Annotated in this window: 56 protein-coding genes and 1 other annotated feature; of the genes, 25 read left to right on the top strand and 31 right to left on the bottom strand. The window is 56.1% G+C overall.

All coding sequences use genetic code 11. From position 1 onward, the window contains the following. The first annotated feature begins 231 nt into the window (after positions 1-231). Positions 232-1,827 carry an S-layer homology domain-containing protein gene (locus FKP33_RS13160; protein ID WP_141335415.1) on the top strand — a complete coding sequence of 532 codons (1,596 nt, stop codon included), beginning with the start codon at positions 232-234 and terminating at the stop codon, positions 1,825-1,827. A 279-nt stretch (positions 1,828-2,106) separates the two neighbouring features. Further along, positions 2,107-2,466, top strand: coding sequence for a ribonuclease M5 (locus FKP33_RS13155; RefSeq protein WP_127604937.1), 360 nt, complete (start codon positions 2,107-2,109; stop codon positions 2,464-2,466). A 6-nt stretch (positions 2,467-2,472) separates the two neighbouring features. On the opposite strand, the gene FKP33_RS13150 is transcribed toward FKP33_RS13155, so the two are convergent. From FKP33_RS13150 to FKP33_RS13110, 9 genes are all read right to left on the bottom strand, one after another. Then, complete coding sequence (locus FKP33_RS13150; RefSeq protein WP_127604939.1) at positions 2,473-3,402, bottom strand: AEC family transporter; 930 nt, start codon at positions 3,400-3,402, stop codon at positions 2,473-2,475. A 24-nt stretch (positions 3,403-3,426) separates the two neighbouring features. Continuing rightward, entirely contained in the window at positions 3,427-4,038 is a 612-nt protein-coding gene (locus FKP33_RS13145; protein WP_054796355.1) for an SCO family protein, read from the bottom strand. 71 nt (positions 4,039-4,109) lie between these two features. Continuing rightward, a complete protein-coding gene (cyoE, locus tag FKP33_RS13140; protein ID WP_054799845.1) occupies positions 4,110-5,057 on the bottom strand; it encodes a heme o synthase in 948 nt (315 codons plus the stop codon). A 238-nt stretch (positions 5,058-5,295) separates the two neighbouring features. Beyond that, positions 5,296-6,132: an urease accessory protein UreD gene (locus FKP33_RS13135; RefSeq protein WP_054796354.1), complete on the bottom strand. Its 837-nt coding sequence runs from the start codon at positions 6,130-6,132 to the stop codon at positions 5,296-5,298. After that, positions 6,125-6,784, bottom strand: a complete 660-nt coding sequence (gene ureG / locus FKP33_RS13130) for an urease accessory protein UreG (RefSeq protein ID WP_054796353.1) — start codon at positions 6,782-6,784, stop codon at positions 6,125-6,127. Before ureG ends, FKP33_RS13135 begins: the two co-directional genes overlap by 8 nt. Before the next feature lie 56 nt (positions 6,785-6,840). Next, positions 6,841-7,542, bottom strand: coding sequence for an urease accessory protein UreF (locus FKP33_RS13125; protein WP_127604945.1), 702 nt, complete (start codon positions 7,540-7,542; stop codon positions 6,841-6,843). A gap of 15 nt (positions 7,543-7,557) precedes the next feature. Next, positions 7,558-9,288 carry an urease subunit alpha gene (ureC, locus tag FKP33_RS13120; RefSeq protein WP_141335413.1) on the bottom strand — a complete coding sequence of 577 codons (1,731 nt, stop codon included), beginning with the start codon at positions 9,286-9,288 and terminating at the stop codon, positions 7,558-7,560. Further along, positions 9,289-9,654 carry an urease subunit beta gene (locus tag FKP33_RS13115; protein ID WP_141335411.1) on the bottom strand — a complete coding sequence of 122 codons (366 nt, stop codon included), beginning with the start codon at positions 9,652-9,654 and terminating at the stop codon, positions 9,289-9,291. Between the two features lie 39 nt (positions 9,655-9,693). Further along, complete coding sequence (locus FKP33_RS13110) at positions 9,694-9,999, bottom strand: urease subunit gamma (protein ID WP_127604950.1); 306 nt, start codon at positions 9,997-9,999, stop codon at positions 9,694-9,696. A gap of 341 nt (positions 10,000-10,340) precedes the next feature. Here FKP33_RS13110 and urtA point away from each other — a divergent pair, with 341 nt between their 5' ends. The 7 genes from urtA (at position 10,341) to gerQ (ending at position 17,004) form a co-directional block, all read left to right on the top strand. Beyond that, the gene (gene urtA / locus FKP33_RS13105) at positions 10,341-11,585 is read left to right on the top strand and encodes an urea ABC transporter substrate-binding protein (RefSeq protein WP_141335448.1); all 1,245 of its coding nucleotides are present in this window, start codon (positions 10,341-10,343) and stop codon (positions 11,583-11,585) included. A gap of 117 nt (positions 11,586-11,702) precedes the next feature. Then, positions 11,703-12,608 carry an urea ABC transporter permease subunit UrtB gene (urtB, locus tag FKP33_RS13100; RefSeq protein WP_141335409.1) on the top strand — a complete coding sequence of 302 codons (906 nt, stop codon included), beginning with the start codon at positions 11,703-11,705 and terminating at the stop codon, positions 12,606-12,608. Positions 12,609-12,631: 23 nt separating this feature from the next. Beyond that, positions 12,632-13,744: an urea ABC transporter permease subunit UrtC gene (gene urtC / locus FKP33_RS13095; protein ID WP_141335407.1), complete on the top strand. Its 1,113-nt coding sequence runs from the start codon at positions 12,632-12,634 to the stop codon at positions 13,742-13,744. A gap of 19 nt (positions 13,745-13,763) precedes the next feature. After that, entirely contained in the window at positions 13,764-14,561 is a 798-nt protein-coding gene (urtD, locus tag FKP33_RS13090) for an urea ABC transporter ATP-binding protein UrtD (protein ID WP_054796352.1), read from the top strand. After that, positions 14,548-15,276 (top strand): urea ABC transporter ATP-binding subunit UrtE, encoded by a 729-nt coding sequence (gene urtE / locus FKP33_RS13085; protein ID WP_141335405.1) that lies wholly within the window; start codon positions 14,548-14,550, stop codon positions 15,274-15,276. The genes urtD and urtE overlap by 14 nt, the downstream gene beginning before the upstream one ends. Positions 15,277-15,403: 127 nt before the next feature. Further along, positions 15,404-16,237 (top strand): aldo/keto reductase, encoded by an 834-nt coding sequence (locus FKP33_RS13080; protein ID WP_127604960.1) that lies wholly within the window; start codon positions 15,404-15,406, stop codon positions 16,235-16,237. Between the two features lie 335 nt (positions 16,238-16,572). Next, positions 16,573-17,004: a spore coat protein GerQ gene (gene gerQ, locus FKP33_RS13075; RefSeq protein ID WP_230876081.1), complete on the top strand. Its 432-nt coding sequence runs from the start codon at positions 16,573-16,575 to the stop codon at positions 17,002-17,004. Positions 17,005-17,111: 107 nt separating this feature from the next. On the opposite strand, the gene FKP33_RS13070 is transcribed toward gerQ, so the two are convergent. Then, complete coding sequence (locus FKP33_RS13070; protein ID WP_141335403.1) at positions 17,112-17,513, bottom strand: hypothetical protein; 402 nt, start codon at positions 17,511-17,513, stop codon at positions 17,112-17,114. 97 nt (positions 17,514-17,610) lie between these two features. Here FKP33_RS13070 and FKP33_RS13065 point away from each other — a divergent pair, with 97 nt between their 5' ends. Beyond that, positions 17,611-18,594 (top strand): metal-dependent hydrolase, encoded by a 984-nt coding sequence (locus tag FKP33_RS13065; RefSeq protein WP_141335401.1) that lies wholly within the window; start codon positions 17,611-17,613, stop codon positions 18,592-18,594. Positions 18,595-18,751: 157 nt separating this feature from the next. Here the strand turns inward: FKP33_RS13065 and FKP33_RS13060 are convergent, their stop codons facing one another. Next, the gene (locus FKP33_RS13060) at positions 18,752-18,976 is read right to left on the bottom strand and encodes an alpha/beta-type small acid-soluble spore protein (protein ID WP_054796368.1); all 225 of its coding nucleotides are present in this window, start codon (positions 18,974-18,976) and stop codon (positions 18,752-18,754) included. Between the two features lie 150 nt (positions 18,977-19,126). Between FKP33_RS13060 and FKP33_RS13055 the strand changes: the two genes are divergently transcribed. After that, positions 19,127-19,324 carry a DUF5325 family protein gene (locus tag FKP33_RS13055; protein ID WP_141335399.1) on the top strand — a complete coding sequence of 66 codons (198 nt, stop codon included), beginning with the start codon at positions 19,127-19,129 and terminating at the stop codon, positions 19,322-19,324. Between the two features lie 72 nt (positions 19,325-19,396). On the opposite strand, the gene trpS is transcribed toward FKP33_RS13055, so the two are convergent. After that, positions 19,397-20,386 carry a tryptophan--tRNA ligase gene (trpS, locus tag FKP33_RS13050; RefSeq protein WP_141335397.1) on the bottom strand — a complete coding sequence of 330 codons (990 nt, stop codon included), beginning with the start codon at positions 20,384-20,386 and terminating at the stop codon, positions 19,397-19,399. 72 nt (positions 20,387-20,458) lie between these two features. Further along, positions 20,459-20,732 (bottom strand) — a binding site (T-box leader). 125 nt (positions 20,733-20,857) lie between these two features. Between trpS and FKP33_RS13045 the strand changes: the two genes are divergently transcribed. Both FKP33_RS13045 and FKP33_RS13040 read left to right on the top strand, forming a co-directional pair. After that, positions 20,858-21,970: a permease gene (locus FKP33_RS13045; RefSeq protein WP_141335395.1), complete on the top strand. Its 1,113-nt coding sequence runs from the start codon at positions 20,858-20,860 to the stop codon at positions 21,968-21,970. An 11-nt stretch (positions 21,971-21,981) separates the two neighbouring features. Beyond that, complete coding sequence (locus tag FKP33_RS13040; RefSeq protein ID WP_141335393.1) at positions 21,982-22,929, top strand: TIGR03943 family putative permease subunit; 948 nt, start codon at positions 21,982-21,984, stop codon at positions 22,927-22,929. 107 nt (positions 22,930-23,036) lie between these two features. Here the strand turns inward: FKP33_RS13040 and ltrA are convergent, their stop codons facing one another. Beyond that, the gene (gene ltrA / locus FKP33_RS13035; protein WP_054798696.1) at positions 23,037-24,437 is read right to left on the bottom strand and encodes a group II intron reverse transcriptase/maturase; all 1,401 of its coding nucleotides are present in this window, start codon (positions 24,435-24,437) and stop codon (positions 23,037-23,039) included. Between the two features lie 471 nt (positions 24,438-24,908). Continuing rightward, positions 24,909-25,409: an LURP-one-related/scramblase family protein gene (locus FKP33_RS13025; protein WP_127604971.1), complete on the bottom strand. Its 501-nt coding sequence runs from the start codon at positions 25,407-25,409 to the stop codon at positions 24,909-24,911. 166 nt (positions 25,410-25,575) lie between these two features. Here FKP33_RS13025 and FKP33_RS13020 point away from each other — a divergent pair, with 166 nt between their 5' ends. Then, positions 25,576-26,778 carry a CapA family protein gene (locus FKP33_RS13020; RefSeq protein WP_141335391.1) on the top strand — a complete coding sequence of 401 codons (1,203 nt, stop codon included), beginning with the start codon at positions 25,576-25,578 and terminating at the stop codon, positions 26,776-26,778. 4 nt (positions 26,779-26,782) lie between these two features. Here FKP33_RS13020 and FKP33_RS13015 read toward each other — a convergent pair whose 3' ends face one another. Further along, a complete protein-coding gene (locus FKP33_RS13015) occupies positions 26,783-27,280 on the bottom strand; it encodes a hypothetical protein (RefSeq protein WP_054796344.1) in 498 nt (165 codons plus the stop codon). A gap of 102 nt (positions 27,281-27,382) precedes the next feature. On the opposite strand from FKP33_RS13015, the gene FKP33_RS13010 reads away from it, so the two are divergent. Next, entirely contained in the window at positions 27,383-27,610 is a 228-nt protein-coding gene (locus tag FKP33_RS13010; protein WP_054796343.1) for an alpha/beta-type small acid-soluble spore protein, read from the top strand. A 209-nt stretch (positions 27,611-27,819) separates the two neighbouring features. On the opposite strand, the gene FKP33_RS13005 is transcribed toward FKP33_RS13010, so the two are convergent. After that, positions 27,820-28,209, bottom strand: coding sequence for an O-methyltransferase (locus FKP33_RS13005; protein ID WP_372813985.1), 390 nt, complete (start codon positions 28,207-28,209; stop codon positions 27,820-27,822). Positions 28,210-28,445: 236 nt separating this feature from the next. On the opposite strand from FKP33_RS13005, the gene FKP33_RS13000 reads away from it, so the two are divergent. Further along, complete coding sequence (locus FKP33_RS13000; RefSeq protein ID WP_141335389.1) at positions 28,446-29,705, top strand: methyl-accepting chemotaxis protein; 1,260 nt, start codon at positions 28,446-28,448, stop codon at positions 29,703-29,705. 98 nt (positions 29,706-29,803) lie between these two features. On the opposite strand, the gene FKP33_RS12995 is transcribed toward FKP33_RS13000, so the two are convergent. Beyond that, entirely contained in the window at positions 29,804-31,594 is a 1,791-nt protein-coding gene (locus FKP33_RS12995) for a M3 family oligoendopeptidase (RefSeq protein WP_141335387.1), read from the bottom strand. A gap of 210 nt (positions 31,595-31,804) precedes the next feature. Here FKP33_RS12995 and FKP33_RS12990 point away from each other — a divergent pair, with 210 nt between their 5' ends. After that, positions 31,805-31,996, top strand: a complete 192-nt coding sequence (locus FKP33_RS12990; RefSeq protein ID WP_054796342.1) for a YycC family protein — start codon at positions 31,805-31,807, stop codon at positions 31,994-31,996. A gap of 9 nt (positions 31,997-32,005) precedes the next feature. Continuing rightward, positions 32,006-32,260 carry a hypothetical protein gene (locus tag FKP33_RS12985; protein WP_127604977.1) on the top strand — a complete coding sequence of 85 codons (255 nt, stop codon included), beginning with the start codon at positions 32,006-32,008 and terminating at the stop codon, positions 32,258-32,260. Between the two features lie 133 nt (positions 32,261-32,393). On the opposite strand, the gene FKP33_RS12980 is transcribed toward FKP33_RS12985, so the two are convergent. Both FKP33_RS12980 and FKP33_RS12975 read right to left on the bottom strand, forming a co-directional pair. Continuing rightward, on the bottom strand, positions 32,394-33,092 hold the full coding sequence (locus tag FKP33_RS12980; protein ID WP_141335386.1) for a DUF2225 domain-containing protein: 699 nt from the start codon (positions 33,090-33,092) through the stop codon (positions 32,394-32,396). Positions 33,093-33,124: 32 nt separating this feature from the next. Continuing rightward, on the bottom strand, positions 33,125-33,487 hold the full coding sequence (locus tag FKP33_RS12975) for a globin domain-containing protein (protein WP_054796367.1): 363 nt from the start codon (positions 33,485-33,487) through the stop codon (positions 33,125-33,127). Between the two features lie 459 nt (positions 33,488-33,946). Here FKP33_RS12975 and ylbJ point away from each other — a divergent pair, with 459 nt between their 5' ends. The 4 genes from ylbJ (at position 33,947) to FKP33_RS12955 (ending at position 39,468) form a co-directional block, all read left to right on the top strand. Next, the gene (gene ylbJ, locus FKP33_RS12970; protein WP_258313445.1) at positions 33,947-35,197 is read left to right on the top strand and encodes a sporulation integral membrane protein YlbJ; all 1,251 of its coding nucleotides are present in this window, start codon (positions 33,947-33,949) and stop codon (positions 35,195-35,197) included. Between the two features lie 40 nt (positions 35,198-35,237). Beyond that, positions 35,238-37,838, top strand: coding sequence for an alpha-glucan family phosphorylase (glgP, locus tag FKP33_RS12965; protein ID WP_141335382.1), 2,601 nt, complete (start codon positions 35,238-35,240; stop codon positions 37,836-37,838). A 40-nt stretch (positions 37,839-37,878) separates the two neighbouring features. Continuing rightward, positions 37,879-38,397 (top strand): zinc ribbon domain-containing protein, encoded by a 519-nt coding sequence (locus FKP33_RS12960; RefSeq protein WP_306439353.1) that lies wholly within the window; start codon positions 37,879-37,881, stop codon positions 38,395-38,397. A 258-nt stretch (positions 38,398-38,655) separates the two neighbouring features. Next, positions 38,656-39,468, top strand: a complete 813-nt coding sequence (locus tag FKP33_RS12955; RefSeq protein WP_127604985.1) for an NAD kinase — start codon at positions 38,656-38,658, stop codon at positions 39,466-39,468. Between the two features lie 51 nt (positions 39,469-39,519). On the opposite strand, the gene FKP33_RS12950 is transcribed toward FKP33_RS12955, so the two are convergent. Next, on the bottom strand, positions 39,520-40,314 hold the full coding sequence (locus FKP33_RS12950; RefSeq protein WP_141335380.1) for a YutD family protein: 795 nt from the start codon (positions 40,312-40,314) through the stop codon (positions 39,520-39,522). A 19-nt stretch (positions 40,315-40,333) separates the two neighbouring features. After that, entirely contained in the window at positions 40,334-41,209 is an 876-nt protein-coding gene (gene lipA, locus FKP33_RS12945) for a lipoyl synthase (protein ID WP_127604989.1), read from the bottom strand. Between the two features lie 158 nt (positions 41,210-41,367). Between lipA and larB the strand changes: the two genes are divergently transcribed. Beyond that, positions 41,368-42,246 (top strand): nickel pincer cofactor biosynthesis protein LarB, encoded by an 879-nt coding sequence (gene larB / locus FKP33_RS12940; RefSeq protein WP_141335378.1) that lies wholly within the window; start codon positions 41,368-41,370, stop codon positions 42,244-42,246. Continuing rightward, positions 42,243-43,346 (top strand): nickel pincer cofactor biosynthesis protein LarC, encoded by a 1,104-nt coding sequence (gene larC, locus FKP33_RS12935; protein WP_141335376.1) that lies wholly within the window; start codon positions 42,243-42,245, stop codon positions 43,344-43,346. Before larB ends, larC begins: the two co-directional genes overlap by 4 nt. Before the next feature lie 186 nt (positions 43,347-43,532). Here the strand turns inward: larC and larC2 are convergent, their stop codons facing one another. Beyond that, positions 43,533-44,009, bottom strand: coding sequence for a nickel pincer cofactor biosynthesis protein LarC2 (gene larC2, locus FKP33_RS12930; RefSeq protein ID WP_054796339.1), 477 nt, complete (start codon positions 44,007-44,009; stop codon positions 43,533-43,535). Between the two features lie 127 nt (positions 44,010-44,136). On the opposite strand from larC2, the gene FKP33_RS12925 reads away from it, so the two are divergent. Then, positions 44,137-45,195 (top strand): M23 family metallopeptidase, encoded by a 1,059-nt coding sequence (locus tag FKP33_RS12925; RefSeq protein ID WP_373423879.1) that lies wholly within the window; start codon positions 44,137-44,139, stop codon positions 45,193-45,195. Positions 45,196-45,371: 176 nt separating this feature from the next. Here FKP33_RS12925 and yunB read toward each other — a convergent pair whose 3' ends face one another. The 9 genes from yunB to FKP33_RS12880 form a co-directional block, all read right to left on the bottom strand. Then, on the bottom strand, positions 45,372-46,139 hold the full coding sequence (yunB, locus tag FKP33_RS12920; protein WP_258313444.1) for a sporulation protein YunB: 768 nt from the start codon (positions 46,137-46,139) through the stop codon (positions 45,372-45,374). Positions 46,140-46,231: 92 nt separating this feature from the next. After that, positions 46,232-46,591: an ArsR/SmtB family transcription factor gene (locus tag FKP33_RS12915; protein ID WP_054796364.1), complete on the bottom strand. Its 360-nt coding sequence runs from the start codon at positions 46,589-46,591 to the stop codon at positions 46,232-46,234. A gap of 93 nt (positions 46,592-46,684) precedes the next feature. Next, on the bottom strand, positions 46,685-47,557 hold the full coding sequence (locus tag FKP33_RS12910; protein WP_054800176.1) for a hypothetical protein: 873 nt from the start codon (positions 47,555-47,557) through the stop codon (positions 46,685-46,687). Between the two features lie 277 nt (positions 47,558-47,834). Continuing rightward, a complete protein-coding gene (locus tag FKP33_RS12905) occupies positions 47,835-49,082 on the bottom strand; it encodes a DUF445 domain-containing protein (protein ID WP_181410139.1) in 1,248 nt (415 codons plus the stop codon). Positions 49,083-49,243: 161 nt separating this feature from the next. After that, positions 49,244-50,971, bottom strand: a complete 1,728-nt coding sequence (locus FKP33_RS12900; protein WP_141335372.1) for a DUF4352 domain-containing protein — start codon at positions 50,969-50,971, stop codon at positions 49,244-49,246. A gap of 20 nt (positions 50,972-50,991) precedes the next feature. Next, on the bottom strand, positions 50,992-52,263 hold the full coding sequence (locus FKP33_RS12895; protein ID WP_141335370.1) for an efflux RND transporter periplasmic adaptor subunit: 1,272 nt from the start codon (positions 52,261-52,263) through the stop codon (positions 50,992-50,994). A 55-nt stretch (positions 52,264-52,318) separates the two neighbouring features. Beyond that, on the bottom strand, positions 52,319-55,432 hold the full coding sequence (locus FKP33_RS12890) for an efflux RND transporter permease subunit (RefSeq protein WP_141335368.1): 3,114 nt from the start codon (positions 55,430-55,432) through the stop codon (positions 52,319-52,321). A gap of 186 nt (positions 55,433-55,618) precedes the next feature. Next, positions 55,619-56,989: a sensor histidine kinase gene (locus FKP33_RS12885; protein WP_141335366.1), complete on the bottom strand. Its 1,371-nt coding sequence runs from the start codon at positions 56,987-56,989 to the stop codon at positions 55,619-55,621. Further along, the gene (locus tag FKP33_RS12880; protein WP_127605005.1) at positions 56,986-57,663 is read right to left on the bottom strand and encodes a response regulator transcription factor; all 678 of its coding nucleotides are present in this window, start codon (positions 57,661-57,663) and stop codon (positions 56,986-56,988) included. The genes FKP33_RS12885 and FKP33_RS12880 overlap by 4 nt, the downstream gene beginning before the upstream one ends. Positions 57,664-57,671 lie beyond the last annotated feature (8 nt).

Raw genomic sequence — 57,671 nt, 5'->3', positions numbered from 1 at the left:
GAGAAACCACCGTGTTTCGGACCAGACAAGCTTGGGTAATCTCCATAGGACTACCCGATGAAGCTGAAACATGATTTGGCAGTACGGACATAAATTGGATGTTCGTGCCGAACTCTTCTGGTGGAATTTCTTAAACGAAGGAGGTGACTAGTTTTGTCCGACCCATCTCATCATGAATATCGCACAGACCCCGTTCGATTACCAGATCAAGCAGAAAGGAGTGAATTGCGAATGAAGCCTTCTGTTCTACAGAAGACGGCACACTTTACCGTTCTTATGATGATGTTATCGTTTGTATTGCCGGTTTTGGCCTACGCGGGTACTGGTTTTAAGGATTTGACTTATAAGAACGGCACGGTCACCGGAACCGTATATTCCGATGTGTACAGCTCCTCCGTAACGCCGTCCGTTTATTTCTATGATCCGAGCGGAAACTACTTGGGCGTTACGACCGCTACATACACCGTGTACGACGGCGTGTACAACTATGGATTTACCCTCAATAACGTAAGCACCTTCGATTACGTCCAAGTATACGGACCGAAAGGAACCGGCTTTAACGTGGCGGATTCCGTCTATCAATCCGTATACTTGACGACAGATCCGGGCAACTCCGGAGGCGGCGGTGGCTGCTGCGCAGGCGGAGGCGGTTCTCCTTCCACCGGCTCTGAATCGATTCAAGTCGGCGCCGACGGAAGCGTCAATGCCGATACCTTGAAGAGCTCGTTCGAAAAGTACGACACCGTTACGCTGAACTTGAGCGGAGACAGCGTCTCCATTCCGGCCAAAGCGTTAGAGAGCTTCGCTTCCGATACTGACAAGCTGTTGAAGGTGACGAATGCGAACGGCACGTATAACATTCCGCTGCACGTCTTGAAGCTAAGCGACCTGGCCGCGAAGGTTGCAGTCACCGTCAGCGAGCTGACGGTGAAAATTACGATTGCCAAGGCCGATACGGCAACCAGCAGCGCGGTGGACGCCGCAGCGAAGCAGTTGGGCGGCTCGGTGCTTGCCCAGCCGGTCGACTTCAACATCGTCGGCGTCGGCAAAGACGGCAAAACCGCAGCTCCGGATTTCGGCAGTCATTACCTCAGCCGTGTGCTCCCGTTAAGCGGAAGCAAGAATCTCTCCAGGGCGACCGGAGTTCTGTACAACCCGGCCACCGGGAAGCTGAGCTTCGTTCCTACGCTATTCACAGATAAGCAGGCGACGCTGAAGCGTAACGGCAGCAGCTTGTACGCCGTCATTCAGCTCGACAAGAGCTTCGCCGACATCAGCGGGCACTGGGCGCAGCCTTACGTGGAACTGCTTGCAAACAAGCTCGTCGTGGACGGCGTAACCGATACGTCTTTCCAACCGGAGCGCAGTATCACCCGCGCCGAATTTGCGGCTTTGGTCGTCCGTGCGCTCGGTCTTGAGCCGTCCGGCAGCGCCGGATCGTTCCAGGACGTGGCCGCAAGCGATTGGTTCGCCGGCGTCGTCGGAACCGCAGCAGCCGCGAAGCTGATCGACGGCTACGAAGACGGCACATTCCGTCCGAATGCCACGATTAACCGCGAAGAACTGGCCGCCATGGTCGTCCGCGCTCTGGCCTATGCGAAAGCGAAGCCGGATGTAACGCCGACCGAACAAGCGGCGCTGCTCGCGAAGTTCAAGGACTCCGGCACCATCGTCTGGGCGCAGCATGAACTGGCCGTCGCCATTTACGCCGGGATCATCGACGGCATGACGAGCGATACGCTCGGCGCTCGCCAGGATGCGACCCGTGCGCAGTCGGCCGCCATGCTGAAGCGCCTGCTTGTGAAGGCGAACTTCATTAACGAATAAGAATCGATCTTGTACGTACGAACAGCCCCGGCGCTTCCATAACGGAAGCGGCCGGGGCTGTTATTTATTCATCGTTTAACAACACGTATTTGTGCATCGACAAACTTCATAAAAGCCAAACGGCCCGTGTCGTCATGCGCTTCCCTGCCGCCTCATCGCCCGCTGGGCCTTCGACAATTTCCTGGGAAATATGTACAGGAACAGGTTGGATCGGACAGTAATAGGGGATATACTACAACTAAAGCGTACATAAAATAAGACGGAATGCGAGGAACGAGTATGCCGATTGCCATTATTGTCGAAGGAAAAAACGACAAGAGCCGTCTGAAACGGCTGCTAACGGACGATATTCTGATCGTGTGTACCTTCGGTTCTTTAAATACCGACCGCCTGGAAGAGCTAAAGAAATCGGTCGGCACCCGGGACGTCTATATATTCACCGATAATGACTCTTCCGGCAAGAAAATAAGAGGTATCCTGCGGGATACGTTCCCGGACGCCGAACAAATTTATACCCGCCGCGGCTACGCAGGCGTCGAAGGTACGCCGGACGAATATTTAATTCAACAGTTAGAAAAGGCCGGGCTCGAGGAATATATCTTATATCCGCCCGTGCTCCCGACCTTTGAGAAGTTTTAAGTCCGTTTATGCGATGAATTTCATTAAATAAATGACAAGCGTGACGGTAAAAATACTGAAGATCGTCGAAGAAAAAACAACCTGAGACGAAAATTCCGGTTCATTATCGTACTCTACCGCAAGCAGCACACTGCTTAACGAAGTTGGCACCGCACAGGAAAGCACAAGCGCTTGCGCCATGACGCCGTCGATGCCGAGCAGCTTGACGATGGCAAATCCGACCGCCGGACCGATGCACAGCCGAAGCACATTGGACAGCATGACGTCCGAGAAATTCAGCTTCCATTTCATGCTGCCCAGCTGTACGCCTAGCGTGAGCAGGGCGGTTGCGATGAACGCGTTCGAGATATAGTTGATCGGCGTATATACCGGGTCCGGAATCGGCACCTCCAGTCCGCGCAGCAGGAAGGCAACCGGAATCACATAGATGACGGGCATCGTCAGGATCGTGCGCATCGTCGCCTTGCTATCGTTCTTATTGGTCGCACTGCTCACCGAATAAATGCCGTACGTGTTCGGAATAAGACTCTGCATCATCATGATAATGATTTGAACCGACAGCGTGAACGCATCGCCGACAAACACGAGCTGGTTGAGCGGAATCGCATAGTTGGCGCTGTTGTAAAAGATGACGCTGTTCCGCATCGCCGGTACCATGCCGCCTTCATATCTCCGCACGCGGATGACGATTTCGATCAGCATGTACATGGCGGCGAAGAATAGAGAGAAAAACAGCAGCGTTTGCCCGATTAGCGCTAACGAAAGTTGCGATTCATATAACATTTTGAAGACGATAGCCGGAGAAAATAAATAAAAGTTCAGCTTGGACAATGTCTTAATATCCAGTCGGAAAGCTCGATACAACCAAATCCCCAGCACAATCATAATCGTTAAAGGAATAACGTTATTCAATAAAATATGCGTAAAAACGTTCATGCTGGCGCGAGCCTCCGAAGCAAGCTATTTTTCTTTGCTGATTTTAATCAAATCAGCTGCCACTTTCTCCACGTCCAAGTTCTCGTCAGCGGCCGTATAGTACGTTCGCAGATCGCCTTTGCCGTCTACGAGCAGGAACAAGTTGCTGTGGGTCCAGGTATCTGCTTTCGGATCTTTGGCTACCATAACGCCGAACTTCTCGGCCAGTTCCACAGTCGCTTTCTCTTCACCGCGCAGGAAATACCAGCCGTTATAATCCGGATGATAACGGTCGGCGAATTCTTTCAGCCGTTCCGGCGTATCTTTCGTCGGATCGAAAGTGATCGACAGTAATGCCGTTTTCGTGCCGAATACGCCTTTCTCCTTAAGAATGTCCTGAATTTTCGACAGCGTATACGTCGACGGCGGGCATACGTCTGGACACGTGGAGAAGAAGAAATATACAAGCTTCGCTTTCCCCGCCGTATCGGCTAAGGTGACCTCTTTGCCGTCCAGATTTTGCAGTTTGAAGTCGGGCGCTTTGCGCAAGACGTCCATCGTCTGCTCCTCCGGACCTTTCAACAGCATGTAACTGAACGTTCCGATCAAGCCGAGCAGCAGCACAATCACGACAATCTTAAATGAATTTTTCGGCATCTGTAAGCCCCTCTCTTCATAAAACAATCCCAGCCCGTAAGCGAGGCGTGGGATCGTTCGAAAGTATATGATTACGGCAGCAACGTCGTCGACGTCGTGCTGATCATCATGATGATGAATAAAAACATCAAGTAGTTAACGGAGAAGATAAACATCTTTTTGGCCCATTGCATATCGTCTTTGGCTTTAAAGCCTTTCAAGCTGAGGAATGCCCAGTACAGCCCCATCAGCACCGCCGCGTAAAAGTACAATTCACCGACATAGTCGAACACGTACAGCAGCAGCGAAACCGGCACAAGCAGCACAATGTAACGGATCATGGCCATCTTGGTCGGGTAAATGCCTTGAACGACCGGCAGCAGCGGAAAGCCTGCCGCACGGTACTCCTCCATGCGGCGGATGCCGAGCGCCCAGAAGTGCGGCGGCTGCCACAGGAACAAGATACCGAATAGGATAAGCGCCCCCATGTCAAACTGCTGCTGCACCGCGCAGTAGCCGATGATCGGAGGCACCGCGCCGGAGAAGCTGCCGACGAACGTGCTCCATACGGAAGTCCGTTTAAACCAGGCGGTATACACCCACACGTACAGGAACAATCCGATCAGCCCAAGCAGCGTCGATAACGGACTGCCGACCAAAAACCATAACACCGCCAAACCGGCCACGCCGAGCACGATGCCATACCCGAGCACCACCTGCGGGGAAATGCGTCCGCTCGCCAAGGCGCGCTTCTTCGTACGCTCCATCTTCGCGTCCAGATCGCGGTCCAAGTAGTTATTCAATACCGTGCCCGATGCCATCACGAGCGCGGTTCCTAGCAGCATATAAATCAGCTTCAACCAATCAATTTGCCAGCCGGACGCTACCCAAAATCCACCCAAGGCTGTAAGTGAGTTGGAGAAAATAAGACCGGGTTTGATCAGTTGATAGAAGTCTTTCCAACTTACCGGTGCACTTGCCGTCGATTCTGCCGCTGCGGCCGTTTCGACATGAAGCTCCAGGCTTGCCTGCTCTTTCAATTTGTGAACCTCCTTGTGTGAAAAATCGAACAAGCGTTGTTGCGATTTGTCCACGCTTTTACATGTCCCCTTTATAATAGCAACCCAAGGGTCGTTTGACAACAAACCGGGCACGGTGTTCAAAATATTGTCGAATGCGCAAAAAAAACAAGCGACCGCGGGCTGCGGCGCTTGCCAAATTCACTTATGGCTGATTACCCGATTCATTCTAGACCTGATCTATTTTTATAGAAGAAAGTCATTTCGGAATGACAAATGCCTGACGGTCGAACAGCCGCTGCCGCACAAACAGCCAGGCCGCATGCAGCAGCTGCTGCAGCTCGAACACGCGCCGACCTAAGACGAAGACGGCCAAGCCGTAGCGGTACGTCAAACTGACGCCGACATACAGCTCGGGGAATTTGGCGGCGAATTCCGATAAATGCTGCCGCAGCTCCTCCACAACGGCCGCATCCGCCCGCTCCGAGAACAAATAAAACATGCCGAGATGCGTAAAGCTGTGCCATCGCGGAATAACGCCGACCCTCCCCTCCTTCGGGACGATTTGCTGCTTCGCTTGGTAAATCATTTCCCCGTCATAGGCGACGGTGAACCGGCTGCGAAGCTTCTCATAATGGAAACGTTCGCCGCGATGCGTCCGGCCGGGGCAAGTGAGCTCGCTAAGCATCAGGGTCGAGCCCCGCTCCATCTCAACCGCGGTGTCACTGATCAGCGTCGCGTCCCGATACAACATGAGCGGTTCCGGCATATATTCGACGTAAGCGTCCTTGCCGAGGTGCAGACGCTGCCGCTGTTCGCTTACGGCGTTCTCACCGTCACGGGGCGGATGCACCTTCGTATACGACTGGTTCGTGATCAGCACATCGGCGGTTTCCCCGATTCGCCATTCCAGCTCGTAGCAATCCCCGGCCATGATGCCCGGTGAAGCGTCCATAACATAAATGCCGAGCTGGTTGCCCGGGAACGGGAACGTTTTGGCGATTTTCAACGGATACGTCTGCGCGTGCCGCCGAAGCTGCGTGCTTCCGTTCGCACAGACAATATCCGCGGAAATCGTGCCGCTGACTTTAGACATGGCTGTATTCGTGTTCGATCCATGCCACGATATCGTCGAGTCCCTGACCGTTGAACAAGTTCGAGAAAACGAACGGCTTGTCGCCGCGCATGCGGATCGTATCCTCCTCCATGACCTGCAGGGACGCGCCGACGTGCGGAGCCAAGTCGATTTTGTTGATAATCAGCATGTCGGAGCGCATAATGCCGGGACCGCCCTTGCGCGGAATCTTCTCGCCCTGCGCCACGTCGATAATATAGATGAAGCGATCCACCAATTCCGGACTGAACGCCGCCGCCAGATTATCGCCTCCGCTTTCGATAAAGATGATGTCAAGCTCCTGGAAACGGCGCTCAAGCTCCTCAATCGCTTCGAAGTTCATCGAGGCGTCTTCGCGGATCGCCGTATGCGGGCAGCCGCCCGTCTCTACGCCGATAATACGCTCCGGAGGCAGTGCTCCCGAATGAATCAGAATACGCGCATCCTCTTTCGTATAAATATCGTTGGTAATGACCGCAATGCTGTATTTGTCGTTCAGCTTGCGGGCGAGTCTTTCGACAAGCGCCGTTTTACCGGAACCTACAGGGCCTCCGATGCCGATTCGCATCGGACGGTCTCCTTCAATATTCGGCGCCTCCCATTGTTGGTGGTGATGAGCTCCTCCTTGACACATTTCGCACCATTCCTCCTTCATTATTGATAGGATTAAATTCTATTTACGATAATGTTTTATGACATAAACAATCGTGAATATAAACCTTCATGACGCATCATGGCAATCTCGATTAGTGGCACGCTGCTGTAACCATCCTCCAACGGGTCTAATATCGACGCTTGCCTCCATGACCCGGCGATCGCCGGCATCAGCGAGGCGAGCAGCTTTTGCCCTTCGGTTTGGCCGAGCGACATGAGCCGGAGGCCGCTGTTCACTGCCGTGAGGGCGCATTGGTACAAGTACCCCTCCGCCGCCATAGTCAGCGGTACGCCAAGCTGCCGCGCGATCCAGCCGTGGATCAGCGGATGCGTGCCGGGACATCGGGCGTCCCGTATTGCGGTGGCAAGCGGCTCCCACTCAAGGTCCGGGTACATCGACCGCGCCAGCTGAAACAGCCTGCGGCCCATTTTGACCGTGCCTTCCCTCGTCTCCAGCGCCGGCCGCTGCATATGCTGCATCCGGTCCAAGCTCCACAAATCGTCCCACCTTGACGCCGGCGACCATTCGTAAACCGCCTTGACGGCAAGCGCGTCGACAGCGGACCAGCTACAGTACAGCATCGCTTCAATAAATTCACGCAGGTGGCCCGGAGTCATCACCCGGCCTTCCTGAACGAGCGTTTCGAGTCCGAAGGAATGGGAGAAGCCTCCGATCGGCAGCGCTGAATCGAGCAGCTGCGAGTAGGCCAGCCAGGAATATCCTCCGCCCGAATTCATCCTTGTACAGCCTCCTTAAAATAAGAAGTAACGCTGCGCCATCGGCAGCACGCTCGCCGGTTCGCACGTGATCGACGCCCCGTCCACCTTCACTTCGTACGTTTCCGGGTCCACCTCAATCGAAGGCGTCTGATCATTATGAATCATATCCTTCTTCTTAACAGTCCGGCAGCCCTTGACCGGCTCCACCCGCTTGTTAAGCCCGAGCTTCTTGTGTACGCCGGCATCGAAAGCGGCTTGCGATACGAACGTGATGCTGTGCTTCAGCGCCATGCCGAACGCGCCGAACATCGGCCGTCCGAACACCGGCTGCGGCGTCGGAATGGAGGCGTTCGGGTCGCCCATCTGGGCGTAGGCGATCAAGCCGCTTTTCACGACCAGGTCGGGCTTCACCCCGAAGAAGGCCGGCGACCAAACGACGAGATCGGCCACTTTGCCGACCTCCACCGAGCCGACGAGATGCGAAATGCCGTGGGTGATGGCCGGGTTGATCGTATATTTGGCCACATACCGCTTGATCCGGAAATTATCGTGGGCTTGTGTGACCGCCGCATCCTCTTCCGGCGCAGGCAAGTAACCGCGCTGCTTTTTCATCTTATCCGCCGTTTGCCACGTACGGATGATCACTTCGCCTACGCGCCCCATCGCTTGCGAATCCGAGCTGAGCATGCTAAACACGCCCAGGTCGTGCAGAATGTCCTCTGCGGCGATCGTTTCCGGCCGGATGCGCGAGTCGGCGAAGGCCACGTCTTCCGGTATGCGGCTATCCAGATGATGGCAAACCATCAGCATATCCAAGTGCTCCTCTACCGTGTTCACGGTATAGGGCCGGGTCGGATTCGTCGAGGACGGCAGCACGTTCAGCTCCGACGCGATCCGGATGATGTCGGGCGCATGCCCGCCGCCCGCTCCTTCCGTATGGTACGTATGAATCGTCCGGCCGCCGATCGCCCGTATCGTGTCTTCCACGAAGCCCGACTCATTCAGCGTATCCGTATGAATGGCGACCTGTACATCGTAACGGTCGGCAACGCCTAAGCAAGCGTCAATCGCCGCAGGCGTCGTCCCCCAGTCCTCATGAAGCTTCAATCCGATCGCTCCCGCTTCAACCTGTTCGGCCAGCGGTTCGGGGAACGAGGCGTTCCCTTTGCCGGTAAAGCCGAGATTCATCGGGAACGCCTCCGCCGCTTCCAGCATCCGATGAATGTGCCAAGCGCCCGGCGTACAAGTGGTCGCGTTCGTGCCCGCCGCGGGACCGGTGCCGCCGCCGATCATCGTCGTCACCCCTGAAGCCAGCGCCGTTTCGATCTGCTGCGGACATATATAATGAATGTGCGTATCGATCCCGCCGGCGGTAATGATTTTCCCTTCGCCCGCAATCACCTCGGTCGATGCGCCGACAATCATATTCGGATCGACGCCGTCCATGACGTCGGGATTGCCCGCCTTGCCGATCCCGACGATGAGGCCGTCCTTTATGCCGATATCCGCTTTGTAAATGCCGGTGTAATCGATCACGACCGCGTTCGTAATGAGCGTATCGAGTACGCCTTGATCCCGGGTGTGCCGGCTTGATTGCCCCATCCCGTCGCGAATCACTTTGCCGCCGCCGAATTTACACTCTTCGCCGTATACAGTGAAGTCCTTCTCTATCTCCGCCCACAGGTCGGTATCCGCGAGTCGGATCGCATCCCCCACAGTCGGTCCGAACATGAGCGCATACGCTTTACGGTCTATCGACGCCATCTAGATGCCATCCTCCCATTCGGCCAACCGGATGCGCACCGGTTCCGGCAGCTTTCCGCGGCGCACGCTGCCGGCGGACAATCCGTTTAAACCGAACGAAAGTCGTTCGCCCCCTAGCTCGACGAGCACGATCTCCTTCTCTTCGCCCGGTTCAAAACGGACGGCGGTACCGGCCGGAATGTTCAACCGCATGCCGTAAGCTTTCTCCCGATCGAAGCGAAGCCCCCGGTTTATTTCGAAAAAATGATAATGCGAGCCGACCTGAATCGGTCGGTCGCCGATATTGACGACGGTGATCACAGCTTCCGCTTTCCCGGCATTGATCGCCAGGCTGCCCTCACGAACCCGAAATTCGCCAGGTATCATTGGAATCTCCCCCTCCGTTTCGATGAACGTATTACGCCTTTAAAATTTGATCGGCTGGTGCACGGTCACCAGCTTCGTTCCGTCCGGGAACGTCGCCTCCACCTGCACTTCATGAATCATGTCGGGCACGCCCTCCATCACTTGTTCCGCCTTTAATACCGTTGTTCCGAACTGCATCAAGGCCGCCACCGACATACCGCTCCGGGCCCCCTCCATCAGCTCGGACGTAATCAAAGCTACGCTCTCGGGATAATTCAGCTTAACGCCCCGTTCCAGACGCCGCCGTGCCAAATCCGCAGCGACCGTGATGAGCAGTTTTTCTTTCTCCCTTTCCGTCAAAAACATCGGTGCACCTCCAAAACACGAATAATGAGGATGAGATTAGGTTTTATTATATTCGCGCTTATTACGTTTGTAAACAATTTATGTCATTTAATATAACATAAAATGAGCTGAAAAAGGAGGTTATCTCTAATTTTAACCGAAAGTCCTAATGATAACGTCAGTATCAGGTCAGATACAAAGTGAATTTAGTCGATTATTTTTTTGTATGTAATATATATTGACATAATTTCCGGATGTCACTATGATAATCGTGTGATCACCAATTTCCAAATAATAGGGGAGTGGATGAATTGAGAAACCAAAAACAAAGACAAAAACAAAGACAAAGCTTAACCGTACTTATGGCAGGAGCGCTTGCATGGACGGCGCTGCTTGCCGGATGCGCAAGCCAGACAACGCCGGCCGCCACCTCGGGCTCCGAAACCCCAACAGCGACCATGACCGAAGCCCCGAAAGACGGGGACGCCGGCACCGTGCCCGTCGGCGTGCTGCACTCGTTGACCGGCACCATGTCCATCAGCGAAGTATCCGTTCGAGATGCGACTTTGCTCGCCATCGAGGAAATCAATAAAGCCGGCGGTGTGCTCGGCAAACAAATCAAGCCGATCGTTGAAGACGGCGCGTCTGACTGGCCGACTTTTGCAGAGAAGACGAAAAAGCTGCTTCAAAAAGACAAAGCAGCAGTGATCTTCGGCGGGTGGACGTCGTCAAGCCGGAAAGCGGTTCTCCCCGTCGTCGAACAGAACAAAGGCCTGTTCTTCTACCCGGTCCAGTACGAAGGTCTGGAAGCATCTCCGAACATCTTCTACACCGGCGCTACGACGAACCAACAAATTGTACCGGCCGTCACATGGCTCTTGCAGAATAAAGGCAAAACATTTTTCCTCCTCGGCTCCGACTATGTCTTCCCGCGCACGGCAAACAAGATTATTAAAGAGCAGCTGAAAGCCGAAGGCGGCACCCTGATCGCCGAGGAATACACGCCGCTCGGCCATACCGACTACAACACGATCATCAGCAAAATCAAGAAGGAAAAGCCGGACATCGTCTTCAACACGTTGAACGGAGACAGCAACGTCGCCTTCTTCAAACAATTGAAGGATGCCGGCATCAGCGCAAGCGACCTGACGACCTTGTCCGTCAGCGTGGCGGAAGAAGAAATCCGCGGTATCGGCGCCTCCGTGCTCGAAGGACATTACGCAGCATGGAACTATTACCAAACGACCGATACGCCGGAGAACCGAAAATTCGTTGAAGCCTACAAAGCGAAATATGGCCAGGACCGCGTAACCGACGACCCGATCGAAGCCGGATACTTCGGCGTATACCTGTGGGCGGAGGCCGTTAAGAAAGCCGGTTCCTTCGAGGTTGACAAGGTGAAAGAAGCTGCCAAGGGCCTCGAATTCAACGCACCGGGCGGCAAAGTGAAAATTGACGGCGACAATCAGCACGTATTCAAAACGGTACGGATCGGCCAGGTGCAAGCCGACGGCCAATTTAAAGAAGTTTGGAACTCGGGCCAGCCGGTGAAGCCGGATCCGTTCCTCACCACGTATCCTTGGGGCGCGGAAGTGACCAAGAAATAATCACGCTGCACATCGTAGAACTGAACGTATTTCTGGACGCGGGACTGCCTTCGGGCGGTCCCTTTCCTTCAACCTCACCTTTACAGCTTGACTCCCAAACAAGGAGGCGAACCTGCCATGAGCATTTTGCTGCTTCAGTTGTTTAACGGCATTTCCCTCAGCTCGATTTTGCTGCTCATCGCACTCGGGCTGGCCATTACGTTCGGTCTGATGAATGTGATCAACATGGCGCACGGCGAGTTCCTGATGATCGGCGCCTATATGGCCTACATGATCCAGCTGGCGTTTCAAAAATATGTGCCCGCCTCGGCATTCGGCTATTATTTTGCCGTCTCGCTCGCCGTCTCGTTCCTCGCGGCGGGCCTGATCGGTTGGATACTGGAAAAAACGCTGATCCGTTTCCTCTACGGCCGCCCGCTCGACAGCCTGCTCGCCACTTGGGGCGTCAGTCTTGTACTGCAGCAGCTTGCACGCTCGATCTTCGGAGCGCCTAACGTCGCCGTCAAAGCGCCAAGCTGGCTCGAAGGCGGCTGGACCGTCACGGCCGAGCTCATCCTGCCTTACAAGCGGCTGTTCATTATCGCCTTAGCCGCCCTGTGCATCATCGGCCTTTATTGGTTCTTGTACCACACCCGTAACGGACGCAACATGCAGGCCGTCATGCAGAACCGTTCGATGGCCGCGTGCGTCGGCATTTCCACCAAACGCGTGGATGCGTTCGGCTTTGGGCTCGGTTCGGGACTCGCCGGCATCGCCGGCTGCGCCTTGACGCTGCTCGGTCCGATCGGCCCTTCGATCGGCACCTATTATATTGTAGACGCGTTCATGGTCGTCGTGCTCGGAGGCATCGGCAAAATCGTCGGCACGGTCGTCGGCGCGCTCGGCATCGGTGTCCTGAACACCGCCTTCGAATACTCGACGAGCGCCACGCTCGGCAAAGTCATCGTGTTTACCCTGATTATCGCGTTCCTGCAATGGAAGCCGGCCGGGCTCGTCACGATGAAGTCGCGTGCGCTGGATTAAACCGCAGAAGGAGTGTATGACGCATGAAACTGACGTTAGGCAGTACCCAAACCAAAGCGATTGCCACCGTGATTTTAATCGCTCTTTTATGCTTGGCCCCTATGGCGTTGTCCGAATTCAGGCTCGGTCTGTTGGGCAAATTTCTGGCATTCGCCATCCTGGCCATGGGGCTCGATCTGATCTGGGGCTATACTGGAATCCTGAGTCTCGGCCATGGCGTTTACTTCGGGCTGGGCGCCTACTGCATGGCGATGCACCTGAAGCTCGTCACCTCCGATGGCGGGCTGCCGGACTTCATGTCATGGAGCGGCGTGGAGAAGCTGCCCTGGTTTTGGGCGCCCTTTCATTCCGCCGGAGCGGCCCTGCTGCTGGCCATAGCCGTGCCTACGCTGGTCGCCCTCTTCCTCGGTTATCTCACGTTCCGCAATCGCATCCGGGGCTCCTTTTTCTCCATCCTGTCGCAAGCGCTCGTCATCATCACCGTCACCTTATTCGTCGGCCAGCAGGGGTATACCGGAGGGTCGAACGGCTTGACGAGCTTCAGCACGTTTCTCGGAATGCCCGTGGGCGATCCTGCGACCAAAACCCTATTTTATTACGTGACGGTCGTGCTCGTCGGGCTCGTCATTTGCTTTTGCCTGTGGCTGACGTCCGGCAAGCTCGGCAACATCTTAATCGCCATTCGCGACTCAGAGAACCGGGTACGGTTCCTCGGCTACAACCCCGTCGCTTATAAAGTGTTCATCTATTGCGTGTCCGCCGCGCTCGCCGGGCTGGCCGGCGTCATGTTCGTGCTGCATGAAGGCATCATCTCTCCTGCACAGATGGGCATCGTCCCGTCTATTGAAATGGTGCTGTGGGTCGCCGTCGGCGGCCGGGCCACCATCTTCGGTGCCATAATCGGCACCATCCTGACGAACAGCGCCAAAACAACGTTCAGCGAAGCGTATCCGGACTGGTGGCCGATTCTGATCGGCGCGATGTTCATTGTTGTGACGATGTTTTTGCCGAAGGGCATTGTCGGGTCGATCCACGATCTGTTGAAGCGCCGGAAGAAGACCACATCGTCACCCGCTTCCCCGCGAAGCAGCGCATCGCTCGCCGCAACGGCAGGCACTGAGCCCAACAACACCTGATAAGAAGGAGGCCTCACCCATGATCCAACCTCTAACGTCACCGCGTACAGAAGCAGCCTCCCCCCTCATTCGCATCGAAAACCTGGAAGTCAGCTTCAGCGGCTTTAAAGCGATTCGCGGACTGAATCTGCTGCTCGCTCCGGGGGAACTGCGCTTTTTGATCGGTCCGAACGGCGCCGGCAAGACGACCCTTCTCGACGTGCTCTGCGGCAAGGTGAAGCCGTCGAAGGGCAGCGTTAAGTTCAAGGACAAGATCGACCTGGCCCGCCACCAGGAGCATCAAATCGCACAGCTGGGCATCGGACGCAAATTCCAAGCTCCCTCCATCTTCTCCACCCTATCCGTTTACGAAAACATGCTGCTCGCTGTCAAACAAAAGCGCGGTATCTTCGGCGCTCTGTTCACTTCGTCGCCCCCCCAGCAGCGGGCCCGCATCCGGCATTATTTAGAGATGGTCGGACTCGCGCATAAGGAGACGGCGGCGGCCGGCTCGCTCTCGCATGGGGAGAAGCAGTGGCTTGAAATCGGCATGCTGCTGAGTCAGGAGCCGGAGCTGCTGCTGCTCGATGAACCGGCCGCCGGCATGACAGACAGCGAGACCGGGAAAACCGGCGAGCTGCTGCAGCGGATCAGCCGAAGCCAGACAGTCGTTGTCGTCGAGCACGACATGGAATTCGTACGTCAGTTCGCCCAAATCGTAACGGTTATGCATGAGGGCGCCACTTTGCGGGAAGGCACGATGGAGGAGATTCAGAACGACGATAAAGTCGCCGAGGTTTACTTAGGGAGGAGGACGGAACGACATGACGAAGGATAGCGGCGTAAATGCCGGGCTGCGCCTGCAAGCGCTGGAAGCCGGATACGGGGAGAGCATGATTCTGCGGCAAGTCACGCTGCAGGTAAAACCCGGCCAAGTCGTATGTTTGATGGGCCGTAACGGCGTCGGCAAAACAACGACGATGAAAACGATCATAGGCCTGATCAAGCCGCGAAGCGGCAGCATCTCCTATGCAGGCCAAGACATAACGCGATTTTCACCCGATCTGCGCGCCAAGGCCGGCATCGGCTACGTCCCGCAGGGCCGGGACATTTTCCCCCAGCTGACGATTGAAGAAAATTTGCTGCTTGGCCTGGAAGCCGCGCCTTCCAAGCTGCGCAAAGCCGGCATTCCCGATTCCGTCTTCGAGAATTTTCCCATTCTCCGGGAAATGCTTCACCGGAAGGGCGGTGATTTGAGCGGCGGCCAACAGCAGCAGCTTGCGATCGCCCGCGCCCTTGCTGCCGAGCCGAGGCTGCTGCTGCTCGACGAACCGATGGAAGGCATCCAGCCCTCTATCGTTCAGGATATCGAGCGCGCCATCGAAGCGATCAAGAAAATCGGGAATACGTCCGTGCTGCTGGTCGAACAGAGTCTAACGTTCGCGACAAGCATCGCCGATTATTATTACGTTCTCGATAAAGGCGTCATTGTGGCCGAAGGCGATCCTTCGCAATTAAGCGAAGAGATGGTGCGCAAACACCTGGTTGTATAACGAAGGGAGCCATCCGCCCCGAGCCTGTAAGCAAAAACAGGCTCGCTTTGGCGTTCCCCGTCTCTTGTGTTATCATAAAAATGGATTACATAACCCAAAAATATCCATATAGAGGGAGCGATTCACGATGACAACCTTGAAGCAAATCCATGACGCCACCACGCTTAACAACGGGGTAACCATGCCTTGGCTCGGCCTGGGCGTATGGAAAACGAAGGATGGGGACGAGGTCGTTCAAGCCGTCACCGACGCGCTTGCAGCGGGATACCGCTCTATTGACACGGCAGCCTCTTACGGCAACGAAGCCGGAGTCGGCCAAGCCCTGCAAGCCTCAGGCATCCCGAGGGAACAATTGTTCGTCACGACCAAAGTATGGAACGCGGATCAAGGCTTCGAATCGACGCTGCGCGCCTTCGAGGAAAGCCGGCGCAAATTACAGCTTGAAACCATCGATTTATATTTGATACATTGGCCGGTCAAAGGCAAATACAAAGAAACCTGGAAAGCGCTGATCAAGCTGCGCGACGAAGGCTATGTACGCGCGATCGGCGTCAGCAACTTCCAAGTCCATCACCTGCAGGACCTCATCGACGACAGCGGAGTTGTGCCGGCCGTCAATCAGGTTGAATTCCACCCGCTGCTGCAGCAGTTGGAGCTTCGCCGTTTTTGCCAAAAGCAGCGTATTCAACTGGAGGCCTGGAGCCCGTTGATGCAGGGTAACCTCGACCTGCCGCTGCTGACCGAGCTTGCCGGCAAGTATGGAAAATCGCCGGCGCAAATCATCCTTCGCTGGGATCTCCAGCACGGCATTGTCACCATCCCGAAATCCGTTACGAAACACCGGATTCAGGAGAATGCCGATCTTTTCGACTTCGCGCTTACCGACGAAGATATGACCCGTTTGGACGGATTGAATCAAGACCGCCGATTCGGACCGGATCCAGACAATTTCGATTTCTAACCGACTGCTCTGAGAACCGTAAAGCCACAGGCTTTACGGTTTTTGCCGTTTACAAAAAAATACAACCCCCACCCGTCAACAAACATCCGCCTATCACATAGTATAAATTATGTGCGAAAGCCTAGATGCAGCGAGCGACCAGCGGCGAGCGTTATGATCCGGCAAGTCATTCTCTTTGGTATGTCAGTTCCACCCGGCGCCAGTTCGGCCCGGCGCAACCAACCGAACACCGGACGCTAGCAGAAGCACGGTTTCTTCCCCCCTGCAGGCAGCATGTGCCCAGGCGTTCAATGCACCTATCAGGCGTTAACCCCAAAGGAGGTTTTTCGAAAATTATGTACAATCAAGCTTACCGCCCGAACACCAATGCTTACGGCTACCCGATGTATTCGCCGGGCCCGGGCCCGACTCAACCGATCGCACCCATGGGCGCGACCATCCCAAGCGGTTCGACCCTGCCGGGCATGTCCCCGCAGTCCCAGGCAGCGCCCGGCTTGCTCCCGCTCGAGCAATCGTTCATCGAGAACATTCTGCGATTAAACCTTGGCAAGGTAGCCACCATCTATATGACGTTCGAGAATAACTCCGAATGGAACGCAAAAGTGTTCAGGGGTCGCCTGGAAGCCGCCGGCCGCGACCACATCATCATCAGCGACCCGACCACAGGCATGCGGTACCTGCTCCTCATGGTTAACCTCGACTACATCACCTTCGACGAAGAACTTAATTACACGTATCCGTTCGGAGGAGGCCCGACCGGCCGATAAAGCTGACTCTTTAAAAAAACATACATGGTTAAGCCGGAAACAGCGGATCCCCTATTTGGGGGGATTCCGCTGTTTCTTTATTTTCGCCTGCACGACTGCCAAATCGATCAAATACCTATACCGTTTTCGAATCGCTTGAATATAGCTGGATCATAAGCTTCGAGCAAACGAAAGGTTTCGTCCTGAGGGGTGATCCTCGTGAACTTCCATATATGGACTTTCCCGCGGCCGCCGGCGATCCAAGGGTCTATGCGGCGCCACAAGCGACCTTCTTCCGTCTCATCGGGCAGGCCCGGCGTTATCGTTCCGGTCCGGGCCGCTTTCATAGCCGCGTAAGCTTCATCGCTCAACCCGTTCCAAATTTCAACGAACAAACCGGGCTGTTCAGCCCCCTCATAAACGTCCATTTGTTCGAACTGTTGTTTCAAAACGGCCGCCCACGTTAAATAAGAAGTACGGTACTCTTTTTCAATCCGATACTCGACAAAAACGATACACACTTTTTTCACCCTCGCCACCTTTATTTTGTTCAAGAAAATGATACACTACTAGTAATGGACTGCAAATCACATTATGGAAGAAATACGCTTTTCAGGAGGTAAGTCCATGGACACCGGTACCCATCTCGTCATCGGGCTAGGACTGGCAGGGCTCGCTTATATTGATCCTGTCGTAGCCGCAGATCCCGTCGTTGCGACGGCGGTCTTGATCGGAACCGTCGCGGGCTCGCAAGCGCCCGATGCGGATACGCTGCTTCGTTTGAAGAACAATGCCGTTTACATTAAAAATCATCGCGGGATCTCCCATTCGCTGCCTGCGCTTTTCCTTTGGACGGCAGCCATCTCCGGCGCGCTCTGGCTTTTCTTCGACGGATTGCCTATGCTGCATGTCACGATGTGGGTGTTCATCGCCGTTGCATTCCACGTATTTACCGACTTGTTCAATACGTACGGAACGCAAGCGCTTCGTCCCTTCTCGGAGCGATGGGTGTCATGGAATATCATTCATATTTTCGATCCGTTTATCTTTTTGGCGCATGTGGTCGCCATCTTCCTCTGGTCGATGAGGTTGGTGGACCCGGCGGTCGCTTTCCCGTTGTTATACGGATTGATAGCCGTTTATTACGCGTGGCGCTCGTGGCATCATCACCGGCTGGAGTCCACCTTGTACCGTCAGGATCCCGAGTACGCGCCCGGCGACAAGTACACGTTAATCCCTACCGTCCATCTGTATCATTGGCAGGTCGTGAAACAAAAGAACGACACGACGTTCAGCCTGGGCGAATATCGCAACGGCCGGATCAAGTGGGTCGATCACGTCAAATGCGATTGCCATCCGGCGGTGGAAGCTTCCAAAGCGCATCCGAATATCGCCTCCTTCCTTTACTTTACCTCGTTTGCCTGCGCCGACGTCAAGGAGCACAGCTGGGGCTACGAGGTACGCTGGGCCGATGTGCGCTACCGGCATCGCAAGCAGTATCCTTTCGTAGCGGTGCTGCGGATGGACAAATCGTTTGAAACGCTCGATTCTTATGTCGGCTGGGTGAACGATACCCGGCTGGAGAAGAAGCTGCGCGTCGATATGAATTAACCGGGCCTTAACCCGCCAGCGGACATGCGCCACCCTTCAGGCTCATGCTCCGCTTCTTTCAGCGGACTTGTTCGCCATATATGATGAAAAAGCCCAAGGAGATTGGCTCCCTGAGCTTATGTCGATACTACGCTGATGCTAAGAATGCCGTCTGCAATTAGCGAGTTTGACCCGCGATTGCTTGCTCGGCGATTTGGACCAAGCGACGAGTGATGTGACCGCCGATCGCACCGGTGTCGCGAGATGCCATGTAACCGTAGTAGCCGTCTTGCGGGATTTGGATGCCCAATTCTTGAGCTACCTCATACTTTAATTGATCCAATGCCTGTGAAGCTTGTGGTACGACCAGAGCGTTGCTGCTGCGGGATTGACCTGCACCCATGTTCAGCACTCCTTTCAATTGAATGATGTCTTTGATGTATTTGCAAGCTTGCAAACTTATTATGTGCCCGCTGTAAGAAACTATACGCACCTTTATGAAAAAACCTTTCGAGTTTCAAATTTTATGGAGCAAAGGCGGATTTGAACCCTTATGAACAAAACTCTTGCGCTGATTTATGCCCTTGTCGGGACCGCGCTGCTGACAACGGTCAGCTACTTTATCGCTGCAGGCCGACCATGGATGGCCGTATTGACCGGCGTAATCGCCCTATTCTTTATAGGATCCGGCTTTATCGTGAAGGCCAGACAGCGGAGACGGCGCGAAGGCCGGCAGCAAGAAGAACGCTGACGGATCGATACATAAAAAAGAGCTTGTCCTCCGGGTGAACGATCACACCGTCGGACAAGCTCTTTTGTCGTTTCAAAGAACGACAAAGCCCATCTTCGTTTTGACTTCCTTCAGCATCCGTTCCACCTGCTCGGCGGCCCGCTCCTTCCCTTCGGCCAGGATGCGGTGCAGCTCGCCGGATTCCCGGATCTCGCGATAGCGCTGCTGCAGCGGCTCCAGCACCGTCACGACAGCCTCGGCCAGGTCTTTTTTAAACGGCCCGTAGCCTTGTCCTTCGTAAAGCGCCTCGACTTCGGCAATCGTTTTATCAGCCACCTGCGTGTAAATGCTGATCAGGTTGCTCACCTCCGGCTTGTTCGCCGGATCGAATTTCACTTCGCGCCCCGAGTCCGTTACCGCCCGGCTAATTTTCTTGCGTACAACGTCCGGCGCATCGAGCAGCGCGATGTAGCTGCCGGCATTCGGATTGCTCTTGCTCATCTTCTTGGAGGCATCGTCAAGCGACATGACACGCGCCCCGACTTCCGGGATGTAGCCCTGCGGAATTTTGAACGTCTCGCCAAACTTGCCGTTGAACCGCTGCGCCAGGTCGCGCGTCAGCTCCAGATGCTGCTTCTGATCGTCGCCCACCGGCACGAGATCGGCATTGTACAACAGAATGTCGGCCGCCATCAACGAAGGATACGTGAACAAGCCCGCACCGACGGATTCTTTGCCGGCCGACTTGTCTTTAAATTGCGTCATCCGCTCCAGCTCGCCCATATAGGTGAGCGTCGTCATCAACCATCCAAGCTCCGCATGAGCGGACACCGTCGATTGCAGGAAGACCGTTGCCGCTTTCGGATCGATGCCAGCCGCCAAATACAGCGCCGCGACCGACTCCGACTGCTCCTTCAACGCCGCCGGTTCCTGCGGAACCGTAATCGCATGCAGATCGACCACCATAAAGTAGCAATCATGGGTGATCTGCAGCTTCACATAATTTTTCAAGGCTCCGATATAGTTGCCCAGCGTCAACTGCCCGCTGGGCTGCATCCCCGACAGCACTCGTAATTTGGACATGTTCTTCTTCCTCCTTGATCATGGAAACTTCTCTTCTTCCGGTCCGACTGCAAAACAAAAAGGCCTTCCGCCGCAAGGGACGAGAGACCGTGGTGCCACCCTAATTCGCCCGTTGCCGCGTCAGCCGCGAATCGGCGATCGACAAGAGCCTTGATCTCCTGTAACGGGGAGTGACCGTAACGGTATAATGCAGCGCACGACTCCTAAGCCCGGGCCCGGGTTTGACGCCTGTTCCACCGTTCAGCTCGAGGATCCATTCGAACGACCGCCGCCTGCCGGTTCGCACCTGCCACCGGCTCTCTGCAAAGCGTGCCTGCCGCCTACTTATTCCCGTCATCGCTTATTAGACGTCATTGTACCGAACGGCATGCGGCATGTCAAGATCACTTTTTGACCAAAAACTTGTCCTATATTCATTCCGCAGTGCATACGCTATAATAATAATTACGAAAAAGAAGGAGAGACCGTGCTTTGCAAACGACTATTCAACGACTGGCCACTAACGTTCTCGCCGTTTTATGCATCATCATGTTCATCCTTATTTTCAGGCAAAAACAGCCGCCCGACTTGTCGTGGATCGGCTCGGAGGAGCTTCAAAACTTTAAGACGCTGTTCATCAGCATCGTGCTCGAGGCGCTGCCGTTCGTCCTCCTCGGCGTCCTGGTTTCCGCCCTGCTGCAAATGTTCGTTTCCGAGCAAACGATCCGCAAATGGGTGCCCAAAAATCCGGTGCTCGGCGTTCTGTTCGCCTGCGCGCTCGGCATCGTCTTTCCGCTGTGCGAATGCGGGATGATCCCGGTCATACGCCGCCTGATTCTCAAGGGCATGCCCGTATATACGGCCGTCGTCTTCATCCTCGCCGGTCCGATTATTAATCCGGTCGTATACGCCTCCACCTTCATGGCGTTCCGTACGCGTCCCGAAATCGCCTACTCGCGCATGGCGCTCGCTTTTCTCGTCGCCGCCACGATCGGGCTGCTCGTGTACCGTTTCGTCCGCACCAATCCGCTGCGGGCCGGCTTGAAATACGGTGCCGCGCCTGTGCACACGCACAATCACGCGCATGAACACGGGCACGAATATGGGCATACGCATCATCATCATACAGCGCATGGGCATGATCACGGCCATACGCATGATCACAGCCATACGCATGCTCACGGTCCCGGATGGCGAGGCCGCTTGTCCGGCGTGCTTGGGCACGCATCGGACGAATTTTTCGACATGGGCAAATATTTGATTTTCGGCGCCATGCTGACAGCCCTGATTCAAACGTTCATGTCCCGGGAAAGCCTGGTTTCGATCGGGGAAGGAACGGTTAGCTCGCATCTGTTCATGATGGGCTTTGCCTATGTGCTGTCGCTCTGCTCGACGTCCGACGCCTTCGTCGCCTCGTCGTTCGCCACGACGTTCTCGGCAGGGTCGCTGTTGACCTTTCTTGTCTTCGGACCGATGCTCGATATGAAAAGCACGCTCATGCTTCTGTCCGCCTTCCGCGCCAAGTTCGTGCTTCTGCTGACCGGGCTGCTCGTAATCGTGACGTTAATCGGCTCGCTGCTGTTCGAACGTATCTTTTTCCAGTGAGGTGTCCTATTATGAGTCCACGTCTGCTCAGCTTTCACCATACCATTAAAGCGCTCATCTTATTCGGCTTTGCCGGTTATATCGCATATCTCGTGCACAGCGATCGAATTTTGCTCTACATCGCGCCCCGCATGGTGGATTACGTCAAATGGTCCGCCCTGGCGCTCTACGCCGTGGCTGTGTACCAAGGCTATCAGGCGGTACGCACGTTCCGCAGTACGCATGAGCCGGATTGCGACTGCGGGCACGATCATACGCCGTCGCGCTCCATTCTCAAGAACACGGTTGTATACGGCCTCTTCCTCCTGCCGCTGCTGCTCGGGTTCTTGCTTCCGGATACGTCGCTGGGCAGCAGCTTGGCCGCGAAGAAAGGCATGAACCTCAGCAGCGCCAGCGCCGTGAAGAAAGAAAGCGAGCCTCCGGAGGCAGGTCTCTCGTCCTCCAACGCAGCCGCGCCAGGCGCGGACAATCCGCCGCCGGCGCAACCGCCGGCCAAAGGAGCCTCCGGTTCTCTCGATGCGTTGTTTCCATCGGATAAGTTCACGAAGCAGTACGCCGATTTCGCGAAGAAGCTGTACGCTTCCGATCAGATTACCGTCCAGGAAGAATGGTTTATCGAGACGCTCACCTCGGTGGACCTTTACCTGGATGCCTTCATCGGCAAAAAAATGCAGCTGACCGGTTTCGTCTACCGGCAAGAGGATATGAAAGACAACCAGTTTGTCATCGGGCGCTTTTCCATTCAATGCTGCTCCGCGGATGCCGCACCGTTCGGCGTGCTTGCCGAGTACGACCGCGCCAAAACATTCGCCGCAGACACCTGGGTCACGGTCACCGGCACCCTGGAGAAGACGAAATTCAACGACGTCGAGATCATGGTGCTGAAGGTCGAGAAGGTAGCCAAAGCCGAACCGGCGAAGACGCCCTACGTTTACCCGAACATGAATTTCGGCGCTTAATGGAAGGTCACCCGCCTGAACTTCTGCAGCAATCGAGTAGGAGGCTACCCATTAGTTGAGTAGCCGACCTCTCACACCACCGTACGTACCGTTCGGTATACGGCGGTTCAACCGCTTGAGTGCAAGTTACGAAGACGCTCGTATTGGGCAGGGAAGTCATAATACCCTGCCTGTACGAGCTTTTCGTTTGTTATGGAACGAGACAGCACTGGGCTTCCGGCCACGCGCCAGTATCCCAGACGAGTATTTCCCCACTGGTAAGCCTGCCACTCCGGTATCCCCAACTTGCGCAGGTTTTGTACCTTTGTTTTCGGCTTCTTCCATTGTTTCCAGATGTACATGCGGAATCGTCTTCTCAGCCACTCGTTCCAGCTTTGCAGAATCCGTTTCATGTCAGCCACGTAGAAGTGACCGATCCAGCCGCGAATATAGACCTTTACGTCCTCCATGACCTGTCGAACATTCCTGCCTTGACTCCGACTCGTTAGTTCTTTCAGCTTCTTCTTCGCTTTTGCGAGAGATTGTGAATGAACACGGATATATATCCCGCTTCCGTTCTTCCCCAGAGCAAAGCCAAGGAATTTGAAATGTTTCCGAGCCACTACGCTGACGACCTTGCTTTTCTGCGCATTCAGTTTGAGTTTTAGCTTGTTCTCCAAGTACGCCCTACAGGATTCCAGAAGCCGCGTTGCTGCCCGTTTGCTCTTCGCCAGCACGACGATGTCATCCGCATAGCGTATGACCACTACGCCTCGGCGTTTCATCTCCTGATCAAACTCGTTCAGGTAGATATTGGCGAGTAGCGGCGATAGCGGGCCGCCTTGCGGTGAACCTTCTTCGGTCTCACGTCGCACTCCGTTTTCCATGACTCCGCTTTTGAGATACTTCTTAATCAGATCGGTTACTCGCTTGTCACGGATTTGCTTGCGCAGCAAGTTCATCAGCAGTTCGTGGTTCAAGGTGTCGAAATACTTCGAGAGGTCGATTTCTACGGCATAGCCGTGCCCCTGCTCCGTATAAGCTTTCACGTTCTGGATCGCTTGCTGCGCACTCCGTCCGGGGCGGTAGCCATAGCTACCCTCCGAGAAAAGCGGTTCGAACAGCGGTTGCAACTGTTGGGCAATGGCTTGCTGGATCACACGGTCCACTACGGTGGGAATGCCAAGTTTTCGCACTCCGCTTCCATCCGGTTTGGGGATTTCCTTGCGCCGCACAGGGCTTGGCCTGTATCTTCCTTCCCGAATGCTTTGCAAGAGTTCGTCTCTATGTTCCCGCAACCACGGTAGTGCCGCCTCGACGGTCATTCCGTCGATTCCTGGCGCTCCGTGATTGCTTTTGACCCGCTTGTAGGCTCTGTTTAGGTTGTCCCTGCCCAGTATCCTCTCCAGCAGGTCTGTTGCACTGTCTCTTTCTCTGCTTTCCCGAGCTCCGATACTCCGCGCTCCTGCATACTCTTCGTGTTCCACACTATCCCTTTGCGGGCAGCCCTTTCGGTATTCTGCTTTCAACGCACCGGTTCTCCTTTCTGTATGTACTCAAGACTTACGATTGTTCGGCCCTTCCCGAAAAAAAAATTCGGTACTATGGCCTCTGCTGACTTCTCACAGCAAGCTTTACTCCGTCTTTCGGATGGCCTACTCAACGTCTGTGAGACCTCCCCGGGTAAGAGCGATAACTTTCCCCTCATCTATCTGCCACATCTACATGATGAGATTCGGGCAGTATTGGACTTTGCGTTGTATGGCACGCTCGTCCGCCTCACCATGCCTTATATGTGATTTCTGTTCGTCAGACCGAGGGTTTGCCTCCGGCTTCCTTCAGATTCCGCCTCGCGACGGACACCCTTGCCTTTGGCTAACAGTTCCTACTGCCAAGCCTGTAGCGGACTTTCACCGCCAAGTTATCGCCCATGCCGGGCGCACAGCCAAAAGGCTCCGGCAGCGCGTTAAGCGTTGCCGGAGCCTTTTTCCTTCGCTGTCTTATGTGGAGGCGGCGCTTTGCCTTTTTTGAATCGCATGAACGCCCATGACGACGACAATCAGTTCTTCCATCGGCAGCGTCGAGTCGTTGGTCAGCTCGAACGCCCCGGCCCCGAACATCCCGTCCACGCGGCGGAATTCGGCGGCCAGCTGCTCCCTCTCCGTCTTCACCGTATATTCCCGCGAGAAGGCGGGGGATTCGATATAGAACGTCCCGTGCGTATCGCTATCATATACATACCGTTTGGTAAAAAACGTGAACTTCGCTTTTAACGTGCCGATTTCTTGGTCCCCTCCGTTAAACACGAGCCACGTATTGGAGAAAGCCCGGAATTTTCCGCTATACGACGTTAACCCATCTGAGAAACTCTGGACCGTTACGCCGGATTGAAACATGCCGTGCAGGTCGAGCGTGCCGATTTTCCGCTCCCGTTCATCCGTGATGTCCGTTTCCCCTCTGGACAAAAAGTTGTCGCGAACATATACCTTGCGCGCTTCCATCACTAACATCTCCTCGCTTTCCGTCGATCGGAGGCTTTGTCATTTTTAACGAACGGCGCGGTTAAAAGGTTTCGGTTTTCAAACATTTTCCACGCTTCATAATCGCATTCATTCCAGTGAATAGTAAGGGTACCGGTGAAGTTATGACAAGGGAGGCGAATCCTGCGTGACACGTTGTCTGTCCGGCGCTATAGCGGCGGTCATCTTGCTTGCATCGTTAAGCGGTTCCGCCGCCAGCCCCGACGTTCACCCGACTGCCGTCCGGCAAGCCGTTCCAGGAGCGGCGTACGAAGTACCCCGGCTGCGCTCCGGCCCTCCCTGCCCGCAGCCGGAGCAGAAAGCGTCGATCGCCGCCATCGGCGATGTCTTGATTCACCGCTCCATTTATGACGACGCCCGCACAAAGACCGGCTTCGACTTTCGGCCGATGTTCGAGAAAGTTCGTCCTGCGCTCGCGGCGGCGGACGTGACTGTCGCCAATCAAGAGAGCATCACCGGCGGGATCGGCATCGGCTTGTCCGATTACCCGACGTTCAACAGCCCGTTCGAGACAGCCGACGCTCTCCGGGATGCCGGCGTCGATGTCGTTACGATGGCCAACAACCATACGCTCGATCGCGGCGAGAAGGCTGTGCTGCAAGCGATCGGGCACTGGCGGGACTTGCAGGTCGAGTACGCGGGAGCGAGCGAGAGCGTCAACGATCGGCGGCGTATGCGGCTCGTGAAACGGAACGGCTTGAAGCTGGCGTTTCTATCATATACCTACGGCACCAACGGCATTCCTTCACCGCCAGGCAAATCCCATCTCGTGCACCGGCTGGAGCCGGGCGTCCTGACCGCCGAAATTCGCGAAGCGAAGCGGCTGGCCGATGCCGTCGTCGTCAGCCTGCACTTCGGCGTCGAATATCAGCGGCTGCCGAACGACGAGCAGAAGCGCCTGGCCAAACTGGCCGCCGTGTCCGGCGCGGACTTGATCCTCGGCCATCATCCGCATGTGCTGCAGCCGCTCGAGTGGATCGACAACGGCCGTAACGGCGGACGAAGCCTGGTCGTCTACTCGCTCGGCAATTTTATCGCCGCTCAGAAGCAATCCGACCCGCATACGCGAATCGGCGGCATCTTGAGCGCGGACCTCCGAAAGGTACCGGGGCCGGGGCCAGAGGCCGGTTCGATAGGCAGCCGCATCGTCGTCGAGAACGTCACATTCCTGCCCACTTACATCCGCTTCAAGCGGTGGCGCGGTTATCGTGTCGTTCCGCTGGCCTCCGTGACGGAAGAGGAATTAAAGGACGCGCCCCGCGTCTTTAAAGAAGTGGCCGCCCATATGCGCCGCTGGATGCCGGACCTTACCGTCGCGGACGGGTTATAAACGACTATGTCGAATATTTCAAAGACAACTCATCCAACAATCGGCGAACCGTGGGGACGGTGTCTTTGTACAAAGGGCGGTAGTCGAGCGGCTCCACGAAGCTCAGGAACGTTTCGGCGATATCCCGTACCTGCCGAACGTACTCCGCCTTATCCACCGTATAAGACGCTACCCGGCGCGGGGCTCCGCCTTGCCGCTCCTCCACTTCCGTCAATTCCAGCTCCCGCTCGCTTCGGTGGATGACGACGAACGAGAACGCCCGGCATTCCGGATCGCCGCAGCCGCAAATAAAGAACGGAACCTTCGTCCACGCGTCCACCCCGGCCCAGCGGTCCGGTTCCACGTTCTCCAAAGCGCTCAAGAGCAGGGCCGGCAGTCCGACGTCCAGACATAAAGGCTCATCGATCACGGTTTCACCGTCGATGTCGAGCCGGACGTCGGCGTGAACGATCTGCAGGCCGGCGTCAAACGACCAGTTGCGGTAAGTTAATGAAAATGCCATGGCGGTTCTCCTTTTCACCCGGTGGACACATTTACCAATTTTTTTCAAAGAGTATAATTATTGCTTTGGTACATACTACCTTCAAGAACGGAGGTGATATCGATGGGCGCAGGACAATCCCGCAGCAGCAACGCTTTGGTCGTACCTCAAGCTTCCCAAGCTTTGGACCAACTGAAGTATGAAGTTGCTCAAGAGCTGGGCATCCAAATTCCTCAAGACGGGTACTATGGTTTCATGGCTACTCGCGACACCGGGGCTATTGGTGGCCACATCACACGTCGTCTGGTTCAAATCGCCGAGCAGCAGTTGGCCGGCAAGTTCACTCGATAATGCAGTACCTCGAATACTTAACGGGGCGGTTCCCTCGCGGAACCGCTTTTCCATGTGCGGCCGCCCCGATTGTCCGAGGCCGGTATTGTTCATTATAAACGATTTCCACCGCTCCCGTCTAAGCGCAGGATGGAATCCGTAAAAGTGAAATAAGCCTCCGGCATCAACGCCAAAGGCCCATCCTAATATAAATGAGGTATAAGTGCTGATCAATCGGTATTGCCGTTTTTGTCGGGATTCACAAGATTCGCCATATTATAATTCGATTCGAACGTGACGCTTGTGCATAACAAGTTTTGCCGCATCGCGAACTCGAACTGGATTTCGCCGTGCGACCATTTTTTCAGCTTTAACGACTCAAGGGCCGTCTGACGAAAGGAGTGCTGGTGGCTTTCGGTCAGTCCCCGGTCCGCTTTCTTGAGTTCGCTTCCTCTACTTTCCAAGGGAAAGTGCCTGACCCCGAACTTTCCTACCATGTTGTTGCGAATTTGCACGAATACGGTGCCCGACGTCAAATGCGCAAGCTCTTCCTTTAATTCCCGAAACACCAGGTCCAACTGCCGCGCTAACGAAACCTTCTCCAAAATCAAAAGCATCATCCCTTCTTTTTGAATTAATGGAATATTATGTATATCCTGATGTAGCCCTATTATAGGACAATAAAATCAAAATATCAACAAAAATTCACTTTTTTCGCTATGCATGTAGGCCTATCGAAACCCCTTTCTTCCAACCCTATAGACCAAAACTTACAAGCAGTGGTATAATTGCCCGTAGGATTAATCGCCTTGTATGAGTCGTTGATCCCAGAACAGATTGAAGGGGTCGTTCGGGTATGAACAGATTTTCAGGCTTATCGTTTAAGAACAAGCTCCAGCTTGGGTGCTACGCCATCGTTGCCGTTTACTCCATCGCTATGCTGTTTTTCATTTTTCAATCCTCGTCAAGTATGCTCTGGGGGCTTATTTTACTATTTCTGCTGGCCGGGTTAAGTTTTCCTTTTATCCGATTCCTGGAAAGAACGCTTACAGAACCGATCAGCGATATTTCCCGCGCCGCGATTAGCATCTCCAAGGGCGACTTCACGTCGAAAATTCACATTCAATCGAACGATGCGCTGGGCGAGCTGGCGAATTCGTTCAACCGGATGACGGAGAAGCTGCGCGAAATTTTGAAGGATACCGGTAAAGCGTCGAAACACGTGTCGGATTCCAGCCGGGACATCTTTTACAAGAATGAGAAAATGAAAGCGGTGCTCGAAGAAGCCGCGATCGCAGCCAACGAGCTTGCAGCCGGGGCCAATCAAATTTCCGAGGAAATCAGTGAGGTTTCTGCCGCCACGAAGGACATCGAGCATAAAGTAACCAGCTACACGGAATCGACGCGGGAAATGAATGCGCGCTCCGGCCAAATGCTGGAGCTGGTCAATAAAGGTCTGCAATCCGTCGAAACGCAAAGCGACGGCGTCCGCAAGAACGTCGAAGCGACCACCAACGTCTCGAACACGATCAACTCGCTGGCCGAGCTGACGAAAGGAATTTCCACCATCACCGCGTCCATTTCGGAAATCGCCGAGCAGACGAACCTGCTGTCCTTGAACGCCTCTATCGAAGCGGCACGGGCAGGCGAGCATGGCAGAGGCTTCGCCGTCGTCGCCCAAGAAGTCCGGAAGCTTGCCGAAGAGTCGACGACCTCGACCCAAGAGGTGTTCGGCTTGGTGCGCAGCATTGAGCAAGGCATCCAGGAAGCGCTCTCGTCCATGGCGCAAAACGAAAAGATCGTGCAAGAGCAAACCCAGCTGATTTCCGAGACGGAAACGGTATTCGGAGAAATCGTAAGCAGCGTATCCTTCATCAGCGAGCAAATTTCAAAGTTCGCGCGCGAAAGCGAGCAGATGCTGGCCGGCGCCCAACAAATCTCGGCGACGATGGAGAACATATCGGCAATCACGGAGCAATCCGCCGCCGGGACGGAGCAAGTGTCCGCTTCCATGAAGGATCAGATCGGCGCCGTGCAAGCCATCGTGGCCCAGTCGGAAGAAATGACACGGCTGGTGACGCAGCTGCAGCTCACGATGAGCATCTTCAAGCTCTAGTACATAAGAAACGGCCATGTGAAAGAGGCTGACCCCCGCAGATTATCATCTGCCGCAGGGTCAGCCTCTTTCCTTGTACACCGAACGGTCGAACGGTCTTATTCCGTCAAGCGCAGAAATTCATGCACGTCGGCGACCGACAGATCCAGCGCCTGCTGCCAGAAGTCCGGCTTCGTCAGGTCGACGCCCAAATGTTTACGCGCCAGTTCTTCCACGGTCATCCGGCCGGTATCGCGCAGGAGCGCCACATACTGGTCCTCGAACGCAGCTCCCCGGCGGAGCGCCTCGGCGTACAAGCCGGTGCTGAACATATAACCGAACGTATACGGAAAATTGTAGAACGGTACCTCGGTGATGTAAAAATGCAGCTTCGACGCCCAAAAATGAGGATGATATTCCTCGAGTGCCTCACAAAACGCCTGCTTCTGCGCCGCCGTCATCAGCTCGTTCAAGCGCTCGATCCCGACCAGCCCCCGGCGCCGCTCCTCGTAGAAATTCGTCTCGAATATAAATCGCGCATGAATGTTCATATAGAACGCGACGGAACGCTGTATTTTATCCTCCAGCAGCGTAATCCGCTCAGACTCGCTCGACGCGGCCTTCACCGCCGCATCGGCGACGACCATCTCCGCGAACGTGGAGGCCGTCTCGGCCACGTTCATCGCGTACTCCTGTGCAAGCGCCGGCAAATCGTTCATGACGTGCTGGTGGTACCCGTGGCCCAGCTCATGCGCCAGCGTCGCCACATTGGAGGCCGTGCCGGCGTAAGTCATGAAGATCCGGGTTTCTTCGGCGATCGGGAACGACGTACAAAACCCGCCCGGCCGCTTGCCGGGACGATCCTCCGCTTCGATCCAGCGGTTCTCGAACGCCCTCTCCGCAAAATCAGCCATCCGCGGGCTGAAGCGGCGGAACTGCTCGACGATCAGCTGGGCGCCTTCATCATAGCTGAACTCCAGGCTGCCTTCGCCGACTGGCGCGTCGACATCGTACCAGCTCAGCTTCGGAATGCCGAGCAGCTTCGCTTTCCGCTCCAGATAACGGACGAAGATATCTTTACCGCCCTCGATGACGCCCCACATCGCATCGAGCGTTTCCTTCGTCATCCGGTTGATCGCAAGCGGCTCCTTGTGAATGTCCTCCCAGCCTCGGCGCTCGTACAGCTTCAGCCGGAACCCGCCCAAATGGTTCAGCGCGTCGGCGCAATAATCCGCATGCTCGGCCCACTGCTCCTCCCATGAACGGAACAGCTTCTGCCGCACCTTCCGGTCGGGGCTGTGCATCCGGTTGGCCGCCTGACCGGCCGACAGCTGAAGCACTTCGCCGTTCTCCTCATACGGAACGCGGAACTTGCTGACGGTCGTGTTATACGACTCGCCCCAGCCGTGATACCCGTCAACGGCCAAATCGTTGACAAGCGCCTCCTGCTCCGGCGGCAGCTTGTCGGCCGCAAGCAGCTTGCGCTCTACGAGCGGGTAACGGATTTCCGCCGTTTCCGGATGCGCCAGCAATGCCTGCCAGGCCTCCTCCCCTATACGCGTCAGCAGGTCGTCGAAATGCGTTTGCGCGGAGGCGTACTCCGCCCCAATCGCCTTCACTTTACCTGCCAGCATGACGGCCGTCTTATCGTTCTGGTTAGCGGCGGCCAAGCAGGCCGTGAACGAGTCCGCTTCGCGCAATGCGAGCGCCGCTTTCTGCAGCAGCGCAAGCGTCGGCAGCAGCGCCGTCGCTTCCTCGGCCGTGTTCGGCACGCGCAGCTCCTTCAGCGCGGTACGCAGCGCCGCGATATTCGTCTCCAGCTGACGCAGAAAGCGGGCAAACGCCTCCGATTGACTGCCTCCGGCAAAAAAACGCTCCAAATCCCAGGTTTGAGGCAAAGGACTTTGCATGAGTGAACACCGCACCTTCCAATAAGGGATATACTTCTTTTTCCATTAAACCATAATTTGACGTCCAGCCCAAATGGAGCTCTATTGTTCGGACGGGGGCGTCAAGAGGCGCAGGCCCCCGCCCTTCCGGGATGGTTTCTTGTTGAATGCAGGTCCTGGATATGTTTAAATGGAGACTATAGATGTACGAATGGGAGTTGATTTCGGAAGATGAGACCGCTGCAAATTTCTCCGGAAACGGCACAAAAGCTGGCCAAACAGTTGAACGTGCCGCTGGAGCACCTGATGCATATGCCGCAGCATATTTTGCTGCAAAAGCTGGCCGAGCTGGCCAAATCTGCGGAAGCGGATAGCAAAACCGGCACCGCCGCCGAAGCTCAAGAAAAGCCGAAATCGGAGTAACCGAAAACGATGATACCTTTCGAAAATACATGGCCTTACGACCGGTTCGGTCAGGACATCTACGTGCAAAACTGCCCGTTCTGCCAAGCGGAGAACGTCCTGCTGCCGCTTAAAGCGAGGGACATGCAGGAGCTTCAAGACCGCGTCAAGAAGCTGCTCGTATTCCCCTGCTGCCGCAATCGGCTGACACTCGTCGATGCCGATTCGGACTATTTGCTGGCGAGCCGGCCGCTTCGCCGCGGCGACCGCTCGAAATCGACATAACAGCAGACAAGCGGGCGCTAATTCCTGCAAATGGCATAACAAAACGCTTAAAGCAAATTCGTTTCCCGCCTCCCCGGCCCGGCAGCGAATTCCCTTTAAGCGTTTGTTTGTTAGTGCAGCTTACATACGGAGTCTATAATTCTTGGACATCTTCTTCCAGCTGAAGCCTTTGCTCCTGCATTTCCTCCCGTACGGCCTGCCACTGCTCCCGGCAAGCCCGAATCATGCCGGCATCCATAATCTGTTTGTCGTTCACGACGCGTGCGAACCACTTGACCGCTTGATTGAAATTTTTCAAGCGCCGATGCAGCTCTCCGATTAAATACATGAGCCTGGCGTTGTTCATCTCGGAAGCTTCCGTCTCAAACGTCCGGATATACTCCTCAAGCGCGTATTGAAGGAACCGTTTCTCCTGCTCCTCGTTTCCCTGATGCCGATACAACCAGGCAATATGGTGGAGCAATGAGGCGGTGACCCGCCCTTTTTCATTCACCGCCTGCGCGCATACGAGCGCCAGCTTAAAAGCATATAATGCATCATCCCATTGACGTTCGCCGCCGCAGTCTTTGTACGACCACTTGGCGCCGATCTTCTCCTTAAAAGCGTTCTTCTGCTGAAGCGTGAGGTGCTCCTTCGAATTTTCGGTGCCGGCGAAGCCGCAAAACGGACAAATCCGCACGACGTAATAATCGGGATTCAGATCTTTATAATGCAGGCAAAAGTCCGTGTCGGACTTGATCGACTTCTTGAAGCTCGGCCTTACCCGAGACGTTCTGAATTCCGCATCGCACTGGGGGCATTGGACTTTTGCTTGGAATAGAGGCTCCATCATTTCATACACTTCCTTTAATCGGCATATGACATTCAGCTGTTCACAAAATGATAGGCAGGCCCCTTCAGCCGTTCCAGCACGGCGCGCCGCAGCTGCGGCTCCATGCCGGTTTCTTCAAGCGCTAACGCCATGCAGCCGAGCCACGCTTCCGCTCGCTCTTCGGTAATGGGGAAAGGGAGGTGGCGGGCGCGCATCATCGGATGGCCGTATTGTTCCGAATACAGCGGCGGTCCGCCGAAAAATTGACTTAAAAATAAAGTTTGCCTCTCCATCACCGGCCTAATATTGTCAGGAAATAACGGGCCGATCAGCGGGTGGGCCTGAACCTTTGGATAGAAGGCTTCGACGATTCGGCGAATGCCTTCCACCCCGCCCATCGCTTCATATATCGTCATCGATTCTCGTTCATGCGTCAAAGCAATCAGCTCCTTAACCCTAAGATAATCGGCGGCACCGGCCATGTCTTACAAAGGGGGCGCGATGTCAGTCAACAAAAAAAGATGCTAATGCATGCGCTTTAGCATCGTCATTCGAATCCTATCCCACTCGGCGCGTTGACCGGTAAACACAGCAACGGCCGTTTCAACTTAGGCGTCTTCTTCACCAGAGGTCATTAAGGTCTCCCTGATGACATATACAAATGCACATACGAGAATTCCAGCAATAACGCCCATCATAAGGATCACTCCCATTCTCATATTAGTACCATTGTACCATAAAAAAAATAAACAAACAGCATTTTTGAAAGCACTCTCTTTAATTTTTGCATGCCTATATCTTCCATTCAGGAGCATGTCTCCGGGAAGCTCGTCATATACCAGAATGACAGGCTCTTTGGAGAGGAAGTGACTTTTTTGCGCAAAACAAATCCCGGCCTGCAGCTCGCCGCACTCGCCGCCGTCCTGTTAGCCTGTATGATGCTGATCTTTCCGGAACCGTCTTTTCGGGCGTCCATCAAGGGCATTGCCATCTGGTGGGATGTGCTCTTTCCCGCACTGTTTCCGTTCTTCGTCATCTCCGAGATGATGCTCGGCATCGGCATTGTGCATTTCTTCGGGACGCTGCTCGATCCGATGATGCGGCCGCTATTTCGCGTGCCCGGGATCGGGGGCTTCGTGATGGCGATGGGTTTTGCCTCCGGGTATCCGATCGGCGCCCGGCTGACGAGCCAGCTGTGGGATCAGCGTATCGTTACCCGCGAGGAAGGCGAACGGCTTGTCGCGTTTACGACGTCGTCGGATCCGATCTTTCTGATCGGCGCCGTATCGGTCGGCTTCTTTCACAGCCCGTCGCTTGCCGGGCTGCTCGCCGCCGCCCATTACGGCTCAGCCGTTCTCGTCGGTTTGATGATGCGGTTTCATGGCAAGCCGAGGGCGGGTCATGGCGTTCAGATCCGGGAGGCAAAAGCCCACAAGGTCAGTCGGATAGGTATATGGAAGCAATCGTTTCGGGCGATGCACACGGCTAGATTGCAGGACGGACGAACGCTTGGCGTCATGCTGACGCAAGCTTTATCCTCGGGTCTCCAATTATCGTTCGTCATCGGAGGCTTGGTCGTGTTTTTCTCCGTCGTCATGGAAGTACTGGCGTCCGCAGGCGTGATGTCGTTCATTTATACGGGGGTGCAAACCGTGCTGCAGGGCGCAGGCATTCCCTCCGTCTTGGCAGAAGCCGTCGTGAACGGATTTTTCGAGGTGACGCTAGGAGCCAAAGAGGCCGGCAGCGCAATCGGCATTCCGCCCATGTACAAAGCGGCGATTGCGGCCTGGGTGCTCTCGTGGGCAGGGCTGTCCGTTCATGCGCAAATCGTCAGCGTGCTTCACCGCACGCCGTTTCGCTACACGCCGTTCTTATTCGCGCGGTTCGTGCACGGCTTGCTGGCGGCCGCCCTGGTCCTGCTCCTCTGGGAGCCGCTGGCCGCCGTTCCCGCGACGTTCGAGCCGTCCGCTTACTCCACCGTAGACGTGACGCAGCCGCTCGCGACCTGGTTCCGGCATACGCTGCCGGCGGCGCTGACGGCTTTTACGGTTTCCCTTGTCATCATGCTGCTGCTGTCCGCCTGCTTCCTCTTCGCCCGAAGATGTATGAAGCGGATCCGAACTTAAGTTCATACGGTATATCCAAAATTTAGATTGAGGTGACCTGATGCATACGTTGTTCCGTGCACGTCAAATCCCGCTGCCTGCGGCCCTTGTCCGATTATCCGAGCTTGCTCACAACCTGTGGTACAGCTGGAACGACAGCGCCAAGTCGCTGTTTGCCGAGATCGATGCGACCTTGTGGGACCAGTGTCAGCACAACCCTGTGCGTCTGCTCATCGAGGCTCCGAAAGAAAAGCTGGAACGGCTCGCCGGGAATGGCGATTTCCTAAGGCGCTACCAGGCGGTTATCCAGCAGTACGACGACTATATGGAGAGGCAGACCTGGTTCGAGCGGCAATACCCGCAGCACGTTCATCAAGCGGTCGCTTACTTCTCGGCGGAATTCGGCTTTCACGAATTGCTGCCGATCTACTCCGGGGGGCTCGGCGTGCTTGCCGGGGATCATTGCAAATCGGCAAGCGATTTGGGTGTGCCGCTCGTCGGCATCGGCCTGTTGTATAAGAAAGGTTATTTCAATCAAAAAATCGATAACCGGGGCGGACAACAAGCCGAGAACGTCGTCTACGACTTCATGAAGCTGCCGATCGGCCCGGCGTATGCGCTCGATTCCGAGTCCCCGCAGGAATGCGAGGAGCCGTCGTCATCCCCGGACGCTGCGACTGAAACGGCTCCCGAGGAGCTGTACATCACGGTACCGGTGGCGGACCGTACGGTGCGTCTAAAGGTTTGGCAAGTCCAGGTGGGCCGCATACCTGTCTATTTGCTCGACGCCGATCTGCCAGATAACAGTCCCTGGGACCGCGAGCTGACCGGACAGCTGTACGGCGGTAACCAGGATATCCGGATCGCGCAGGAGGTGCTCCTTGGCGTAGGCGGCATCCGGGCGCTGCGGGCGCTTGGAATCCCGACCGGGGCGTATCATATCAATGAAGGCCATGCGGCGTTCCTCTCTTTCGAACGGCTGCGGGAACAGTTGGATCAGGGGCTGCCCTTCCACGTGGCGCTCGAGGTCGTTCGCGCCGGCACCGTCTTCACTACGCATACGCCGGTGCCGGCCGGACACGACGCGTTCCCGCTTCCGATGTTCGACTACTATTTCAGCAAGCTGTTTGCGGACTATCCGGGCTTCCGGCACGATTTCACCCGTCTCGGATTCGACGAGCGCAAGCAGGCTTTCAATATGACGCATCTTGCGATGAACACCGCTGCGCTGCGCAATGGCGTCAGCAAGCTGCACGGGCATGTGTCCCGCGAGATGTTCCGGGAGTTCCACGGGGACATTGATGTGAATGAAGTGCCGATCGGGCACATTACGAATGGCGTGCATCTGAACACGTGGCTGGCTCCGGAGCTGAAGGCGCTATTTAACCGCTTTTTTCCCGGCGGCTGGCAGCAGCATCAGACCGACCCGGACATGTGGAGCTCGCTGCAGATCGTGCCCAACGAGTCGCTCTGGAACATTCACAGCGGGTTGAAGAAGAGGCTGATCGGGCTGGCGCGCGACAACCTTCGCGAACAGCGCAGACGCAGCAGCCTACCCGCCGATAAGCTTGCGGAAGTGGACGGCTATTTGTCCGAGCAAGCGCTGACCGTCGGGTTCGCGCGCCGGTTTGCGACCTATAAACGGGCCCGTCTCCTGTTTAACGATTTGAACCGGTTGGACCGGCTCGTCAACAATCCCGAGCGCCCCTTGCAGTTCATATTCGCCGGGAAGGCGCATCCGGCCGATCAGCCCGGACAGGACATGATCCGGGACATTTATCAAGTGTCGCAGATGGATCGATTCCGCGGCAAAATCGTCATCCTGGAAAATTACGATATCAACCTCGCCCGCGTCCTTGTCCAGGGCGTCGACGTCTGGTTGAACAACCCGCGCCGCCCGTACGAAGCCAGCGGTACCAGCGGCCAGAAGGCAGCGATGAACGGCGTTCTCAATTTCAGCGTGCTGGACGGCTGGTGGGAGGAAGGTTACGACGGCACCAACGGCTGGAGCATCCATTCCAATGACAAGTCGGACCCGGAGACGCAAGATCGGGAAAATACACAGTCGTTGTACCACGTCCTGGAGCATGAAATCGTGCCGCTTTATTACAGTCAGGGCGAGTTCCCGTCCCCGTGGGTCGATCGGATGAAGCATTCGATCCGCACCTTGTCGCCGGTCTACAATACGGACCGGATGGTGATGGATTATACGAACGGCACCTATGTTCCCTCGCTTGTGCGGACGCAGCGTTTCGTAAGCAACCATTACGAGGAGGCGACAAAGGTCGCCGACTATAAGAAGTTTGTGCGGAGCAATTGGCAGCACGTCCGCGTGCTCGAGGTTAACGACGGCCTTACGACCGGCAGGCAGCCCGTCCCGGGCATGGCGCCGACAAAGGAAGCCACCGCCACGGTGCACTTCGGGCCGATGTGGTACCGCGACACGGCCGTAGAGCTCGTCTATTACGAAGAACAGCCCGATGGCTGGCGGCAGGTCGTCGTCGTCATGGAGCCGACCCGTCATCTTAACGAGAACACGATCGTTTACCGTGCGGTCATTCCGTCGCATCTCCGCCACGGCTCGCATTTTTCCGTACGCGTTCATCCGGTAAGCGCCAATTTCACCCACCGCTTCGAGCTGCCCTTGGTCAAAGCGTATTAGCCGATAGGAAGCCGTCCTGTTATCCCGGGGCGGCTTCTTCTTGCTGCGCGTTTCTGTCAGGATTGCAACTTTGCGGCGGCAACATCCGTATGTAAAACCGAAGGATACGATTTCCAGCGATTGGGGCGATACGATGAAAAGCATAAAACCGGGACGCGGCCCTTCCGCGATGGGAGCAGCCGGCAGCTTGTTTGCCGTTATCTTCGGTATATTCTGGACGATTATGGCGTTCTCGATCACTCGCGATGCGCCGTTTCCGCTTGTCGGTATCGTCTTTCCGCTGTTCGGGTTCGTCTTTATCGGATTCGGCATCGTGCAAGCCGTCTACCACTTCAAGAACGCGACCGGCCGCAATCGCATGTCGACTTTTGACATCGTCGATGCCGACCGCGAGCCCGATCCGCTGGATCGGTTCGCGGGACGCCCCCCACGGGCGTCAAGGGGAAATGAATCAGCGGATCGAAGCGCAGACAGCGGAGGCAAAAGCTTCTGCCCGTATTGCGGCGATAAAATCGAAGCCAGCTATCGTTATTGCCCGAAGTGCGGCGAATCGGTTTAAAAGGAGTGGCTGCAGCGCCGGGCCGTTCCCGGCATGCCGCCCCTTTTGACGGGGGCGGCATTGTATTATTTGACAAGATTGATTATGATGGATGGAGCTATGCTTACGATGCGGCTTTATGACGAAAGCCTTGCTTATGCTTACGAAGTGGCTTTCTAACGAAAGCCTTGCTTATGCTTACGAAGTGGCTTTCTAACGAAAGCCTTGCTTATGCTTACGAAGTGGCTTTCTAACGAAAGCCTTGAGGAGGACAACCAGTTGAAATACAATGTGGTTCACCGCGGCGACGAAGTCTCGATCCAATTGATGAATACGTTCCACGATCTCATACAGCGGAACGGATTGGTTCACGAGGAAACGAATCCGGATATCGTCCTCTCGATCGGCGGAGACGGCACGCTGCTTCACGCCTTCCATCGGTACAAAGAACAGCTCGATCATATCGCGTTTGTCGGTATACATACGGGGCGTCTCGGATTTTTCGCCGATTGGAAGCCGGACGAGGTCGAACTGCTTGCGCAGTTGATGGGAGAAAGCGCCCGGCAGAACGATTTGAGGGTGGTCAAATACCCGCTGGTGGAAATTCAAATCACGACACAGCAGGGCATTGAGACCGAGCTGGCGCTGAACGAATTTACGTTGAAGGGCGTCGATGCCACCTTGGTGGCCGAGCTGCACATCAACGACGAGCTGCTCGAAACGTTCCGCGGCGACGGCATCTGCATCTCGACTCCGTCGGGCAGCACCGCTTACAATAAAAGTCTCGGGGGCGCCATCATCCATCCGTCGCTCGACACGATTCAGATCGCGGAAATCGCCTCCATCAACAACCGTGTCTTCCGGACGCTCGGCTCGCCGATCCTGCTGCCGAAGCATCACCATTGCGACATTTATCCCCGCCCCCGGCAAAATATTGTGCTCTCGCTCGATCATGTATACATGCAGCGCAATGATATTGTGTCGATCCGAAGCATGGTAGCCGCCGGAAAAAAAGTAAAGTTCGCCCGCTTCCGCCCGTTCCCGTTCTGGAGCCGCGTTCGTGAGGCGTTTATCGGATACGACATGATCTAAATCATGCAAGAAGCCCCGCCGATTGGCGGGGCTTCTTGCATGATTTTCAGCCTACACGCGGGACGATTCCGGCTTCGGCTTCTGGCTGTGATGGCCGTGATTGCGGTTCGACTTGTTACCTTGACCCTGGCCCTGGTTGTTGCCGCCTTGCGCACGTCCCCCTTGCTCGTTGCGGTCCTGACGGTCGCTGCGATCAGGTCGATCGTTACGGTCATTGCGCGGCGAGCCTTGCGCGTTCGGGCCTTTCGACGCCCCCGGCTTGCCGTCTTTCCCGCGGAAATGAGAACCGCTTTGCGGCTTAGAAGTTCCTTGATGCGAACCGCCTTGCTTGCCGGACGATTCCTGCTGCTGTCCTCGGCCGTGATTGCGGCCGCCGCCTGGAGAGGACGAACGCGCATGCTCCTGCTTCGTCTCGGCGCGGGCAGCGTGCGTGTTATGCCGCGTCGGCGCTTGCTCCCTGCGCTCCTGCCCGGCCGGAACAGACTGCTGCTCGCCGGCGTCCTGTGCCGGTTCCCCTTCCTCTTGCGCCGCCCCTTCTTCATCGCCGCCTTGCTCCGACGGAGGGATTTCCCTGGTTCCGGTTTTCTCAAGGATGAAATAAGCGCAGCCAAAGTTGCAATATTCGTTTAAGTAATCTTCAATCGTGGAGATGACCGTGTCCTTCGTCGCTTTCGGATGGTTGTCTTTGAAAAAACCACGCAGCCGAAGCTGGCTGTATCCCCAGTCCCCGACAATGTAATCGTACCGGTCCAGCACTTCGCTATACCGCTCGCGGAACGCCTCGGGACGCCAGCCGTTCTTATGATCGACGAACACTTCATAGGTTTTGTTGGAAATTTGGATCACGGAGCGTGCCTCCTTAAGGTTACGACTGCTGGGCTGATTTGACCTGATCATGGGCGTGATATGAACTGCGTACAAGCGGGCCGGACTCCACATGGCTGAATCCGCGCTTCATGCCTTCCGCCTTCAACTCGGCGAATTGCTCGGGCGTGTAATAGGTCGTCACGGGCAAATGCTGCGGGCTCGGCTGCAAATATTGGCCGATGGTCATGATGTCGCAGTTGATGGCGCGCAAATCGTCCATCGTCCGCAGGATCTCGTCCCACGTTTCACCGACGCCCAGCATAATGCTCGACTTGGTCGGGATGTCCGGCGCGATTCGCTTCGACCGTTCCAGCAGCTCGAGCGAGCGGCCGTATTTTGCCTTCGCCCTTACTTTATCGGACAACCGCTCCACCGTCTCCACGTTATGATTCAAAATGTTCGGTTTCGCTTCAAGTACCGTCCGCAGCGCTTCCTCATCCCCCTGAAAATCCGGGATCAGCACTTCGACGCCGGATAACGGCAGACGCGCGCGCAGCGCTCGAATCGTTGCGGCGAAGATGGAGGCTCCGCCGTCCTTCAAGTCGTCTCTTGCAACGGATGTCACTACGACGTGGCGAAGGCCCATTTGCTCGGCAGCCTCGGCTACCCGTTCCGGCTCCTGCAAGTCCAGCTCGGTCGGCAAGCCTGTTTTGACGGCGCAAAATCGGCAAGCCCGCGTACAAATGTCCCCCAGGATCATAAACGTCGCCGTCCGGTTCGCCCAGCATTCGTGAATATTTGGACATTTGGCTTCTTCGCATACGGTGTGGAGCGTTTTGGTGCGCATCATATTTTTCAGTTCTTTATAAGAATCGCCGTTGGCTAATTTAATTTTTAACCATTCCGGTTTTCGCTCAATCGACGGTGTCGCCATCGTTATCCCTACTTTCCTCTGCTGGAATCCGAACATTGCTAATAATGTTTATTGAAGTTATTATATCATGAATGGCGCAACAATCCATCCCGCGAATTTCGTTCGATTTCGAAATATGCTACACTAAGATGAGTGTTTCCCGGGGAGGATTTGTTCGTATGATGAACATGGATCATATATTGAAGCTGGTTCAATCCGGCGATCTGGACGTCGCGGAAGCGAAACGGCTGCTAGAGGAAGAACGCGAGCAGCCTTCGGCGGAGCGGCCGGCGGGCGCAGCAGCGCATGCCGGCCGACAGACGGACGCGCGCGAAGCGGTCTTGGGGCAAGCGCCGGGAGTTCCCGGTATCGACGATACGCTAGGCTACGCGCAGCTTGATTTGCACCGGGCTGAACGGACGGGGTTTCCCGAGGTCATTTACGGTGAAGGCAAGTCCGCGGAGCAGATTGCAGCCATTATGGAGCGGCTGTCCGCGCATAGCGATCGGGTGCTCGCCACCCGCGTTAGCGCAGACAAAGCAGCCGCCGTGCTGGAGCGGTTCCCGGGCGCGGTCTACCGCGCCGAAGCGCGCGCCTTAACGTGGCTGCGCGGCGGACAAACGCCGGACGCTTCCGGCGCGGCGCCTTACATCGCGGTTGTCTGCGCAGGAACGAGCGACGTGCCTGTCGCCGAAGAAGCTGCCGTGACCGCCGAATGCTTCGGCACCCGCGTGGAGCGCGTCTACGATGTCGGGGTTGCCGGCATTCACCGGCTATTCCGCCGGCTCCCGCTTATTCGAGGGGCCGACGCTGTCGTCGTCGTCGCCGGGATGGAAGGCGCGCTGGCCAGCGTGCTCGGCGGTCTTGTCGCCGTGCCGGTCATCGCCGTGCCGACAAGCATCGGCTACGGCGCCAGCTTCCAAGGCGTGGCCGCTCTGCTTTCCATGCTGAACGCCTGCGCGCCCGGCATCTCGGTCGTGAATATCGACAACGGATTTGGCGCCGGTTACAACGCAGCCTTGATCATAAAGAACCAGACAAAGAGGGATGACCGATGAAAATTTTATACTTGGACTGCTTCTCCGGCATCAGCGGCGATATGACGTTAGGAGCCTTGGTCGACGCCGGGGCGGATCGCCATTATATTGAAGAAGAATTGCGCAAAATTCAAGTGGAGCCATTTACGCTTGAATGGAAGCGGGTGAACAAACGCGGCATCTCCGCACTAAAGCTGGACGTGCTGCTCGATCCGCATACGCCTCCCAAGCATCATCGCCATTATTCTGAAATCGTCAGCATCATCGAACAAGCCGGGTTTTCGGAGCGAACGGTCAAGCTGAGCCTTGCCATCTTCGAGAAAATCGCCATCGCCGAGGCCAAAATTCACGATATTCCGATCGATCGCGTGCATTTTCACGAAGTGGGCGCCATCGATTCCATCGCCGATGTTGTTGGCGTAGCGCTGGCTGTCGACTCGCTCGGCATCGAGAAAATATTGTCTTCCGCCGTTCCGCTTGGCTCTGGCACGGTCCATTGCGATCACGGCATTTATCCCGTGCCCGCTCCCGCCACTCTCGAAATGATGCGCGGGCTGCCGATCGCGCCGACCGCCTATTCGCTCGAAATGACGACGCCGACCGGCGCCGGTATTATCGCCGGAGTGGTGGACGAATTCGCCAAAGGACTTCCGCCGATGATCGTGGAATCGATCGGTTACGGCGCGGGCACCCGCGACTTGCCGAATCAGCCGAACGTACTGCGTGCGGTCGTCGGACAAGCGGACCCTTACCTGAACAAGTGGCGCGTGCACCACGATGAGATCCATCACGAGCACGGGCATAACCACCATCATCACGAGCACCACCATCATCATGATCATGACCACGGGCATCACCGCCATAGTCATGACGATCATCACCATCATCATGAGCATCATCAGCATGATCATGACGGGCACAACGCCAAACACGAGCACGAGCATGATCATCATCACCATCACGAGCATCATCAAGAACAGGTGCGCATGCACCTGCACCGGGACCATCCCCAAGACCCCCCTCAAAAATTGCACGAGAGCGGCCCTGTTCTTGGCGCAGCCCGGGCGGGCAATGGGGTGAACGGAGATTCCACGCAGCGCCTGAATGCTCACCAGCATTAGTGGGCCAAGGCTCTGAAGTCTGATCCGGCCGATTGCGGGAAAGATAAGGGGCAAGGCGTCCGCGCCTAAAACAAAAACGAACAGGCTGCCTCAGCCTGTTCGTTTTTGTTCCACTTCCTCCTTCGTTCCCGTCAGGGAACCGAGAGCGGATTCGCTATCCCCTAACTTATGGGAAAAGCTTCAAGCTTATTCTCCGTACGTTTCCAGAAACAAACGGCGCACCTCGTCATACACCTGCTTTAGCGGCACCTGATGCTTCCTCGCCGCCTGCTCGCACTCCTTGAATTCTGGGGCGAACTGCACCATCTTACCCTGATGAAAGCCGGCCTTCACCTGCACCGTCCCCCACCGCGTATCCACGGCGATAAACTCGCGGCCGAGCCTATGACAGCTGGCCCGCATATATCGAAGCCCGAGCGTCGTCGTCTCGGCGAAAATAATGGCTTCCATGTCTCCAGTTTTGCATTCATCCACGAAAACGTTCAGCATCACGCCGGGACGTCCCTTTTTCATAATAATCGGAATCCAGTAAACGTCGTTAGCTCCCGCTTCCAGCAGCAAGTCGGTAATGTAGGAGCACCACTCCGGGTTCATATCGTCCAAATTCGCCTGCAGCAGCAGCATCCCGTCGTCCACATGCTCGTCCCGGTGATTAAAAGACATATGCGCATCCCTCCCATAGCATCATATCAAACTTATTGCGGGATAAAAAGACAATCCGCGGCACAAGCTAACGTTATTGAAGCGAGCGTAGAGCTTCACCGTACGTGATTAGGAGGTAGCTATTTTAATGGCAGCATCTTTAACGCGGAACTTCTCAATGTGGATGTGCAGCACCTTACTCGCAACTGCGGTATGGAATTTCGATCCGGGCTCATCTGCGCATGCAGCGGCTCCTCCGGCTACCAATACAGCCAAAAACAAAGCTGGGGCGAATATGAAGGCCGTATTTGCAGAGCGAAAAGACCTTTTTGACAAAACAAGCGCGTTGACTGGAATCCCCTGGTATTACCTGGCTGCTGTGGATCAATACGAACGAACGATCAATCTTGCCAAAAAAAGGCCGGCCCCGGACGGAACGGTCGCGATTTATTTTACGGATTTGCAGTGGGGCGGCATGCTGAATCCCGATCACGAAGACCGGAACCCGCAGAGCATTATCTTGTTCGGAGGCATGGGCAGAGACGGTTCCGGGGATAACCTCGCCGACCGTTCGAACGATCTGGACCGGCTGCATGCCATGGCAACCTTCTTATTAAAGCGCGGCAGCTCGGATGAAGACCTGCGCATCGGCTTGTGGGATTATTATCAGAACTCGCGCAGTGTACAGCGGATCCAGCAATTTGCCCGAATTTACGCCAAATTCGATACGTTGGACCTGCACGAACATTGCTTCGTCATGCCGCTCAGCAGCGATTATGCGTACCGCAGCACCTGGGGAGCGAGCCGCGGCTGGGGCGGGTACAGGATCCACGAAGGGACCGATTTGTTCGCGGGTTACGGCGTACCTGTGCGAAGCGCCACCTACGGCATCGTCGAAGTGATGGGCTGGAATCCGTACGGCGGCTGGCGGATCGGTATTCGTGATTTAAATAATGTATATCATTACTTCGCCCATTTGTCCGGGTTTAACAAAAAAGAAGTGAAGGAAGGGGAAGTCGTGAAACCCGGACAAGTCATTGGCTGGGTCGGCAGCTCCGGCTACGGCAAGCCCGGCACCTCCGGAAAATTCCCTCCCCATCTGCACTACGGGTTGTATCGGGATAACGGACTGACGGACTGGTCGTTCGACCCGTATCCCTATTTGCGGAAGTGGGAACGCGAAGAGCGTCTGCGCCGCAAGAAGTAAGCCGTTCCGTCCGCGTAAAGAATCGAAAGACTGCAACCGAACCCGGGCCGGACAAGACAAAGCAAAGAACCTTCATAACCACGGTCAACGTGGAGATGAAGGTTCTTTGGCATGGGACTTCGAAATTCCAAAACCGGTTTTGCGCACAGCCCCTTCACTCGCTCTTCTCCGGACGGTTATCCCTCCGCCGCGGCCTCTTCCTTCGATGGCATCCCCTTGCCCGGCTGCATGTTCAACTCCGGCAACGCGACGCCGGGCGGCATCGGGTTGGTCTGTCCGAGCGGGTTGCCTTTGCCGTCGAAATAATACGTCGGCACATCGCCGACGACAAGCGAATACGAGACCGGCAGCTCCGTCTCCACCACCTCCGTTTGCGAATCGAACGGGATGATGACGGTTACCTCCACGCGGACTTTAATGTACACTTCCACTAAGATCATGTTGATCCCGGCGTTCTGGTAGCGGGTGTTCAAGTCTACCTTCGCCGCAGCCGCCGGTACGAGTCTAATCGGAATTTCCGGCCCGAAGGAAGCGAGAATCGGGCTTTTCATCGCCTGCCCGAGCGGAATGTGATCCGGCAGCTCCCCGATTTCGTCCAACCGCTTCTGTACGATTTGAATCGTGTCCGCTGATATTCTCATATGCTCGGCGTAGTTCAGCATAAAACCTGTAATTTTACCGTTCCGGTCCGTCTTCCAATCGATTAGTTTCTCGAAGTTCGTATTTTGCGCGATGCGGTCCGATATGGCTGCATTAATCGATTCGGTAGCCACCTGCTTCATGCGCACCGTAGCCAAATGCACGAGCGGAGGCACCAGGCTTCGATCGATGTACATATAAAATTGAATCATGAGCAGGAGCAGCACGACACTAACGATTGCGATATGACGCCGCAGCTTGTTCTTGCCCGAGGGACCGCTTCTCCATCTGCGCCTCAACAGCACCGGGGTTCCCCCTTTCCCGGCCGCGGACGGCCTATGCTTCTACCAGCATATGCGGCCAGGCCGTAAAAAAGAAGAGCCCGCCTTCGGCGGGCTTACTCGTGCTTCATGTGCTGCAGCATCTGGACAAAAATTTGTTCGATATGCTCGTCGTCGAGCGAATAAAACACCGTCTTGCCGACCTTGCGGCGCTTGACGATTCGCAAATTGCGCAAATACCTGAGCTGATGGGAGACAGCCGATTGCCCCATCTCCAGCACAAGCGTCAAATCATGGACGCAGAGTTCCTGCTGCAGCAGCGTATGAATGATTTTGACCCGGGTCGGGTCCCCCAGCGCCTTGAAAATATCCGCCAGCCCCGCCGCCGTCGATTCGGAGATGAGCTGCTGCTTCAGCTCGGCGATATGCAATGTTCCCTCGCATGTCTCATCGCACTGGTCCTGCAGCTTGTTTATCACGGGTATCACCGCCCTTTTCCGCACAGTACAAGCTTCCGCTTGATTTCCATTATAGCAGAAAACGGCGCAAACCGATCAAGCTCGCTCTGCTTACGGTACGTTTATCGTGAACGGCACCGTGAATACGCGCCCTTCGTGCTGGAACTGGCCCCAAATTTTATACAAACCCGCCTTCGGGAACGTCGTAGCGAAAGCCGCATTCGGCCCCTTCGCACTTTCATCCAGCGGATGATTGTGAAGGTACTGCTCAGCGTCGCCGCTAATGACGACAACGTGACCGACAGCGCCAAGGTACGGCTGCAAGTTCGTAATCGGAGCCTTGGACTGGGCGTCCTTGATCGTAAACGTCATCGTCGTCTCTTGCCCGGCCTTCAGCTTGTCGAAGGTCAGCGCCACTTCCTTGCCGTCCACGGTCTTGACCAGGCTCGCATCAGGCTGCAGCGCCGACGGCGATCCCGCTCCGCTGCCTGCGGCAACCCAATGGGTCTCGGTCCGTGCAGTCCCTCCCGCCGGAATAAAGTCCGCGATCAGCTTGTATTCGCCGTCCGTAGGAAATGGGACGTCCGCTTGGAACAAACCGTTCTGCCTGTAATCCGGATGCAGATGTGCAAAGTGAGACAAGTCCTTGCTGACGACGATCAGATGCATGAGCTTCTCATGGTTGACATCGAACTTCTCGACGGGCTTGCCGTCCGCATCACGAATTTGTACCGTAACCTGCGCCGTCTCGCCTGCCGCGGGCTTTTCCTTCGACAGCTTCCATTCCGCCTGCAACGCAGCGGAGCTCTCTGAGCTGCCGCCGCTCGCATGGCTATCGTGCCCTGCGTGCCCGCCGCCGGTTGTCGGCTCCGCTTGTCCGCCGTGATCAGCCGCCGTCTGCTTGCCTCCAGTCCCGCAGCCCGCAAGAAGCAAAACGGTCACGAGAGCCGCCGCGATAAAAATCGTACGTGGTTTGGTTTTCATCATCGTTCACCTCAAGCCAATAATACCATACCCCCATATGGTATTCAAACTATCCGCCAGCCCTCCTCCGATGAAGCGGAAACGGAAAAGCCGCCGCGGCCTCGGGTATGACGGCGGTAAACGAATACCGGTACGGCAAGCGAGGCGATCGCGGCGGCGGTGTTTGTTGGAATACATGGTCTTTATCAGCGAGGTTGACATTATTGCCGGGCGGTCGGACGCACGGAGCGGACATGCAAGCGGCACCGGCATTAACAGCCCCAGGCTCGCCGCAGCTTTAGACGAACTCTTGAATGGCCGCCAAAATAAGCCCGATGAAGAACCCGCAAATCGCCCCGTTCACGCGAATCCACTGCAAATCTTGTCCGATCTTGTCTTCCATCATTTCGATCAGGGACGCGTTATCGAAGCGGTCGACGTTCTCCTTGATCAGCTTCCCGATTTGGTGGTGATTTTCGCCGATCCACTGAGTCAGTCCCGAGCGGATGAATTGCTCCATGGTCTGCATGCTGTCCGAATCCGCTTTAAGGTTGTGGATCGCACGGATTAAATACGGAATCAAGTATTTGTCCGCAAACCGTTCTTCGCGGATAAAAACTGCGAGACGTCCGCGGATATCGCCGAGCGCCTGCGCCGCCTTATCGGTTAAATCCAGGCTGCCGAGCAGCTCGGTCTTCCACGCCTCAAGCGCTTCGCGCTGCTCCTCGCTCTTACCGAACGACTGGGCATAGGCGCGCAGCTCGCCCACGATCCACCGGCGGTTCGAATCCTGCCCGTTCTTCAACCGGACGATTTCCCGCAGCAGCTGTTCCTGAATGATCCCTCCCAGCTTCTCCTCGCTGACAAACCCCGCGAATGCGTTCATCGCGAACGACATAAAGCCTCCCGTGTTCATCTGCGAAACGGCGTTCACGGCAAGCGCGCCCAGCCGGTCTCGCGTGTCCGTCCGGCTGACCAGATCGTATACGACATCAAGCAGCCCATTCACCGCTTTCTCGTCGTATTGCCGCTCGATGGCATAGCTTACGCCGGTTTGCAGCAGCTCCGGCACGTTCAACGAGCCGGCCTGCCGCCTGATTTCCCGATCCGCCAAACGAGCCGCTTCGTCCCACGGAATTTGCTCCAGCACCGTCTCGATCAAGCGGATCAGCGCCGCTTTCGCTTCCGTCGTGCCGAGCTTCCGCTCGATCAGCTCGAGCAGCCGACGGCCGATCTGCAGCGATTCCAGCTTCCGGGTCAAGCTCTCCTTGCTGAGCAGCTCGTTCTCTACGATGGAAATCAGCGCCTGCGTCACACGCTCGCGATTTTTCGGAAGCAGCGCCGTATGCGGAATCGGGATACCGAGCGGATGCCGGAACAATGCCGTGACGGCGAACCAATCAGCCAGTCCTCCAACCAGGCCCGCTTCGAATCCGCTCTGTATGAACCGCACCCAGGCAATCGAATCCCACGGAATCGTGGCTACAAAGCCGATGAACATAACAATCAATGAGACCCCTGCGGTATATTTGGCCTTTCCCCTCATGACAATGGTCAACTCCTTCCCTTCAACTCGGGTGACATAAATTTGTCTAGAGTATAGCATTTCATGTCGAGAATTGCCAAACGCACGCTCTTCCGGCCACTGCCTCAGGCGGTATGCCAACGGCCGTGGCTTTTGTCCGTCCGTTTCATCCTATGCGCAGCTTAACGCAGCGTCTTGAGCAGACGTTTCGCTTCGCCGCCCGGCGTTTGGATGACTTCGTACACGTTCACGGTTACCGGGAACTCAAGCTGCTCGCTCTTGATGTTGGCGAACGTCAAGGTTTGTCTGCCGCTTACCAGCTTGTTCGTGCCTGTGAACACGCCGTCCGTAGAGCCCAGAATGCGACCCAGCGTATCGACGACCTCAAACCGCAGCTTCGAAGAATTGGCGTCGGCGACCACGTCCTCCGCTTGCGCGATATCGAGATCAAGCAGCACTTTATACGTGTACGCAATCGTCTGCGCGCCTGTCGTCGCAGCGGAGATCGTGTAGTAGTTCAGCTTAACGTCGAACGGATACAGGTCGAGACGCTCTTCGGTCGTCTCCTGCTGTACCGACGTCGCTAACGAAGCCGCTGTGCTTACGTACGGCGAAGCGGTTTGCGCATCGAGCAGCTTCAGCGTCAGTGCGTCACCTTTCTCCGACTGCGGCACGTTAAACGAGTAGCTGATCACGTAGCTCAGACCCGGATTAAGCGTCTCCGCAACATTGGCTTGCCTCGATCCGGCATAAGTTGCGCCCGTGCCGCTCACGAGCTGCGTCTGGAACGCCGGCAGCGCCGCCGGTATACTGCCCTTGTTCGTAATCTTGAACTTGCCGACAACCGTCTGGTAGCCTTCGTCGGGATTTTCGTGCAAATGCAGCTCCATCAGCGATACTTCCGTTTGCGCATCGACGACCTTCGTCAGCGGATCGAAGGCAATCGGGGTTCCGAGCGTATAAGCGTCAGGAAGACGGTCAGCCTGCCCGCCGTCCGGCAATGCCAGCTTCAGCCGCCCTGTATCGATGGCAACCTGCGTCGCCGGGTTACCCGCTTGCGTAAACGTATCCGTCGTCATGACGAACAATTCCGTCAGTGCGGAGCCGTTCTCGTACGGAATCGCGATATGTACGTACGCCTTCGCGCCGGCTTCCACAACGACGGGCTGCTTGTCCGTGAAAGCGCCCGTATACGTCTTTGCGGCCGCGCGGCCGTCGATACGGAAGCTCGGCACCGTCTCTTTGCCGACGCCCGGGTTCTCAACCAGCAAAGTGACGACATCTGCGGTCCCCTGGGCCGTGCTTTGCTTGGACAAGCCGACCGGCGTATACACCAGCTCCGAGTTTAAACCGGGGATGCGGAAGGTTGTCCCCCAGGCGAGCGATTCGCGCTGCCGCCCGTTCTCCGAGCCCGCCCCGTACCATACCTGGTCTGCGGCCGGCAGCGTCAGCAGCGTCGTTTCCTGCTTCGGATACGTGTATTCGTTCACATTCACCAAAGACAGCTCGGCAGGCTTGAACTCGGCCTTGCTGTCGACGGTAGCCATATAGACGAGCTCGCCGATCTCCTTCGGCTGCAGCGCCGTTTTGTTCGTGGCGCTGGGCTTTAGCGTATACGTCAAGCCGTCCGCTTGACGTATGCGAAGCTCATGCTCGGGCACACGGTTTTGGACGGTTCCGCCATTATATAGCCGGACGACGGCCGCCAGCTGCAAGCCTTGCGCCGTCGATTCGACGGAGACGCCTTTCAATGCGGCGCGGATGTCGCTCGTCAAGCCGTAATTAACGGAAGGAGCGGATACGACGGAAGTCTGCGCGTCTGCGGCCAGCGCGGGAACGCTGGCTTGCACCAGGATCGCGGCAAGCGCCGCGGCGGTTATGCCGGTTTTCCAAGGGGTTCTTTTTCTCATGCTAGATTTCTCTCCTCGCTTTATGATTTGGAAGTGTCTGCCTGTTGTCCGTCCTTCAACGTGTGTTGTCCTGTGACGACCAGCTGATCGCCTTCTTTCACGCCTTCCAGCACCTCTTGATAGGAGCCGTTAATGCGGCCGAGCTTGACCTGGCGCTTCTGGTATTGATCGCCTTGCTGTACAAATACGTACGTCGCGGACTCTTCGCGCACGATGCTTAAGGTCGGAACGGCAACGACTTGCTGCTCGGCATCCGATGTCAGCTGAACCATGACGCGGGCGCCTGGCTGGAGCGCGCCGTCTGCGTTCGGCACCTCGAGTTCCAGCGTGAACGTCTTGTTCTGGGCGCTCATGACCGGCGCCAGGTAGCTGATGGCGGCGGTCCCTTTTTTGTCCGGAGCGTCCGGGCTGTAATACGTAAGCTGCTGCTTGTTTTTCACCAGCTGGTAATTCGTTTCCGACAGCTCGGTTTTGATTTTGACCGGATCGATCTGCTGCACTTGGCCGACCTTGCCCCCATTCATCGAAACCGTCTGTCCCGCCACGACGTTAAAATCGGTCAGGAGCCCGCTCGCCGGCGCCTTCACGCTGTAATTGTCCAAATTCCGCGTCGCGTCTTCCAGGGAAATACGCGCCGATTCCGCCTGCGTCTCGATCGAAGCGATCGTATTGGAATTGTCGTTCGCCGCCAGCTTGCTCCGTGCCGACTCCAAGCTCATCCGCGCGTTATCCACCTGCTGCTTGGACTGATCAACCTGGTGCTGCGTCACTTTCCCGGCGTCGAAATCGTTGCGCATTTTATTGTAATCCTGCTCCGCATTGTTCAGCGCCACTTCCGCCCGCGTCACCGCATCGGCCAAATCCTTGCGGTTGTTGACCCGGTCGTCCTTCGCCTTCTGCAGCGATTCCAGCGCGCTGCTGAGCGCCAGCTCGCTCTTCCGCTTCGCCGACTCCGCATCGCGGCTGTCGATCCGAAACAGCACATCGCCCTTCTCCACGAACTCGCCGCGCTTGCGCAGCACTTCCAGCACCTCGCCGCTTGCCTTCGGCAGGATATCCAACACGTTCAGCGCCACAACGTCTGCGACTTGCTCGACAGGTTGTCCGATGTCGTGTTTCACGACCGCCTCCGTTCGGACCGCCCGTACCTGGAGCTGCGCTTCCGCCGCACCCGCTCCTTGCCCCGGAACGGAGCAGCCGACCGCCGTAACGGCAATCGCCGCTGCAACGACCAGCACGCCGACGGAGCGACTTTTCAACGCTCTATTGTTGTCCGCACTAACCTTTCTCATCTCTTGGCCTCCTCAACCTTCTCTATCTCTATGTCTGTTCGATCGATGCCTGACTCTACATCTCGAGCGCTTTCGCCGGAGGCTCCTGGACCTTCTTCGTACGGTTGAACCTGCGCGATACCCGGTTCTTGAGCCCTTCGATCATTTCATACACAACCGGCACGACGACCAGCGTCAAAATCGTCGAAGTCGTTAAGCCCCCAATCACGACGACGCCAAGCCCCTTGCCGATCAAAGCCCCTTCGCCGGACAAGCCGAGCGCCAGCGGGATCAAGGCCATAATCGTCGCACCCGCCGTCATGATGATCGGACGCAAGCGAACTTTCCCCGCTTCAAGCAGCGCCTGCCGCACCGTATACCCTTCCTCGCGCAATTGCTGCGCCCGGTCGATCAGCACGATCGCGTTCGTGACCACAATTCCGATCAGCATCATAAAGCCGATCATCGACGTAACGTTCAGCGCTTCGCCCGTCAGCACAAGTCCGAGCAGGCCGCCGATCGCCGCAAGCGGCAGCGAGAACAGGATCGCGAACGGCGCACCTGCGTTCCCGAAGGCGAGCACCATGATCAGGTACACGACGCAAACGGCTACACCCATGGCCATAAACAGCTGCGAGAAGCTTTCGTTAATGTCGGCCGAAACCCCTTTTACTTCGCGGGATACCCCGTCAGGCAGCTCAAGCGCGTTCAGCGCCGTGGTCACTTGTTGGCTGACGCCGTTTTTGTTGTCGGCATTAATTTTGGCCGTCACCTTCACGAGCTGCTGCTGATCTTCGCGTGTGAGCGCCGCCGCCGATTGAATCTCGCTGACTTTGGCGATTTCCTTCAAATAGACGGTGGTTCCGTTAACCCCGGTCAGCGGGAGGTTGCCGAGCTTCTCAAGCGTATCTTTGTCGGATTTATCGAGCGATACGGTCGTCGTGTACGTCTCGTTATCCAGCTTGAGGTCGCCAATGCTTTGCTTCTGAATCCAAGCGCGGGCGGTATCGCGCACACTTGCGGCCGTCAGACCGTAAGCTCTCGCCTTTTTCTGATCGACTGCGATTTCGACCTCGGTTTTCGCATCGCTCAGGTTGTCTTCGATTTCGCTCAATTCAGGGAACGTATGGAGCTTTTCCTTGACCAGCGCGGCCGCTTTCACCAGTTGGTCCTGATCTTCGCCCTTGAGCGAATACGAGAAGTCCGTGGTCGTTCCGCCGAAGTCGTTGCCGAGTGAACGCGGCTCAACCTCGGAGCCTTGCGGCAGCTCGGAGACAATGAAGGCTTTCACCTGCTCCTTCACCTTGTCCGGATCAACATTCTCGTTCACTTCCAAATAAATTTGGGAAGCGTACGGGGTCCGTTCATCGTCGTTGCCGCTGTATCCGACAAGTCCCTCGACGAATTTGAAGACGGGTTCTCCGCGGCTGTCCTTCGTTTCCATCAGCATGTTCTCCAGCTCTCTGGTTTTCTCGTCGGTCGCCTCGAAGGACGTCTCATACGGAAACTTCAGAGAGAAGTACATCGTTCTCGAGGCCTCGCTACTGGGCAGGAACGACACGTTCAGCATCGGAATCGTAGCGGCCAGCGTAACGACAAACAGCAAACCGGAGATGAGCAGCGTCTTGATCCGGTTCATAAGCGTCCACTTCAGCACGTTCTCATAGAACGAGGTGAAACGGCTTGGCTTCGTTTCGTCATGCGCCTTCACGTTTTTCGCGCCGCGCAGCACCAATATTTTCGCCAGCATCGGAATGACGGTTACGGCGACTACTAACGAGGCCAGGAGCGCGCAGGCCAGCGTGATGGCGAAAGGCCGGAAAACGGCGCCCACAATTCCGCTTACCATCCCCATCGGCGCAAATACGCCGACGGTGGCGAGCGTTGAGGACGTAATAGCCATCGAAACCTGCTTCGTGGCAAGCGCAATGACGGATTCGTTCCGGGCCTGCGCCTTCTCCAGCGAGGCGTAAATGTTCTCGATGACGACGATCGCATCGTCTACGACCCGTCCGACGGCGATAAACATCCCGCCCAGCGTCATCGTGTTTAAGGTCAAATCGAACTGCCACATCAGCAGCAGCGTGATCAGGATCGATAGAGGAATGGACACCAGCACGATCAAGGTCATACGCACGTTGCGCAAAAACACGAGAATCATCAGCGAGGCAAGCAGAGCCCCGACGATGCCTTCCTTCAGCATGCCGTTGATCGAGTCCCTGATCTGATCCGCGCTGTCGTAGGTGCTCTTGAACACGACATTCGGCAGCGTCTGATGCCAGCTTTCGAGCTGGTTGTGGATGTCGTCCGAGAAATCGACTGCGTTGGCGCTGCCTGCCTTGTACAAGATGAGCCCAATCGCCGGCTTGCCGTCCAACCGTCCTTTGAAGTCGGACTCGGTAATCGCCTTGACTTTCGCCACTTGCGACAGCTTGACGATATCTCCCTTGCCGGTCACGATTTCGAGCTGCTCCAGCGCATACAAGGTGTCGATGTCGCCGGTCACGCGCGCCATCTTGTCGTTGCCGTTCAGCTTGACGCTGCCGATCGGACTTTTCGTTACGGCGGCGCTGATCGCATTGCTGACTTGCGAAGGCGACAGGCCGAAGGCCGCAAGCGCATCGGCATCGAGCTCGATATCCAAGCTCGTATCGCGAGCCCCGATGACGTCCATATGGTCGAGCCCTTTGATGCTTTCCAGCCCCGGCTCGATCGTATCCCGGTACACCTTGTCGAGCTCCGTCTGACTCATTCCGTTGTCTGCGTATACGACTAAGTAATTGGATGCCATGGAAGAGGCTCCAAAGGTGGAAGCCTTGGGCGTGCTCGCCGAAGCCGGCAGCCGCACTTCCGTAAGTAAGCTTTCGATGTCCTGCTTCTTCTTGTCGATATCGACGTCCTGCTTAAACATGATGATAATCATGGAGTTGTTGTCGCTCGACGTCGAGCTCATCGAGTCGATGTCCTCGACACCCGCGAGCTTTTCCTCGATCGGATCCGTGATTTCATCCATGACGTCCTTCGGCGCGCCCGCATATTGCGTCGTCACCACAACGACGGGGAACGAGATATCCGGCATGTTTTCCTTTTTCAGCTCGCCGGACGCATAGATCCCGCTGCCGAATAAGAGAAGCATGATGATAAACAAAGCGGAAACGTTTTTCATAGAAAATTGCGTGATTCGATTCATTCCTGCACTCCCCTCATTCCTTAACCTGAACGTTTCCTGTAAATTGGCGTCCTGCCTACTATACGAAGCGAATATGAACGCAGTATGAACGGAGGTACAATCAGAAACGCAAAAAAGACGTTTGCCCGAGGCGAGCCAAACGCTTCGCTTCAGACAACCGTCCTTGGTCCGGTTCAAACCGGCAGTTTACATGCTTTTGGAAGCTGCGGGCACGCTCGGCAACGTGACGATAAATGTGGCGCCCTGTCCCGGCTGGCTTTGGACTTCGACCGAGCCTTGGTGAAGCTCGACGATTTTACGCACGATCGACAGCCCCAGCCCGCTGCCGCCAAGCTCGCGCTGCCGGGCGCGGTCCGCTTTATAGAACCGTGTGAAAATAGGCTCCAGATCTTCTTCCTTAATCCCTATGCCCGTATCCGCTATCACGACCTTCACGCGATCGGTTAACGCCTCGAGCCTGATGGAAACCCGCCCTTCCCGGGGCGTAAATTTAACGGCGTTGCCGAATAAGTTGATCCACACCTGGTTCAGCTGATCGGGGTCCCCGGTAATTTTGACCCGCGGCAGTTCCAGCTCGAGCTCCAGCTCCTTCGCCGACCATTGCGGCTCCAGCGCCACGACGACCCGCCGCAGCTGCTCGTCCAAATCGAACGTGACCGGGTGAAACGGGTGTTGCTCCGACTCGAGGGACGCGAGCTTCAGCAAATTTTCGCTAAGCCGGGAAAGGCGCAACGACTCCGTCTCGATAATATCCAAATACTGGTTTCGTTCGTTGGCGGGCATGCCCGGATCGCGGATAAGCTTGGAAAAGCCGGAAATCGACGTCAGCGGGGACTGGATTTCGTGCGAAACGTTGGAGACAAAGTCCCGTCGCATCTGCTCAAGCTGCTTCAGCTCCTCGGCCATATCGCTGAAGCTGCGGGCCAGCTCGCCGAGCTCGTCCTTTCTTTTGCCCCAGTTTAAACGGATGTTAAAGTTTCCTTTCGCAATACGCCGGGTCGCCACCGTCATCAGCTTGAGCGGCTGAACCAAATAGCGCGCGGCAATTAATATAAACAAGCTGCCGACCCCGAGCTCGATCAGGAGCGACGTCAGCACAATTTTCCTCAAATCGTTCAATTGCTCGGTCCGCGCTGCCTGGACGAAAACCGCATGCCTGGACGTGCCGGTTTGCAGCGGATACCCGATCGTCCGGTGAAAGGGCGGACCGTCGCCGCGATAAATACCGCCGTTCAGCACCGACCGGACGGCTTCGTCCGGGATCGTCTCCCCGTCCCGGCGAGCCCCGTACGTTTTTCGCCCGCCTTCGTCATCGACGATCGTGATCGAGTACGCCTTCACCCAATGGCGCTCACCCATATACTTATCCGCGGCGGAAGTCCCCATAAGCCGATAAGTTTCGGCAATATCCTGCGCCGTATTGACCATTTCCTCTTCGATCCCCAGTTCGATCCGATCCCGATACACATACGTCGTCGCAAAAAAGGCCACGATCAGCCCGAACGTGACCGCCAGCAAGAACGTCAGCACCACGCGCAAGTACAGCGACCGGATCACGGCCGCACCTCCAGCTTGTACCCCAGCCCGCGAATCGTCTTGATGCTGAGGCCCGTCCCCGCTTCCGGCAGGCGCTCCCGCAGCCGCTTGATATGAACGTCGACCGTCCGGTCGTCTCCTTCGTAATCAATGCCCCATATTTGTTCGATCAATTGGTTACGCGTAAATATTTGGTTCGGGTAAGAAACGAGCTTGAACAGCAGCTCGAACTCTTTGGGCGGAAGCTCCATCCGCTCTCCCAGGCACAGGACCTCGTAGCTGTTGCGGTTCATCTCCAGTCCGCCCAGACGAATGACCGGCGACGTGCTGATCCGATACCGCTTCAGCAGCGCTTTGACCCGCATCATAAGCTCCATCGGATCGAAAGGCTTGGTCAAGTAATCGTCCGTTCCAAGCCGAAAACCTTTCACTTTGTCGGCGGACTCGGCCTTTGCCGTGACCATCAGCAGCGGCAAATCGGCATCATACGCCCGAATTTCCTGGCATAGCTCCCAGCCGTCCATGTGCGGCATCATAATATCCATCACGACCAAATCGACGGTTGTGCGCGCCAAGGCGTCCAGCGCTTGACGGCCGTTCTCCGCCTCCAGCAGCGTGAAGCCTTCGCCCTGCAAGGTGGCCTTGATCAGCCTTCGAATATGGGGATCGTCGTCGACAACGAGAATTTTGGTCATGGCCCTCC

Source organism: Paenibacillus sp. tmac-D7 (assembly GCF_006519665.1).
Classification (GTDB): domain Bacteria; phylum Bacillota; class Bacilli; order Paenibacillales; family NBRC-103111; genus Paenibacillus_G; species Paenibacillus_G validus.
This window is presented reverse-complemented; position numbering and strand designations above follow the sequence as displayed.

Bases quoted from the DNA above. Each gene is read 5' to 3' on its own strand.
- FKP33_RS13010 (WP_054796343.1), top strand. From the start codon at position 27,383: ATGGGCGCAGGACAATCCCGCAGCAGCAACGCTTTGGTCGTACCTCAA.
- urtE (WP_141335405.1), top strand. From the start codon at position 14,548: ATGACGAAGGATAGCGGCGTAAATGCCGGGCTGCGCCTGCAAGCGCTG.
- FKP33_RS13155 (WP_127604937.1), top strand. From the start codon at position 2,107: ATGCCGATTGCCATTATTGTCGAAGGAAAAAACGACAAGAGCCGTCTG.
- FKP33_RS12880 (WP_127605005.1), bottom strand. From the start codon at position 57,663: ATGACCAAAATTCTCGTTGTCGACGACGATCCCCATATTCGAAGGCTG.
- glgP (WP_141335382.1), top strand. From the start codon at position 35,238: ATGCATACGTTGTTCCGTGCACGTCAAATCCCGCTGCCTGCGGCCCTT.
- FKP33_RS12980 (WP_141335386.1), bottom strand. From the start codon at position 33,092: ATGATGGAGCCTCTATTCCAAGCAAAAGTCCAATGCCCCCAGTGCGAT.
- larC (WP_141335376.1), top strand. From the start codon at position 42,243: ATGAAAATTTTATACTTGGACTGCTTCTCCGGCATCAGCGGCGATATG.
- FKP33_RS13015 (WP_054796344.1), bottom strand. From the start codon at position 27,280: ATGGCATTTTCATTAACTTACCGCAACTGGTCGTTTGACGCCGGCCTG.
- FKP33_RS13135 (WP_054796354.1), bottom strand. From the start codon at position 6,132: ATGTCTAAAGTCAGCGGCACGATTTCCGCGGATATTGTCTGTGCGAAC.
- FKP33_RS12905 (WP_181410139.1), bottom strand. From the start codon at position 49,082: ATGAGGGGAAAGGCCAAATATACCGCAGGGGTCTCATTGATTGTTATG.
- FKP33_RS12925 (WP_373423879.1), top strand. From the start codon at position 44,137: ATGGCAGCATCTTTAACGCGGAACTTCTCAATGTGGATGTGCAGCACC.
- FKP33_RS13005 (WP_372813985.1), bottom strand. From the start codon at position 28,209: ATGATGCTTTTGATTTTGGAGAAGGTTTCGTTAGCGCGGCAGTTGGAC.
- FKP33_RS13060 (WP_054796368.1), bottom strand. From the start codon at position 18,976: ATGGGTGCAGGTCAATCCCGCAGCAGCAACGCTCTGGTCGTACCACAA.
- urtD (WP_054796352.1), top strand. From the start codon at position 13,764: ATGATCCAACCTCTAACGTCACCGCGTACAGAAGCAGCCTCCCCCCTC.
- FKP33_RS13160 (WP_141335415.1), top strand. From the start codon at position 232: ATGAAGCCTTCTGTTCTACAGAAGACGGCACACTTTACCGTTCTTATG.
- FKP33_RS13040 (WP_141335393.1), top strand. From the start codon at position 21,982: ATGAGTCCACGTCTGCTCAGCTTTCACCATACCATTAAAGCGCTCATC.
- FKP33_RS12900 (WP_141335372.1), bottom strand. From the start codon at position 50,971: ATGAGAAAAAGAACCCCTTGGAAAACCGGCATAACCGCCGCGGCGCTT.
- lipA (WP_127604989.1), bottom strand. From the start codon at position 41,209: ATGGCGACACCGTCGATTGAGCGAAAACCGGAATGGTTAAAAATTAAA.
- FKP33_RS12910 (WP_054800176.1), bottom strand. From the start codon at position 47,557: ATGAAAACCAAACCACGTACGATTTTTATCGCGGCGGCTCTCGTGACC.
- FKP33_RS13110 (WP_127604950.1), bottom strand. From the start codon at position 9,999: ATGTTTTTGACGGAAAGGGAGAAAGAAAAACTGCTCATCACGGTCGCT.
- FKP33_RS13125 (WP_127604945.1), bottom strand. From the start codon at position 7,542: ATGAATTCGGGCGGAGGATATTCCTGGCTGGCCTACTCGCAGCTGCTC.
- ureC (WP_141335413.1), bottom strand. From the start codon at position 9,288: ATGGCGTCGATAGACCGTAAAGCGTATGCGCTCATGTTCGGACCGACT.
- gerQ (WP_230876081.1), top strand. From the start codon at position 16,573: ATGTACAATCAAGCTTACCGCCCGAACACCAATGCTTACGGCTACCCG.
- FKP33_RS12995 (WP_141335387.1), bottom strand. From the start codon at position 31,594: ATGCAAAGTCCTTTGCCTCAAACCTGGGATTTGGAGCGTTTTTTTGCC.
- larB (WP_141335378.1), top strand. From the start codon at position 41,368: ATGATGAACATGGATCATATATTGAAGCTGGTTCAATCCGGCGATCTG.
- FKP33_RS12985 (WP_127604977.1), top strand. From the start codon at position 32,006: ATGATACCTTTCGAAAATACATGGCCTTACGACCGGTTCGGTCAGGAC.
- FKP33_RS13055 (WP_141335399.1), top strand. From the start codon at position 19,127: ATGAACAAAACTCTTGCGCTGATTTATGCCCTTGTCGGGACCGCGCTG.
- larC2 (WP_054796339.1), bottom strand. From the start codon at position 44,009: ATGTCTTTTAATCACCGGGACGAGCATGTGGACGACGGGATGCTGCTG.
- urtA (WP_141335448.1), top strand. From the start codon at position 10,341: ATGGCAGGAGCGCTTGCATGGACGGCGCTGCTTGCCGGATGCGCAAGC.
- FKP33_RS13115 (WP_141335411.1), bottom strand. From the start codon at position 9,654: ATGATACCTGGCGAATTTCGGGTTCGTGAGGGCAGCCTGGCGATCAAT.
- ureG (WP_054796353.1), bottom strand. From the start codon at position 6,784: ATGTGTCAAGGAGGAGCTCATCACCACCAACAATGGGAGGCGCCGAAT.
- FKP33_RS13065 (WP_141335401.1), top strand. From the start codon at position 17,611: ATGGACACCGGTACCCATCTCGTCATCGGGCTAGGACTGGCAGGGCTC.
- FKP33_RS12975 (WP_054796367.1), bottom strand. From the start codon at position 33,487: ATGACGATATATGAAGCGATGGGCGGGGTGGAAGGCATTCGCCGAATC.
- FKP33_RS13025 (WP_127604971.1), bottom strand. From the start codon at position 25,409: ATGGAAGCGCGCAAGGTATATGTTCGCGACAACTTTTTGTCCAGAGGG.
- FKP33_RS12890 (WP_141335368.1), bottom strand. From the start codon at position 55,432: ATGAATCGAATCACGCAATTTTCTATGAAAAACGTTTCCGCTTTGTTT.
- urtC (WP_141335407.1), top strand. From the start codon at position 12,632: ATGAAACTGACGTTAGGCAGTACCCAAACCAAAGCGATTGCCACCGTG.
- FKP33_RS12895 (WP_141335370.1), bottom strand. From the start codon at position 52,263: ATGAGAAAGGTTAGTGCGGACAACAATAGAGCGTTGAAAAGTCGCTCC.
- FKP33_RS13150 (WP_127604939.1), bottom strand. From the start codon at position 3,402: ATGAACGTTTTTACGCATATTTTATTGAATAACGTTATTCCTTTAACG.
- trpS (WP_141335397.1), bottom strand. From the start codon at position 20,386: ATGTCCAAATTACGAGTGCTGTCGGGGATGCAGCCCAGCGGGCAGTTG.
- FKP33_RS13000 (WP_141335389.1), top strand. From the start codon at position 28,446: ATGAACAGATTTTCAGGCTTATCGTTTAAGAACAAGCTCCAGCTTGGG.
- urtB (WP_141335409.1), top strand. From the start codon at position 11,703: ATGAGCATTTTGCTGCTTCAGTTGTTTAACGGCATTTCCCTCAGCTCG.
- FKP33_RS13145 (WP_054796355.1), bottom strand. From the start codon at position 4,038: ATGCCGAAAAATTCATTTAAGATTGTCGTGATTGTGCTGCTGCTCGGC.
- FKP33_RS13080 (WP_127604960.1), top strand. From the start codon at position 15,404: ATGACAACCTTGAAGCAAATCCATGACGCCACCACGCTTAACAACGGG.
- FKP33_RS12990 (WP_054796342.1), top strand. From the start codon at position 31,805: ATGAGACCGCTGCAAATTTCTCCGGAAACGGCACAAAAGCTGGCCAAA.